Consider the following 57,316-nt stretch of genomic DNA (forward strand, 5'->3'; position numbering starts at 1 on the left):
CGCGTACCTGCAAGGAGGGCTCCGACTTCGTAAGTCGGGTAGGCCAGTTCGGGGATGACCACGAGGTCGCCGTTACCGAGACCGAGAAGGCTCGGTAACCAGACGATCATTTCCTTGGTGCCGATGGCAGGCAGAACGGCGTCGACACTGATCCCCGTTACGCCGTACCGCCGCGCAAGCGCAGCGACTGCTGCTTCACGCAACGCAAGCGTGCCGACGGTCATCGGGTAACCAGGTATATCGGATACCGATGCCAGCGCTGCACGAATGATCGGTGCAACCGGGTCGACTGGGGTGCCTACCGACAGATCCACGATCCCATCCGGGTGCGACTGCGCCTTGTCTTTCGCGGCAGTCAGTGAGTCCCAGGGGAAGTTGGGCAGGCCGGACGCGACGGAGATACGCGCCAATGTCAGCTCTCACCCATGGGAGGCAAAGCCTTGATGAACGGTGGGTCGAAATCGGTCTTGCCCAGCTTCGCGGCCCCACCGGGTGAACCCAGATCGTCGAAGAAATCGACGTTCGCGCTCACGTAACCACTCCACTGCTCCGGAACGTCGTCCTCGTAGAAGATCGCCTCGACGGGGCAGACCGGTTCGCATGCACCACAGTCGACGCACTCGTCGGGGTGGATGTACAGCATGCGGCCACCTTCGTAAATGCAGTCCACCGGGCATTCTTCGATGCATGCCTTGTCGAGTACATCCACGCACGGTTCCGCAATCGTGTACGTCACTGCTGGTCTCCCTCCCTTTCCAGTAAATCGGCACCGAAGCGTTGTTCACTGCTTGCAGTGCCCTGAGAATCCTAGTATCGCGTCGTAGATTTACGACAATCAGCGCAGGGTGTCCTCACTGTGACACTCGGATCATCCGAGAAGCCCCTTCGAGCCTACGTGGCTCGGACTTTCGGCGTTCGCATGAACCCATCCGAGCCCCTGCTTGGCAGCCCGGGACAGCGCCCCACGCTCCCCGACGTAGCTTGCCACGCCACCGACCAGCGGAATCGCGGAGAGCACACGGTAGATTCCACGGCTGTGCGGACGCTTGGCCAACTCGCTCGAGACGTCCCTGAGCACAGCAGCGACATCCCACATCGCATGCAGTAGCGCAAAGGGCCCGCATTCGCGGCGGGGCGCGGGTGACGTGTCGGGCTCGGAGCCGTCGAGGTCGACCTCACGGCCGCACAGCACGGACGCGAGCATGCTCACGTGTGCCGACCGGTCCGTCACGCCGTTCTCTCTGCCGACGGCAACGAGAACCATCGCCTGATTCGCGAAGCCGAGCAAATCCTGCAACGGCAGCCTGTTGACCAGTACACCGAAGACGCTGGGGAACGCGACGGCCACGGTGTTGAGGGCGCCGATCCGCGCAACCCACCAGTGCGAGCGGGCCTGCGCATCGAGCTCGAGCCATGCTGCGGTCCCGGGGAAGTCGGTGGCGTTCAGGGTCTTCGCCAACGTGTCGAGCACGGTGTCGATGGCGGTGTCTTCGGCGGTCGGTGTTCGAAACGTTCTCGCCTTCAGGCCTACCGGATCACGTTCGGCGAGGATGTCGAGAACAGGGTCGATGATGGCCACGGCCCGATCGAGGGCCGTGACGACTGTGCGATCGTCCATGCTCAGACGAGTCCGACCGCGGGGAACTTGTCGACGAGACCATACGTCGTCGTGCGTTCACGAGCAGGACGACCGATCCCGTTGGCAATCTCGTGGAGCTCGGCGACGGTCTTCTCCGATCCGTTCTGGCTTCCCGCCATCCGCGAGATGGTCTCCTCCATCAACGTGCCGCCGAGGTCGTTCGCGCCCCCGTTGAGCATCGCCTGAGTGCCGGTGATACCGAGCTTGACCCACGAAGTCTGAATGCTGTCGATACGTCCGTGCAGCATGATTCGCGCCAATGCATGCACTGCTCGGTTGTCACGGTTGGTCGGGCCGGGGCGCGACGCTCCGGCGAGATACAGCGGCGAGGACTGGTGCACGAACGGAAGTGGCACGAACTCGGTGAATCCACCTGTCTTGTCCTGAATTCCCTTGAGCACGTTCATATGACCGACCCAATGCGACGGATTGTCGACATGGCCGTACATCATCGTCGAGCTCGATCGCAGGCCTACTTCGTGGGCGGTGGTGACAACTTCGATCCACTCTGCGGCAGGCAACTTGCCCTTCGTCAACACCCAGCGGACCTCGTCGTCGAGGATCTCGGCCGCAGTACCGGGAATGGTATCCAGTCCCGCGGCACGAAGCTCGACGAGCCAATCGCGAATCGACTGTCCACCTCGCGAAGCCCCGTTGACGATCTCCATCGGAGAGAACGCATGGACGTGCATCGACGGCACCCGTGCTTTCACTGCGCGCACCAGGTCCGCGTAACCGGTGACCGGCAGTTCCGGGTCGATACCGCCCTGCATGCAGACCTCGGTTGCACCGAGCGCGTGTGCCTCCCAGGCGCGGTCCGCCACTTCGGCCGTGGACAGCGTGAACGCATCGGCGTCACCCTTGCGCTGCGCGAAAGCACAGAACCGGCAGCCGGTGTAGCAGATGTTGGTGAAGTTGATGTTCCGGTTGACGACGTAGGTGACGGTCTCGCCGTTGACCTGCCTGCGTAGGTCGTCGGCGAGGGCTGCGACGGCGTCCATTCCGGTCCCCTCGGCCGTCGCGAGCGCCAGGTACTGCTCGTCGGACAGACCCGCGGGATCCTTCTCGGCCGCTCGAAGCGCGGCCACCAGATCCCTGTCGACGCGTTCGAGGCCTGCCAGATCGCGCACTTGCTCCCGGATGGACTCCCAATCCCCGAATGCGTTGTCCAGGTCGCTACGTGTTTCGGTGTTGCGCCCCACGGTGTCGATCTCGGTGTTCAGATCCACTCGGCCCGAGGACACCCACTCCTCGTCCGGCTCCTGCCACGGAAGCCCCGTCGGGAGGACGCCGTCCCGCGCCATGCCGGTCTTCGGATCTGCCAGTGCATTCACGTGCGCGGAGATACGCGGATCGATCCATGGCGCGCCCGCGAGAACGTACTGCGGTTGCGCTGCCGTGCGTTCGGTCAGCGTGTATCCGGCGGCTTCGGACAGCTCGGCCAAGGTGTCGAGATTCGGCCATGGCCGTTCCGGGTTCACGTGATCCGGAGTCAGCGGAGAGACGCCACCCCAGTCGTCGACGCCAGCACCGAGCAACGCCGCGGTCTCTTCGACGGCGACGAGGTTCGGTGGTGCTTGAATACGCATCGACGGACCGAGCAGCACGCGCGTGACCGCGATGGTTGCGAGGAATTCCTCCATGCCTGCGTCGGGCGTATCTCGCATCACGGTGTCGTTCTTGGCGAGGAAGTTCTGCACGATGATCTCTTGCACATGACCGAAGGCCTTGTGCACCTTGCGAATAGCCATGATCGACTCGGCGCGATCGCGGATGGTTTCTCCGATTCCGACGAGGATGCCGGTGGTGAACGGGATGTTGAGGCGTCCTGCATCGGTCAGCGTTCGTAGCCGAACCTCGGGATCCTTGTCCGGGCTGCCGTAGTGAGCCTGACCTTTTTCCTCGAACAGTCGGCGGGAGGTCGTCTCGAGCATCATTCCCATCGACGGTGCGACGGGCTTGAGGCGAGAGAGTTCCTGCCAGCTCATGACTCCAGGATTGAGGTGAGGAAGCAATCCGGTTTCTTCGAGAACTCGGATCGACATGGCCCGGACGTAGTCCAACGTGGAGTCGTAACCACGGGAATCGAGCCACTCCTTGGCCTCGGGCCAGCGATCTTCCGGCCGGTCTCCGAGGGTGAACAGTGCTTCTTTGCATCCCAATTCCGCGCCTTTGCGCGCAACCTCGATGATCTCGTCGGGATCCATGAACAGTCCGTGGCCCTCGGCGCGCAACTTCCCCGGCACCGTCACGAACGTGCAGTAATGGCATTTGTCGCGGCACAGGCGAGTGATCGGGATGAACACCTTGCGCGAATACGAGACCGTCTTGGGGCGGCCCGCCGACTCGAGACCCGCATCCCGCACCCGCGACGCCGAAGTGCAGAGGTCCACCAGGTCGTCACCGCGTGCGTGCAGCAGCACCGTGGCTTCGTCGACGTTGAGCGATACCCCGTCGCGGGCGCGCCGTAGAACGCGACGCATTGCGGAGGGGGCGGGGACCTTTTCTGGTTCGGGAGCAGCGGCGGTTACAGGATCAGGCAGCATGGTCACCCGTCGATCATGCGCCACCGACGGGTCGGCGTGCCACCGGCGGTGGTCGGGCGGGGCAGGAGTGGAGCCTGCGGAACGACCAGATTAGATTGGGGCATGATCACAATGACCGATCCTGCGTGGCGTCCGAGTCCGCGTGCGCGGCAATTGTGGGCCATCAATGCGGTGTTGATGTGGGTTCCGCTGTTCATCGCCCAGCTCGTGTGGGCCGTGATCGACGGCAAGTGGACGACGTGGCCTCATGCGGCGGTGTTCGTCGTGTCGGTCGTGTTCGCTGCCGTTCATATCGTCGTCGTCCCGGTGTGGCGGTATCGCGTGCATCGTTGGGAGATCAGTGACACGGCGGTGTACACGCTGACCGGCTGGTTCGATCAGGAACGACGCATTGCACCGATCTCGCGGGTGCAGACGGTCGATACCGAGCGTGGGCCGATCGACCGCATGCTGGGTTTGTCCACGGTCACTGTCACCACTGCGTCCTCGGCGGGCGCGGTCAAGATCACGGCTTTGGACAAGGAGGTGGCTGATCGTACCGTCACTCAGCTCACCGAGATCGCGGGTAGAACGTTGGGCGACGCGACGTGAGCACCGACACCGAACTTCTGGTCGCCGAGGAGCAGCAACCGTGGCTGCGTCTGGACAAGCGGATGCTGTTGGTTCATCCGGTCAACGAGGCGGTCAAGGTCCTGCCGGTATTGTTCGTGTCTTTCGTGATCGGCAGTCGGAGTGGTAACCACCTGTGGGGTTTGATCATTGTGACCCTGGTGGTGCTGTTCGCGTTACTGCGCTGGTTCACCACCAGTTATCGGATCGGCCCGGTGCATGTGCAACTGCGCACCGGGGTGTTTCAGAAGAAGCTGCTGTCCGTGCCGCGCAGCCGAATTCGCTCGGTCGACGTCGAAGCGGGCGTCATGCATCGGCTTCTCGGTCTGTCGATCTTGCGGATCGGCACCGGGCAGCAGGCGGGTAAGGGTGAGAAATTCGAATTGAACGCCCTCGATTCGAGGGTGGTCCCCGCGTTGCGCGATCAGCTGTTGCACCGAGCCGAGCGGGGGCCCGATGCACTCAGGAAGGAGCCTCCCGCGGCAACCGAGATTGCGCACTGGAAGTCCGAGTGGGTCCGGTATGCACCGTTCTCGTTCACCGGTGTCGTGGCCATCGCGGCGGCGGTCGGGGTGCTCTTCCAATACGGATTCGGTGAGCGGGTCGCAAATTCTTCCCTCGTCTCCAGCAGTATCGACTCCGCGGAGCGTTTCGGTATCGCCCTGGTGATCGGCCTAGGACTGCTGATACTGCTGATCGTCGCCAGTCTCTTCGCATGCGCGCGCTACCTGATCGCGTACGGCAATCTGACCGTCACCGATGACGGCGCGCGCCTGCACGTCAACCACGGACTCCTCAAGACTCGTTCGACGACGCTCGACCGAAAACGCCTTCGTGGCACCTCACTGTCCGAACCTCTGCTGCTGCGGATCGCCAAAGGCGCGAAGCTCGACGCGATCATGACGGGTGTCAGCGCGGAGAAGAAGGAATCGTCACTGCTGTTACCGCAAGCACCCGCACGCGAAGCGCTCCGCATGATGACGGTGGTGCTCGGTGACGCCGGGCTGCACGAGAACGCGCAGAAACCGCTGACGCCGCACGGACCGGCAGCCAAACGTCGCAGATACACCCGAGCAGTGGTCCCCGTACTCGTTGTCGCTGCCGGGCTCGCGATCGCCGAAGCCCTCGGTGCTCCGATCCCGACAACCGTGTGGATTGTCATGGTGCTGGTGCTGCTCGGAGCGGTATTCGTCGCACAGGATCGATATCGAGGCCTCGGCCACGCAGTGTTGCCGGGCTGGTTGATCACCCGCCACGGTTCTCTCGACCGCACCCGGCACTCGCTCGAGGCCGCCGGGATCATCGGATGGACGGTCGAACAAACATTCTTCCAACGGCGCGCCGGTGTCGCGACAATCGTCGCGGCCACACCAGCAGGCGTCGGACACTACGAAGTTCTCGACATTCCCGCAGACCAGGCATGGACCCTCATCGAAGCCGTCACCCCCGGAGCCGGTGACAAATGGGCCCGCTGAACACTCCTGCTCCCCCCTGTCATTCCGCAGGCTCCACTCCTGCCACCATCGCCGAACTCGACCTGGCCGTCAGCGCCTGCCGAGCTTGCCCCAGGCTGGTCGCCTGGCGGGAGAAAGTAGCGACCGAGAAACGAGCCGCGTTTCGGGACGAAACCTACTGGGGCAAAGCGGTTCCAGGGTTCGGCCCCGCGGATGCGTCGGTTCTGATCGTCGGCCTCGCACCCGCCGCACACGGGGGTAATCGCACCGGGCGCATGTTCACCGGGGACCGCAGCGGTGACTTTCTCTACGCGGCACTGCATGCCGTTGGGCTTGCCAATCAGCCGACGGCCACTCACATCGGTGACGGCCTGACGCTGCGCGGGGTCAGAATCACTGCGCCGGTTCATTGCGCTCCACCGGACAACAAGCCGACCGTCACCGAGCGTGATCGTTGTCGCACGTGGCTCGACATCGAATTGAGCTTGCTGAAGCCGACACTGAAATCGGTGATCGTGCTCGGCGGATTCGGTTGGCAGGCCCTACTACCTGTGCTGGCAGCGAACGGTTGGGACATTCCCCGTCCACGCCCGAAATTCGGCCATGGCGTCGAGGTCGATCTGGGGTCGATCCGGTTGTTCGGCAGCTATCACGTCAGTCAGCAGAACACGTTCACCGGGCGGTTGACTCCGAAGATGATCGAGGATGTGCTGCAGGCGGCCGGCTCCCATGCGGGCCTGATGTGAGCGCCGTCAGCCTCCAGGTGAACAGCAGAACTCCGGACGGTGCAATACCTGCCACCAGCAACAATGCCGTCCGCCAATCGGAAAGCAACAGCACATCGCCGCCGGGGCCGCCGAACATGCAGATCAGCACTGCGACACCCCAAGCGATCAGCGGCGACGCGATGGCGAGGGGTCGTTCTGCCACTTTGCGCGCGGCGTAGAGAAGCATGACGTTGGCGATTCCCGCCAGCAGTGCGCTGACTGGAAAGGGCACCGGCCCGAGGTAGGCCGGGAGGAAGAATACGGACAGTACGCCGCAGAGAAAGCCGTCGAAAATCAGTACTGCGAGCGTTGTCCTCGATACGAGGACGACAGCATTGGATGCGGCCTTCGAGATCATGTTGCCAATACTGGCGTACTCCCCGCGGTCAGGAGACCGGCGGGTATCCCAAAGCGGTCAGCAGGTTGCTCAGCGCGGACGCGAGATCGGTGAGACCGGACTGATACAACATCTCCTGACGGGGGAAATCAGGTATCAACGAATTGACGAACGCAACGATGGCGTCCTGCACGACCCAGTTGTACATTTTGTGTATTCCCCTGCTCGGCCGACCGCACTGAAGAAGATCTAGTGATCCAGATCATATTCCACTACGCCTGCGAACAGGTCGCTTTCTCTACCCGACGCGTCGAGCTCTCCCCGATCGCCTCGAACGAGAACGAATTGTTCCTCGACCAGGATCGGTTGCGCGATGTTGTTCGACAAGGCGTACTCGGTGCCCGAAGGCGCGACGGTCACCTGGGTGGCGTGTGCCTCGAGGGCCGCGCGTTTGCTGCCGAGAACGCCGCTGACGTCGAGCGAGGTGGTGATGGTCGCCTCGGGCACACTGGGCAGTTCACCGGGCTCGGGCATTCGCCAGCCGTCGGGAATGTCCGCGATCGAATCCAATCCACGCGCCAGCTGTTTCTCGCCGGTGACAGTCCAGTAGAGCTTCTGCGGTCCCCACGGTGCACCCACTTCCGGGTAGCGGTCACTGTCTGCGATATCGACAGCCTCCGTCACCAACGAATGCACTTGTTGATGGTCGGGATGTCCGTACCCACCCTCCGGGTCGTAGGCGACGACGACATGAGGCCGAACCGTGCGGATGACCGAGAGTAGTGCCGACAGAGCCTCGTCACGATCGGCGTTGACGAACGCCCGCGGATTCAGAGCCGCCGGGGTACCCGCCATGCCGGAGTCTCGCCACCGTCCGGCGCCGCCCAGGAATGTCGGACTCTGGGCACCGAGAACTGCCAGCGCCCTGTGCAATTCGTGAATTCGGTATCCACCGAGCTGATCGGCTCGGTCTGCGACGAGGCCTGCCCACCGGTCACCGATGACTTCGCCTTCTTCGCCGAGTGAGCACGTGAGGACCGTAACCTCGAAACCTGCTCGAGCGTAGTGGGCGATAGTTCCACCGGTGGTGATGGTTTCGTCATCCGGATGCGCATGAACGAGAAGAAGTCTCACTTGGTCTTGGTCCTCATCCACTGCGCAGCGTCACCGAAGATGCCTACCTCGATCGGTCCTGCCAACGACACACCTTCGACACCGGTGCCGACGGCGACAACGGACGAATCCTGCATGATCGGAAGAACTGCGGACAACGCCCACAATTTCGGCTCCGCTTCCGCGACCAACTGGTCCGCCGGAAGTTCGCCGCGCAGAGCCAGATTCACCGAATTCTGCAACTCCGGTACACATAAACCGGAGAGGTTGCTCGGCGGACGCGCCTTGGCCTCGTCGGTGACACCCGGCTGAGTAGGGGCCGGAGCCGGTGCGCACCCGAATCTCGACGCCATCACCGTCGCGGGATCGTTTCCTACACTTGTCCATCCGACCAAGGCGTCGACCCCGCCGCCTACGAGTGCCGTGCTGTACAACTCTTCGGGTGGCAGCGGGGTCACCGACGCATCGATGCCCACGCCTGACAGTTGGTCGGCAACAGTGTTCGCGACGGCGAGCGAGGTGGAATCATCCTCTACTGCTCCGATGACGAATTCGACTGGCACTCCGTTCTTTTCGAGCGCCCCATCCAGACCTGGCACGAAGCCGGCTCCGGCGAGTAGTGCGAGCGCACTCTGGCGATCGATCGGGGCGGGAGCAGTTGGGGCATAACCGGGGTCCGATGGGCTCGACAGTTGCGCGCGCGCTGGGTGATCGGCCGAACCCGTCCCTGCGGCAACCGTCGACAGCAGTGCCGGATCGAGAAGGCCGAAGATCCCCGCTCGCACGTTTGGATCCGACAGCATCGCGGTTCGGCCGTTGAGGGTCAGATCGAGAACGCGTGGCTGAAATCTGACGTCGGTGCGAACCCCTGGTATCGCCGCCAGCTGCGCCCTAGTAGCGGTACTTGCCCGAACCTGGGCTACCTGAGCGTCTTTCGACCGAAGCGAGTCGGCCAACTGGGCAGAAGTACCACCTCGACGAAGCAGAATTCGGTCAGGCTTCGCCGGTTCGTCCCAGAATCGATCGTTGCGTTCGAGAAGGATTTCGTCGCGTCCTTCGTCGATCGACTTGACACTGAACTGACCGCCGGAGACCGGCACATTGTCGACGAGGCCGGTTTCGAAGCCACCGGGGGAATCTTTGAGTAGATGACTCGGGAGCAAATCGGAGAAGAGCCGTCGCCAGTTCTGATACGGCTCGGCGAATGTCACGGCGACGCTCTTGCCGCCACCGGAGGAGGCAACGTTGTCGATGAGGCCGTAGCCAGCCGGGTCGATGACTCCGGGTTGCGAGATCATCTGTTGCCAGAGGTACCGGAAGTCCTCGGCGGCGATCGGCGCACTGTCGGACCATTGGGCTTCGTTGCGGAGCTGATAGGTGACCGTGAATGGATTCTGCGACGTCACCTCCGCCGACAACAACAGCGAAGGGTCCTGGAGCCACACGGTCACCGCGGGGTTCGACGGATCGGTGGCCGGCCGAAACGGACTCGGTAGGACGAGCGCGCTCACCGCGGAGTTGGCAGGCGACTGGTCCGACAAAAGATGAGGATTGAATCCGATGCCGACATCATCGATCGCGACGACAACGGGATCTCCGGTCTCGACGGGAACCTCCGTCGTCGTGATGACGGGTGTCGGTTCGCTCTCGACCGGAGGCGGCGGGTTGGCGGTGCATGCTGCGAGAACCAGAGTGGGCAGAACCAATGCGATGGTTCCGATGCCCAGGGGGCGCGCTCGCCGCAAATGCATCTCCTTCGTCGTAGCCCGTGTATGCGCAGTCTCCTGTCGAGACCGACTGCGCATACACGGGCGTCCAGCGCGATGTACGAAAGCTACCGCTCTTTACAGAGCAGCCTTGTCACGCGACTTGCTGCGCGAACGCTCACGAGCGCGCTCGTTGGAATCGAGGTGCACCTTACGGACGCGAACGACCTCGGGGGTCACTTCGACGCACTCGTCGACTGCACAGAACTCCATGGCCATTTCCAGGTCCATCTTCTTCGGCTTGGCCAGAGTCTCCATGACGTCGGCCGAAGACTGACGCATGTTGGTCAGCTTCTTCTCACGCGTGACGTTGATATCGAGGTCTTCCTGACGCGGGTTGATGCCCACGACCATGCCCTCGTAGGTATCGACACCCGGCTCGACGAAGAACGTGCCTCGGTCTGCCAACTGGATCATGGCGAACGGAGTGACGCTGCCGGCGCGGTCGGAGACGAGCGAACCGGTGTGGCGTGCGCGAATCTCCCCTGCCCATGGTCCGTAACCGTGGAAAACAGCGTTGGCGATACCGGTGCCACGCGTGTCGGTGAGGAAGTCGGTGCGGAAACCGATGAGGCCACGCGAGGGAACGATGAACTCCATACGAACCCAGCCTGCGCCGTGGTTCGTCATCTGCACCATCTTGCCCTTGCGTGCGGCGAGCAGCTGAGTGACACCGCCGAGGTATTCCTCCGGGGAGTCGACGGTCAGTTCTTCGAACGGCTCGTGAACCTTGCCGTCGACCAGGCGGGTGACCACCTGGGGCTTGCCGACGGTCAGCTCGAAGCCTTCACGACGCATCTGCTCGACGAGGATGGCGAGGGCCAACTCACCACGGCCCTGGACCTCCCAGGCATCGGGACGGCCGATGTCGAGAACCTTCAGCGAGACGTTACCGACGAGTTCCTGATCGAGACGGCTCTTGACCATGCGCGAGGTCAGCTTGTGACCGCTTACGCGGCCGACGAGCGGGCTCGTGTTGGTGCCGATGGTGACCGAGATCGCCGGCTGGTCGACCGTGATCCGCGGCAAGGCGACAGGGTTCTCGAGGTCGGCGAGGGTGTCACCGATCATGATGTCCGGGAAGCCTGCAACGGCGACGATGTCACCTGCAACACCCTTCTCACCCGGTACGCGCTCCACACCGATGGTGTTGAGCAGCTCGGTGATCTTCGTCTTCTGGACGACGGGCTCGCCGTCGATCTCACGCATCCAGCTCACGGTCTGGCCCTTGCTGAGCTGGCCGTTGTGGATGCGAACCAGAGCGAGGCGACCCAAGAAAGCGGAAGCATCGAGGTTGGTGACGTGTGCCTGCAGAGGTGCGTCGACGCTTCCCTTGGGAGCAGGAACGTAGCTGAGCAGGACCTCGAACAGTTCGTCGAGGTTCTCCGCATCAGGAGCGTTGCCGTTCTCGGGCTGAACCTTCGATGCCTTGCCCTCACGGCCGGAGGCGTAGAGGACAGGAAGGTCGAGGGCGAGCTCAGCAGCCTCGGAGGCTTCGTCGTCGAGGTCGGAAGCGAGATCGAGAAGCAGGTCGTGACTCTCGGAGACGACCTCTTCGATTCGTGCGTCGGGTCGATCGGTCTTGTTCACGACCAAGATGACGGGCAGCGACGCAGCGAGCGCCTTGCGCAGCACGAAGCGGGTCTGCGGTAGCGGACCCTCGGATGCATCGACGAGAAGGACGACGCCGTCGACCATGGACAGGCCGCGTTCGACCTCGCCACCGAAGTCGGCGTGCCCGGGGGTGTCGATGACGTTGATGACGGTCATGGTGCCGTCGGGGTTACGTCGGTGAACGGCCGTGTTCTTGGCCAGAATCGTGATGCCCTTTTCCCTCTCGAGGTCACCCGAGTCCATCACGCGATCGATCGCTTCGGCGCGTTCCTCGAACGCTCCCGACTGCCGGAGCATGGCGTCGACCAGGGTGGTCTTGCCATGGTCGACGTGTGCAACGATGGCTACGTTGCGAAAAGTGGTGGTGCTGTCGATGTTATCTGCACTGCTTGGGGCGCTCACGCGAAAGGTTCTCCTGGGTTGAATGCGGGCTCTTGTTCGCTAGCGGGCTTATGACGCTAGAGAAGCGCGCTGCACCGCGAGAATCTCGCGACTGAACAAGTTTACCCGCTACCCCAGGGTGACCTGCGACACGCAGTACCCTTTTCCACAAGTTCACCTTGAAATGCGAGATTTTCGGAGACGTTCACATGGGCAAGATCAAGGCCAAGAAGGTGTCGGGTCTCAAGCCCAAGAAAAAATGTTGCCGCAAGAAGACGCGCTGCATCAAGTGCCCCGTGGTGATCATGAGGATGAAGAAACTCGAAGATCAGGGCGTCTCCGGTAAGGACCTGAAAAAGGGCCTGAAGAAGGCCCGCTCTACCTGAGCATCAGTGCAAGTTCGGTTACCCATTCGCGGTCCGCATCGACCAGATCCATCTCGCGCAGGCCGGCGGCGTCGACCCACCGCAGATCTGAATGATCAAGTGGGGCAGGCGATCCCGCGACCAGCTCGACGCGATAGGCGCGCAGAATTCGCCCGGCTCCGATGGGGACATCGCCGGCCAGCTGCGCACCGACAGCGGTGTCGACGCCGAGTTCCTCGTGTAGTTCACGCATCAACGCCTGAACGTCGCTTTCGCCGGATTCGACCTTTCCTCCCGGCAGCTCCCACAGGCCCGCGAGCTCCGGTGGACGTGCTCGCTGAGCGAGTAGGAGTAGCCCGTCGGCGACGATGGCACCAGCCACCACGACGGCAGAAGTGGTGATGTCAGGGGCGGAACCAGCTGATTTTTCGGCGTCGGTCATGTCAGGATCGTTTCCATGAGTGAACTACTGTCCAACGCCGAGATCGACGACGCAATGAGCAGTCTGCCGGAGTGGAGTCTCGATGGATCCTCGATCACCCGAACGGTCGAATTGCCGACGTTTCCGGCGGCGATCCAGTTCGTGTCACGGGTGGCGACTGCTGCCGAGGCTGCGGGGCACCATCCTGACATCGATATCCGATGGCGAAAGTTGACCTTCACGCTGTCCACGCACTCCGAGGGCGGGCTCACCTCGAAGGACGTGGATCTGGCTCGCGAGATCGAGAATCTGCTGATTCGAGATTGACCCGTCGTCGTCTCAGATAGATAGCCAGGATGTACACGAGGAGTGCTCCGAGTACGTCGACGGTTCCGAGCCAGGCGAGTATCCCTGGGCGGGATACGAGCCAGATCGATTCCTGGAAGAAGCTGAGGATCCAAGGGATGCCGATGACGCTGGTGACCAGCCAGTATCCGGCCACGATCCGGGTGAACAATGCATCGCGGTCCGGCCCGTGTACGAGCCACACGAGCAGCGGCATCACCCATACCCAGTGGTGTGACCACGAGATGGGTGAGATGAGCAGTCCCAACAGTTGAACGACGAGGAGGATGCCGAGTCGATCGTCGCGCCGTAGCGAGCGCCATGCAGCAACTGCGAGAGCGGAGACTACGAGGACGCCGCCCATCCACAACGGCCCGGATTCGATGTCGTGTCCGGCGATCCTGCTCATTGCTCCGCGCAGCGACTGGTTCCACACCGAGCCGACCGGCCCGATTCGATCGGCGTCACCGAGCAGAGTGGTGAAGTAGGTCCCTGCTTGATGGCCGAGAACCAGATAACTGAGCGCGACGGTGGCAGCGAAGGCGACGGCCGAGAAGATCGCTGCCTTCCAACGCTTCGTGGCCAGGAAGTAGAGCCCGGTTATCGCCGGCGTGAGCTTGATTCCTGCGACGAAACCGATGAGTCCACCTGCCACCCACCAACGCGTACTGCGGATCGCCACGACCGCGCCCAGGGCGAGGAAGACGTTGACCTGTCCGTAGTCGAGAGTGGTGCGCACGGGTTCGGTCCACAGGGCCAGCGCTGTCCATGCCATGGCAATGCGGGTCCAGCGTGAAGTGCCTGCCACGTCGTCACCGAGCATCAGTCCGAGGCTGAGCTTGATGAGCAGGAACATCGCTGCCATCGTCGCCAACTGCCAGGCGATTCCGACGACGGTGAACGGCAGATAGTGCAGTGGAAAGAAGACCAACGCTGCGAACGGCGGATAGGTGAACGGAAGCGGAAAGTCGGGAGTCTTCACCGAGTAGGTGAAGTTGTAGAGATCGTCTTTCAGCAATGCTGCCGAACCGTCCACGTAGACGTGCAGGTCGACGAGGTTCATCCCATTGGGCGTGGCGAAGGCCCAGGCGAGACGGGCCAGGACCGACAGCGCAAGCAGGAAGGGGGCGTATCGAACCAGTCGGTTCACCTGTTGTCTCTCGCTCCCGCTCGGTGCTGTTCGGTCGTCTCGGTTCGAGATCGACAGCCGAGCTTATAGGGAGCCCGATCGGGCTTCTTATAGGGAACCCGATCAGGCTTCGCGCACGCGGTTCACAGAATTTGTGGACGATCATCATGGATGTTCACAAATAACATTTGCATCACCAATCACACTATTCACTTCTGTAACACGCTAATGTCCGTGGACGGTCAATGCCGAGTCGCGCCCGTACAAAGTCGGACAACGCCCGAGAGTACCGGCTGTACAAGCAAGGGTCGGATACATAGAGTGACCCCTCGAGCCAACAACCGCTTCATGGCCCGTTTTACGATCAGGATGGGGAAAATCAAGTGCTTCGTACCGGGGTAACACGCAAAGTCGTCACTGTTGCGGCGGTGGCATGCGCCGCTGCGCTCGCGCTGCCGACCTTTGCTTCTGCAGAGCCAGCACCGCCTGCAGCCGAGCTGCCTCCTATGTTCCTCCCCGCTCCGGACCAGCCACTACCGGACTACGCGCAGATCGAAGCACTTGCATCTTTCGCCCCCGCCATCATGGGTGCCGCCGCAGGTCCGACCGACGTCGCAGCGGGCCCGCAAGGCGATCTCCTCGCCCAGGCACGTCAGCTGCTGGACAATCCCGCCATTCCTGAGACGGTGAAAGCCACTCTTACACGGGTCATCACGTTCCTCGACGGATCCGGTGGCGGCGGACCCGAACTGCCTCCGTCCGACGGGCCGGTCATCGCGCAGTTCCTCTACCCGACCATCGGTAAGGGCTGCATCTCGGACAAGGCAGATTCCATCGGCACCGCGCTGGCCGTACCCGGCCCCGCAACGCTTCCGCCTCCCGGACCTGCTGCAGGTCACGCCGGCTTCGTTTTCACCGCCCTCGGCACAGCACCTCTTGCAGCTCAGCAGGAGTCACCGTTCACCGTGACGTGGCTCAATCTCGACAACCGTCGCACCGGGACCCAGGAGTTGACCGGAGCGTCGGCCATCAACCCGGGCGGCCCTGCCACGATCTCCGGTATTGCTGATACCGGACCGGGACGCGTCCTCGCAGTCGCATCCGGTTCCATCACGACGAAGTCCGTCGAAGATCCCGCTGCACCGGCGCGGACCTGCGGATTCCTTCCCACGATCGGTACCTTCTACGTAGCCTGATCATCATGTGAGTAGGGTCTGCTCGTGAGCAGACCTCTCGCATTCGTTGCGATTACCTATGCATTCGCGGTAGCGATGATCGGCACCACGATGCCGACGCCGGTCTACTCGCTGTACCAGGTCGAGTTCGGATTCTCCGTTTTCGTCGTAACTATAATTTTTGCTGCCTATGCGCTGGGAGTGCTCACTGCACTCCTGGCGTTCGGTCGTTGGTCGGACTCACTGGGTCGTCGCCCGATGCTGCTTGCCGGAATCGCATTCGGAATCGTCAGTGCGCTGGTGTTCATTTTCGCCGGCTCGCTCACCGCTCTGTTGATCGGACGGGTGCTCTCTGGACTATCGGCGGGCATATTCGTCGGAACTGCCACCGTGACATTGGTGGAATTGGTGCCGGACAAGTGGCGCGCACACGCACCGGCGATCGCGACGGCGGCGAACATCGGCGGACTCGGTCTCGGGCCACTACTTGCCGGTGTACTGGTTCAGTATCTGCCGCACCCGATGCAGCTGACGTTCATCGTCGATATCGGTTTGCTGATCCTCGCGGCGGTCGCGGTGTACCTCTCCCCCGAGACGGTGAAAGTTGCCCGCGGAGCCAGACCACACCTGCAGAGACTGTCGATTCCGGCGCCTATCCGCGGCACGTTTCTCCGAGCATCGATTGCCGGCTTCGCCGGATTCGCTGTGCTGGGCCTGTTCACCGGCGTCTCGCCGGGCTTCATGTCCAGCGTCCTCGGCATCGACGACCACGCTGTGACCGGCGCTGTCGTCTTCCTGCTGTTCGCCTCGTCCGCGGCCGCTCAGATCGGGCTCCGCGCCCTGGATACGTCGTTCGCGCTGCGGGCAGGGTGCGTCGTACTGTTCGCCGGCGTCGCTGTACTCGCGATCTCACTGCTGACGGCGTCGCTGCCCCTGCTGATTCTGAGCGCTGTGGTGAGCGGAGTCGGACAGGGAGTGACGTTCAGCAAGGGAATGGCGACGGTGACCGCAGAGCTACCGGTGGATCGACGCGCCGAAGTGACGTCGACATTCTTCGTCGTTCTGTACATCGCCATCTCGGTGCCCGTGATCGGAGCAGGAGCAGCCGCGAATGCCTGGGGCCTCGTCACCGCTGGTGTAGTCTTCTCCTGCGCAGTCGCCGCGCTCGCGGCCATTGCATTCCTGCTACTGATACGCGAATCTCATGGACGAGACTCGCATCAAGAAGCGAAGGAATCCGACAGGAACTGATAGATGTATCCGGCGATCGTATAAATTACATCGATGAGATTCATATCGTCTTTCTTTTGCGAATCAGGCTAGGGACCATTGGCCGTAATCGGGCTTGAGAATTACATTGATGTCGACGGCGATGCCGTCGACCTTTCCTTTGTCGATCTGCACTTGATGTAGATGCGCGGCAGGATGTCGGAAGCCTTTCGGAGTGCCCCAATTGTGCTGCCAATACCATTGTCCGAGCCCAGCAATGGACGCCAATTCGATGGTCGGTGAATTGGCGTAGATCCCGGTGTTCTCGGCTCCGACGACAGATTGCCAACCGAGGATGTACGGCGCGATCATCGTGGCGAACTCGACTGCGGTGGGATTGTCGTCGATCGAAGCGTAGATAGGCCGGTTCTGGGGTCCACCGGCGGCTCGATGCAGTTCCAGACCCCGGTTCGCATGCTTGACCCCGGCCGCGTATCCGCCTCTCCAATCGGACGTTGCGCCCTTGCCGAACTGATAGTTGGACACCACTTCCAACCCTGCGTCGGTCAGCGCATCGGCCTCGTCGCGCTTCATCGGCTTGCCGAGCATCCATTCGGCACCGGGTCTGCGATCGGAAACATAGCGAACGGCCCCTTGGTGACCTGCCGCTTTGATCGCCTCCGGCGAGGGGACCCCGCCCGAGTAGTCGACAAGCGTGCCCAACCCGTCGGCGTGCGCGGCAGTACGGGCGCCCAACGTCGCCAATCCGACGGCAGTAGCCGACCCCACCGCCGCGTATTTGAACAGCTCGCGTCGTGAAACGTGCACTTCAAGCCCCCCACATAGATAGGTCGATTCGGCGTGTCGCACGGCTGATCAATGTGCGCGCTGCTACATTTTTCGGTTTTCGTATTGCACCACACTCACTCCAGTACCGCTAGTCACTTCAGACTCCACAGTCCCATTTGTCTCTCTCTGCACGGACGCGCGAGCACGTACCTTCACCGGCCCACGCGGGCACAACCTACTGTGGAGTCATCGGTTCAGGACCATCGAAGGAGAGATTTTCATGGGCGTAACGCTTTCCAAGGGCGGAAATGTGTCGCTGACCAAGGAGGCCCCCAACCTCACGGCAGTATCGGTCGGTCTGGGGTGGGATGTCCGCGACACCACGGGCGGCGACTTCGACCTGGACGCAAGCGCAATCGGTCTGGACTCGAACAAGAAGTCGGTCGACGATCTGTTCTTCGTGTTCTACAACAATCTCCGTTCACCGGACGGTGCCATCGAGCACACCGGCGACAACCGAACCGGCGAGGGTGAGGGCGACGACGAGAGCATCAACATCGACCTCGTGGCACTCTCGCCGAAAGTCGAATCGATCGTGTTCCCGGTCTCGATCCACGACGCCGATTCTCTGGGCCAGAATTTCGGCCAAGTCGTCAATGCATTCATCAGGGTTGTCGATCGCGCCGACAATCGTGAGCTGGCTCGCTTCGATCTCAGCGAGGACGCGTCGACCGAAACCGCCATGGTGTTCGGGGAGTTGTACCGAAGAGGTCAGGAATGGAAATTCCGGGCAATCGGACAGGGTTATGCATCCGGTTTGACCGGCATTGTTCGCGACTACGGAATCAATGTCGGTTAGCTGATTCGCGGAAATCTTCGGTCTGCGGCGGGTATCGATTGAATAACCGAGGACCTCTGGGCTTGAGAATTTATGTGCGAGTGTGGTCGGATCACCACATTCGTAACATTGGTTTCATCAGTCACAGGAGCAACACATGTCGTCTCGGTTCGGTCGAATAGCTGGAACAGTCGCACTCTCCTGCGCAGCTTTGCTTGCGCTGCCCGCCACCGCGACGGCAGACCAGGCACCAATGGATCCATTGTCGCAGGCAGTGACGGCGCTCCAGCAGCAGGGCGCCTCGGCTGCCGATCCTGCGCTGGCCGCAGCGACCGCGATCTCGGGAGCCCGCACTGCGGTGGCCGACGACGTCGACGCCAACCCCCTTGCGGCTCTCGACGCTGCCAACAAGATCCTTACCGAACTCGGTATCACGCCGTTCTTCTACCCGACAGCGGCCATCAATTGCGCTTCGGTTCCGGGCGTACCCTTCGGCATCTCTCCCGCAGTAGCGGGAGCAGCGGGAGGGCCTTGGCCGAATGCGAAGGCACCACTACTTCCCCCACTCAACGCTGTGGAGAAGGGCGAGACGATGTTCGCCTTCCTCCCGGCAGGCATCGTCGATGACTCGGCGAACAAGGCGGGCATGCAGGTGGCGTGGTTCAACGTCAACACCTTGAAGGGCGGATTCGCCGACATGGGCGGAGCCACTACGACATTCGTCGATTCGATACTCGACAATGCCAAGCTCGACCCCATCACTACCGAGTTGGTACGTGGAGCGTTGACCACTGCTATCGCCAAGTTGCCGGCCGCCGGGGCGCGCCTCGCACCGGTGGAAACCGGCTCGGGCACCGTTCTCGCAGCCGTGTTCGGCAATGTAGAACACAAGACTGCCGATGGCGTCAACAACTGCTTCTACTTCCCGACCGTGGGCTTGGTGAACGTCGGCTGACGCTCTTTCCCCCGATCGGATCGTGAACCGAAAAAATGCGGCGCCGCTCTTGCGGCGCCGCATTTTTTCTCCACGAGTCCTGTTACGAATACCCCTGGGGTGGAGTCGAAGTCAGGCGAGGCTCAGTCACAACCGGCCGACGCTGCGCAGGCCTGCGACCGTGGCATCGAGCGTATCGAGAGACCCGCGGTAGTGCACTCCCAGATCTTTCTCGCTCGGTGAATCGTCGGAGGGCGGCATCTGCGTGTAGTACTGCATCGCGGCCTCGGAAATCGGTGAACGAGATACGGGGGTCTCGATCGGTGACACCGAATCGACGATGTCGGATGCTCGTCCCAGCAATCGCAACGCAACGTCGGGAACGGGGACCGGGAGGACTGTAGTACCCGTGATCTTCCGCAGCATCTCGGCAATCGACCCGATCGGTATCCGCTTCCCACCCACCATGTAGCGGCGCGGCCCACGCCCGGGTTCGAGCAAAGCCGCATGCACCGCCGCGAGATCACGGACGTCGACGACAGTCCAGGCTGCACTGCGTCCCGGCAGCATTCGCATTTTCAGGGCTGATTCGACGCCGTCTGCGGCTTCACCGAACTGGTCACCTGCGGGAGGTCCGAGCACCATGCCGGGGTAAGTGATGACGACCGGCGCACCGCCGTCTTGCATTCCGCGTGCATAGAGGTCGACCTGGGACTTGGTGCGTCCGTATGCATCGGTTCCACCGACGACCGGAAGATCGGCGCGAAGCATTTCCAACCCCGGACGAAACAGGGCCGTGAAGCTCGAGACGTGCACGATCGGGTCCAAGCCGAGAGCGGCGGCAGTTCCGAGCACGTTCTCGGCACCCAGCATGTTCGTCGCGATCATCTCTTCGGCGCGAGATGGATCGGTGGCGACGACGGCTGCGGCATGAACGACACTGTCGCAGCCATCCATAGCCCGCGAGATCGAGTCGGCGTCGGTGATGTCCCCGAGGCGGAAGTCACTGACGTCCAGACCTATCTGGGCTGCGCTCGTCTGCAATCTGTCGGGATTTCTGACCAGGAAACGAACTTCGTGTCCGGCGTCGACGGCTGCCTTCGCGGTCCATGCCCCGACGAAACCGGTACCGCCGGTGACGAGCACCCGCATCAGCTCTCCTTTGTTCGTGTTTGTGCTGCATCGAGAAGCTCTGCGAGCGACTCGCCCATCGCGTCGGCGAGCCGATCCAAATCCGGTGTTTGTTCGCGGTCCGCGATCAGACCGATGTCGAGGCGCCCGTCACCGGACATGACGGTGATATTGAGACCAGCACCGTGCAATATCGGTCCTAGAGGAAACATTCCGGTCACCTTGGCCCCGAGGAAATACAACGGCATCGGTGGACCGGGGACATTCGACATCACCAAGTTGTGCACAACGGGGTGATGCTGGGCGAGATCGAGAGCCGCGTAGGCGCGCATGGCGGCGGCAAATGTTGCTGGAGAGGCAAATTGGGCCCAGTCCTGCAACAGAGTCGCACCGATTTCCCTGTTGTGCTCCTTGCCGACCTCATGGCTCGCAGAGATAGCGAGCAATCGTTCGACCGGGTCGTCGATGTCGGTGGCCAGCGATGCGAACATTGCCGATACCTGGTTGGTCCCCGGTCTGCTGCTCTTCTCGTGTACCGACACCGGGACGACGGCGATGAGCGACTCTTCCGGCAGACCATCGGATTTTTCGAGGTAGATACGAATCGCACCCGCACACATTGCCAGCACGACGTCGTTCACCTTGGCGTCGAATGCGTTCTTGATTTCCTTGACGTCGGAGAGCTTCAGTTGCTCGAAGGCAACGCTGCGGTGCCGACTCAGTGTGCCGTTGAACTGCGTTCGCGGCGCCACGAACGGCGGCGGCATGGCACGCCCGCTTCTAGCTCGCCCGATCCACCCGGTGAGGGTTCGTACCGTGGCGGGAAGAATACTGAGTGCTTGCAAGGGCCTGCTCGCGAAGGAAACTGCACTTCCCACTGCCAGATCGAAATTGTTGACCGATCCGACTCCCGGTGATGGTGGAAGTGGTTCCGCGTCCCGATCGATGCTGCACAGTAGCGAAATAATGTTCGCTGCGGAGATGCCGTCGACGGTCGAGTGATGCATCTTCAGGAAAATGGGAGTCTTACCGTTCTTCGCTCCTTCGAGCACCCACATCTCCCACAGCGGCCGCGAACGGTCCAGGGGTTGCACGGAGAAATGCGCACATGCCGCTGCGACTTCGTCTTTGCCGGCGGGCGCGGGGAGGGTCATGCGATAGAAATGCTTGTCGATGTCGAAGTTCTCGTCTTCGACCCAAACAGGGTGGTCGAGATTGAAGACGCTGTCGTGGAGCTTCTTGCGGAGTGTCGGTATGCCCTCCAGTCGCCGCAACAGCTCGACCTTGAGGGCATCGGCGTCGTAGTCGACGTCATCACCCACCGCTTCGAGTTCGATGAGACCGCACACATTCAGTGGCTGCTCAGGAGTTTCAAGATACAGAAAGCTCGCGTCCAGTCCGCTCAACCGTTCCATTCGAGTTACATTAGAACGCGTTCCAGTTGCTCGCTGAGATTTCGACTATTCTGTCGAGATGTCCGGACGTTTGCACCCGACCGACGCTCAGGCCTATTGGATGTCTTCGAAAATTCCGAACGACCAATTTCTGCTCTACTGCTTCGAAACGATCACCCCTGCCGTCGACGTAGTGGATCAACTCGTGTCCAATGCCCGCAGCGTCCCTGAACTCGGCATCCGCTTCGCCGACGCCTTCGGCTATCCACGGACCGTGCCGATGACCGTCGGACCGCACCAGGTCATCTCGCATACTCTGCCCGAGGGAACATGGACAGGATGCCTGAGATCCGTCGCCGACCTGTTCGCCAGCCCAGTCGATCCGCTCGAAACTCCTTGGCTTCTACATCTTTTCGGCTCCGTCTCAGGTGCTCCACGATGTACCGGGCCCGCACTCGTTGCAGTGCTGCAGGTTTCACACGCCCTCGCCGACGGCCGTGTCGCCTCCGCGCTCGCACGACAGCTCTTCGGCGAGCGTGATTCGTCCACCCCGCTGCACAACCCTCGCGGACGCTTCCGTCCCATCGAATTCGTCAAACAATCGCGCCGCGCCCAAGCACTCGAAAGGACACTCGCAGCCGACACTGCTGCGGGGTTGATACCCCCACAGTCACCCGGCAGGGAGAAGATCCGCGTCAACGTTGCGCCAGCGGGCGAGAGAAGCATCCGAACCGTCGTCCGGGACCGTGCCGAGCTGAGCGGTCCCGGGGTTACCGTCACAGTCGGCGCCATCACGGCGGTGTCCATAGCGCTGACGAATTATCTGAGACGCTGCGGCGACCCTGTTCCGGAGCTGCTCGGCGCAGAGGTCACCTTGGGAAAGAGCGGGCCGCGGCGGGCCCGCAACCACTTTCGTAATGCAGGTATCGATCTTTATCCGGGCATCGTCGACCCGCTCGAGCGAGCGAAGCACATTTCGGCAGCGCTCCGCGAGCGTCGCGCGCGTGCCGATCATCCGGCCATGGCCGCACAGGCTCTCGCGTCCGAGATGGTGCCCGCAGTACTACTCCGATGGGGAATCCGTCAGTTCGACCCCGCCGTGATACCCGATACGGTCACCGGCAATACCGTCGTGTCGAGTGTGAATCGAGGGGCCGCCGATCTGACCTTGGGCGGCGGACGCGTCCGATTCACCGCAGGCTTTCCGGCACTGTCACCGGTCATGAGCCTCGCCCACGGTATTCACGGCATCGGCGACGTGGTGACCATCAGCGCCACATCGAGTGCCTCGGCGGTGGACGACCCGGATGTCTATGCAGGGCTCGTGCACGACGCGGTCGACGAGATGGCCGCTCGCCTCGGCAGACCTGTTTGACAGACTCTTCTCAGCATTGTGCGGGTGCTGGCCTCAGACTCCTCGCGCATGCTGGTGAACATGACTCAGATGACGGTGCTCGCGGTCGGTGGCACCGGGGAATCTCACCCGGACGACGACCGCACCGAGGTCTCCGGGCTGCTGAGCAGCGTCACCGGCGAATTGGATGAAAGATTCGACGGAAGGTGGGTCGGCTACCCCGCGTCGTACGGTCCGGTGGCAGTCGGTGGCCTCAGCTTCTCGCACAGCACCGAGCTCGGTGTCCGAAGTCTGATCTCGGCGATCGAGGTAACCACGGGACCGATTGCACTCATCGGCTATTCCCAGGGCTGTTCGGTCATTCGTGAGGTGTTGGGGCTTCTCGCACGCGGGGAGGTGCACCTTCCCACCGTCGCCGCCGCCGGGTTGATCTCCGATCCCCAACAACCTGCGGGCGCCGTGCCCGCCTGCTCGGGACGTGGGGTTGCCGGGGACGGACCGAAGCTTCCGGACTCGGTCGCGGTGATCTGGATCGGGCAACCCGCGGACATGATCTGCAATGCAAGCGACGACAGCTACATTCGTGACATCGCGGACCTCACCCGGTGGATGTCGTTTCGCACTCCGAAAGTGTGGCTACAGCAGCTGTGGATACTGCTGCGCAGCAATGGTTTTCAAAATGCAGCCAAGACCCGCCTGTCGCCCAAGCAGTGGCGAAGAGATGTACGACGCCTGCGTGTAGCCGCCACCGAACTGAGCGGATATCTGCCCAGGACATTGGTATGGCGAAGGTGGCGCATATCCAATCCGTCCGGTGATCGCCACATCGCCTATGCGAGTGAGCCTCTCGATGCGAGCGGCTTGACCGGTTGCCAAATCTTGGCGCAGTGGCTGCAGGTACAGGCAACAATGGCCGCGGTGTCGAGAGCAGCGTGACTTTCAGGTCAGCGCAGGCACAGACAGAAGAGATGACCGACGGGATCGCGGAACACGGTGAAACTCGGCTGATCGAGTGGCCCGGTCACTTTCGTGGCGCCGAGCCCCACTACGTACTCCTCGGAGGCCGCCATGTCGTCGACGACCAGATCCAAGTGACTCTTGATCCCCTCCGACGGCCATTCCAGCGGAACGAAGTCCTCGGCCTGCTGAAACGCCAATCGAAGATTGCCCGGGCCTTGGAGAATTGTCCAATCCTTCTCGGATCGGACGATGTTCCACCCGAGCATCTTGCCGTAGAACCCGGCCAGTGCTGCGGTGTCGGGGCAGTCGAGGACGATGTAGTCCAAGTCGATCGCAGGTCGTTTCATGGGTGACAGCGTAATGAAAAGAATGTCTCCACTGGCCGAAGGGCGGCGGTTCCGGTGATACGCGCGGTCAAATGATCCACCATGCGGCGTAGGGCGGCATCCATACCGAACCGAACTCATCGGCCATCAGATCGTGTTGTGCGAGGACTTCCCGAGGGTGTTCGACGCCGAGATCGAGCACATGCGAATACGGAAACGGTCGATACTCGGAGGTCATGTTGAAGAGTGCGAGGACGGTGCCACTGGGGTGGCGTCGACGGACCACCAAGAGGCCGTCGTCGAAGTCGGTCGGCAGGTCCACCGGCGCCTCGGCATGCAACATCGGGAGGCCTGCGCGCACCCGGGCGATCCGTGCGATCCCGTCGAACACCCGTTGTTCGTCGGTGCCTGCTATCAGGCGTCGTGCGCGATCTTCGTCGGTGATGCGGGGACGGTGGATCCAGCGATTGTCGTCGCCGTGCCCGGGTTCGGAGGCCCACTCCGCGTCACCGGCGGATCCCAGTTCGTCTCCGCTCCACACGACGGGGATGCCACCCCACACCGAGATGACGGCGTACGAGAGAAAGATGCGGGCGAAGGCTCCGTCCGGATCCAGCCTCGACGGGCCGAGTCCGGTCAATGCTGCTGAGGTTCCGCTGATTCGGCGGTCGTCGGTCTTTTCGTTGTGTTGAAATACGAGCCCTTCGGCCCAGGAACCATCGAATTCACCGCTGTACCACTCGGCGAGAAAGTGCCGGTGCCCTGCGCCCGTCAACCCCAGCGCGGTGGCATCACCGTCGTCGATGGCCCAGCCGATGTCGTCGTGGGATCGGACGTACGTCACCCAGGTGCCGCTCGGCGGAGTCGGAGGCAGCGACGCGAGGGCGTGCCGAGCGAGCGCGGTACTGCCGGTCGCCAGCATCGACCACACCTGCACCATCAGACTGTTGTGGTACGCGATGTCGGAGACCCGACCGGTGTGCGGGCCCAGACCCAGGTAGGGCATCAGATCTCGGGGTCCGACGATCGCTTCTGCCTTGAACAGCACAGCCGGCGCAGCGAGCCGTGCGGTTGCCCGCAGGGCCTGGGTGATGGCGTGGACCTCGGGCTGGTTCTGACAATTGGTTCCGAGCCGCTTCCACAGGAACGCGATCGCGTCCAACCGAAGAACCTCCACGCCGAGGTTCGCAAGGTGCATGACGATGTCTGCAAACTCGAGCAGCACATTCGGATTGGCCCAGTTCAGGTCCCATTGCCACTCGTTGAAAGTGGTCCACACCCACTCCCCCATGCGGTCGTCGAAGGTGAAGCTGCCCGGCGCGAAGTCGGGAAACACCTCGGGCAGCGTCCGTTCGAACGAATCCGGTGTACTCCGATCCGGGTAGATCAAGAAGTAGTCGCGGAACTTCTGGTCGCCGGAACGCGCCTTCTCAGCCCATTCATGCTCGCGGGCAACATGATTGACGACGAGATCGACCACGAGGCTGATGTCGCGCTCACGTAGCGTTCTCGCGAGTGCGCTCAGGTCCTCGTTGGTTCCCAGGTCGGGGCGGACCGATCGGTAGTCGGTGACCGCATAGCCACCGTCGTTGTCGCCCGGCCGCGTAGCCAGTAGCGGCATCAGGTGCAGATACGTCACTCCCAGGTCGGTGAGATGATCGAGTCGCTGCCCGAGACCCGCCAACGTCTCTCCGTACCGCTCGACATAACAGGCGTAGCCGAACATGTCCGGCCGCTGGAACCAGTCGGGCCGGAGAAGCCTGCGTTCGTCCAGCCGATGCAACTCCGCAGGGCGCTGCGCGAAGCCTCTCGCTGCAGCTTCCACCAGGCGCGACACTACGGCGTCCGGCTCCGGATAGATCGCGGTGACAGCGTCGTGCAGATCGGGCCACCACATTTCGTACCGCAGCTGAAAAGTTTCTCGTCGATGAGCCGGGAGACCCGCCAGGATCTGGCGCGTAGCTGCGGAGTGGGCCGGCGGGACAACCATGCATGCATCATGACACGACGGAGTTGCCGATGCCCTCGAGATCGGAGAGGCACACTGTCCGAGTGAAGATCACCGACGCCCAGCGCCGAGCCCACCTCCTCGCGCGCCACTTCGCGGACTCCCCGACCGCCGAGGACGTCGTCTCCTCACTGCTGGCCTTGCACGCCACCGACCCGGCCACCGTCTACTTGTCGGTGCTCGCACGCGCCCGATCGCTGTCCATCGAAGATGTCCGCACCGCCATGTACGACCGACGAAACCTGGTGCGGCTCATGGCGATGCGTCGCACCCTGTTCGTAGTCGCGCACGACGACGTCCCGATCATCCATGCGGCAGCAAGCGTCGGGGTGGCCCGAACGATGCGCGCGAGACTGATCAAAGAGGTGTCGACGCTTCCGACCGAGCCCGTCATCGAGGATGTGCCGGGTTGGCTCGATGCCGTCGAGAAGCAGGCTGAGGGTGCGTTGAGGGCCGCAGGCTCGGCGACGGGTGCGGAGTTGTCGGCTGCGGCGCCGCTACTGAGAACCGCTCTACTTCCCACCACCGACAAGGCGTACGACGTCAGGCGTTATGTGACTTCGCAGGTGTTGTCGATGATGGCCGCCGAAGGACGCATGGTGCGCGTCGAACCCCGCGGTGCGTGGACATCACGCAAGCACGGGTGGGCACCGATCGATCACTGGTGGCCCGGCGGGATTCCCCACCTCGACGAGGCCGAGAGCCGCCGCGAGCTTGCGCGACGCTGGCTCGACGTGTTCGGCCCAGCAACGCTCGACGATGTTCAATGGTGGACCGGCTGGAACAAAACTCAGACACGAGCCGCAGTTGCCGGCCTCGACACCGTCGAAGTCGAACTCGATGCCGGCGACGGGATCATGCTGGCCGACACGGTCATGCAGAAGGGCGGGACCGGGGTGATGCTGCTCCCCGCGCTCGATCCCACACCGATGGGGTGGAAGCACCGCAACTGGTACCTCGGCGAACACAAAGCTCCACTGTTCGACTCGTACGGCAACATCGGTCCGACGATCTGGTCGGATGGCCGCATTGTCGGCGGGTGGACCGTCACACCCGCCGGTGAGGTGGTGACCGAACTGTTCGAGGAAGTAGGTCCGGGAGTCGAAGCAATTGCCGCCGAGGCGGGAAGGATCACCGATCTGCTCGCCGGGACCGCGGTTGTCCCCAGCTTCCCGACCCCGCTGGAGAAGCGGCTTCGGGGTAAGAAGTAGCGGTCACTTCCGAAGCTGCGACGGGACCGACACGATCACCCGGCCCGAGCTGCCGCCGGTCAGAAGTGACACGAACGCCTCGGGAATGCGATCGATCCCATCGAATACCGTGTGCAGGCTGCGAATCTTGCCCTCCCGCAACCATCCACCGACCTCGTGTTCGAACTGGTCGCGGAGATCCTCGTGCGCCGTGACCGTGAAGCCCTTCATGGTGAGTTCCTGGTAAATGAGCCTGCGGTAGTTTGCCGGATCGCCGGCGTCCCCGACTGCGCCGCAGATCACCGCTCGACCACCGAAATTCAGTACCTCGAGTGCTGCTTCGAGTTGCTCCCCACCAACATTGTCGTAGTAGAGGTCGATGCCGTCGGGTGCGGCATCGCGCAAGAGATCGACGGCAGGACCATCATGTCTATTGATTGCCCGGTCAGCACCGAGCACATCAGTAAGGAGCGCAACCTTGTCCCCCGAGCCGACGACGCCGATGACCGTTGCTCCACGAGCTTTGGCGAACTGTACGACGCAGCTGCCCACTCCGCCCGCCGCGCCGGAAACGTAGACGACCTCCTCGGGCTGCACATCACCGACGTGAATCAACCCGGTGTATGCGGTGAAACCGACGTGCCCGAGAACCGTGAGATGAGAATCGAGACCCTCATTCGACTCCGACTCGGCAATTCTGCGTAGCTCATCGGCTTCCACGACAGCAGTCGTACACCAAGGAACCTTGCCCACGGCGAGATCTCCGGGCTGAAAACCGTCGACGCCCGACTCGAGCACCTCGACGACGGCATCACTTGACGGAACATCACCGACGCCGATCCCCGGCCCGTAGGCCGTGCCTTCACCTCCGAGGCGGTGGGCAAGCCCCGCGTTGAGACCGAGCCGTCGGATACCTACGAGCACCTGCGTCTTCGTCGGTGATCCGACGTCCTTTTCGACTACGCCGAAGTTGTCCGCGCGGACACTTCCGTCCGGCAGCGCCGTCAACTGCACTTCTCGACCGAGCATATTTCGACTGTACTGAGTCAGTTGGGATCCGGGGAGTAGTCGATTCAGGCTGCAGCGTGGACATTTCCTACACATCCAAGCAGAAACAGTTGTCGCGCTTCTACTTTCAATTGTCACCGCTGCGAGGAAGCAGTGCCGAAGAATCGCCGACGGAGCCCGCCACAACGTGTCATTGGGCTACGAGAGCAATCGAGTCTCCATTCGACGCCAGCGAGCCTCTTGGCCGCTGCAGACTAGACAAGGGCGGGATAATTGGCGAATACACATCGACGTCAGCAGATTGAGGTTGTCTCTGTGGGTTCTGCGCACGAGAGGACAGGACGATGAGTGAAGAGCAGCTGGGGCCAGAGACGAAGGGGGTCGTGGTCGAGTTGTTGTCGACGGTTGACCTCGGCTCCGAGATCCAGGGCATGGACGGGTGGCAGTTGCGCACGCGCATGGTGACCATGGAGCCTGGAGGTATTTTCGGCCCGGTACATGACCACAAAGGCAGGCCAGGAACGGTCTACGTGCTGCAGGGAACGATCACGGACCATCGCGACGGGATCACCACCGAGTACGGTCCGGGTATGGGTTGGCCCGAAGACCGGAACACGCTCCACTGGCTGGAGAACAGAGGACAGGTTTCGGCGGTGGAGATATCGGTCGATGTAGTCAGGCGCGAGTAGGCCTCCTCTCGCCAATTGGACACCATCACATTCCGAATGCCGATTGGCCGATCGGCGGCGAGCAATCGCACGCTGTTGTGCGTGACACCCACGAAAACCGGCGTCTTCGTGGGTGAACCGATGTGCTTGGTGGACACCCCGTAGTCACAGGTCCGCGGGACAGTCCACTCGAACCGCTATGTGAACCTCGGTCAGACGTTGAAGCGGAACTCCACGACATCCCCGTCGACCATGACGTATTCCTTGCCTTCGATCCTGACTTTGCCTGCTGCCTTGGCTGCTGCCATGGATCCGGCCTCGATGAGGTCGTCGAAGCTGACGACCTCGGCCTTGATGAATCCACGTTCGAAGTCGGTGTGGATGACTCCGGCGGCCTGCGGTGCCGTGGCGCCCTTGTTGATCGTCCACGCGCGGGCTTCTTTCGGGCCTGCGGTGAGGTAGGTCTGCAATCCGAGGGTGTGGAAGCCGGCGCGGGCCAGGGCGTCGAGACCCGGTTCTGTCTGGCCGACGGATTCGAGCAGTTCCGCGGCAGATTCGGCGTCGAGTTCGAGCAGTTCGGACTCGATCTTCGCGTCCAGGAACACGGCGTCTGCGGGTGCGACGAGGCGGGCGAGCTCGCCGACCTTGGCGTCGTCGGTGAGTACACTCTCGTCGGCGTTGAAGACGTAGAGGAACGGCTTGGTGGTGAGGAGTTGGAATTCCTTGAGCAGCTCGAAGTCCAGCTTGTCCTTCTGAGAGAACAGTGTCTTGCCCTCATTGAGCACTGCCTGGGCGGCAATGGCGGCGTCGAGCGCAGGCTTGCGGTCCTTCTTGATCCGCGCCTCCTTCTCCACGCGCGGGATTGCCTTCTCCAAGGTCTGCAGGTCGGCGATGGCCAGTTCGGTTTCGATGACCTCGATGTCGGCGGACGGATCGACACGGCCGTCGACGTGCACCACGTCGTCGTCAGCGAAGACGCGGACGACCTGGCAGATGGCGTCGGCTTCGCGGATGTTCGCGAGGAATTTGTTGCCGAGCCCAGCACCTTCGGAGGCACCCTTGACGATCCCTGCGATGTCGACGAACGACACCAGCGCGGGCACCAGCTTCTCCGAACCGAAGACCTCGGCGAGCTTGCCCAGCCGCGGGTCGGGCAGCGCAACGACGCCGACATTGGGCTCGATGGTCGCGAACGGGTAGTTCGCGGCCAGCACATCGTTGTTGGTCAGCGCATTGAACAGGGTGGACTTGCCGACGTTGGGCAGTCCGACGATTCCGAGGGTGAGGCTCACGGTCTATGGAGTCTACTTTGGCCCAATTACCAGCCCCGACAGTGCCCGGCCCGCAGTGACGGCCGAGCCGCCCAAAGGGGCCAAGACGACATGATCGGCACCCGCCCGCAGGTGTGCATCGACGCGTTCAGCGATGTCCTCGACGCTCCCCCACGCGACTACGGCATCGACCAGCTTATCGCTGAGCTGATCGACATCGTCGCTGGTGAACCCCATGCGAAGAAAGTTCTGGCGGTAGCCGTCCACGGTCGCCAGAAATGACAGCGGCTCGCGGGCGATCGCGCGGGCACGCCCGGGATCGTTCTCCAGCACGACGAATTGGTCGATCACCAACGTTCGATCCGGCCCGAGGAGTGCCCGCGCTGCCTCTGTGTACTCCGGGGTGACCAACAACGCCACCGCACCGGCTGCTCGACGTCGAGCCATCTCCAGCTTCTTGGGACCGAGCGCTGCGAGAATTACGCGATCGGCAGGAACGTCGAGTTCGTCGAGGTATGCATTCAATCCGACAAGTGGACGGGCTGCCTGTGGACCACCCAGCCCGAGAACGAACCGGCCCGAGGATTCCAGTTCGCTGTACAGCTGGGCCGTCGCCGACGAGCTGTAGCGGTCGACGGGGACGATGCCGGGCACCACTTTCACCGTTTCGGTCGCGTGCACGAGATCGGCGAGCCGCTCGAGCCGGTCGATTTGGCCACCGGGCAACCACAGGGCGCTGTAACCGAGCGACTCCAATTCACGAGCATCTTCGAGATACGAGTGAGAGACGCCGATGGAGAAACCGATTTTGCCGAGTCCGAGTGTGTCCATGCAAGCGATACTAAAACGCTTCGCGCCCAACAGCAGCCGTCAGACCCCTTGCAACAGCTAGCTATTGGCGACGATCAGCGCGATGAACAGGATGTACAGCAGGAAGAATCCGAAAAAGAGCCCGAGCGACAGCTTGCCGAAGAACCCGGCGCGCTTCGAGGAGTACTCCGCGCCCTGAATGTCGCCGATCAACCACAGTGGGTGAACCTTCAGTGCATGGTTGAACGCCGAGATCGCCAGCGGCCAGAAGAAGATGACAGCGACCACTGCCCAACCGGCATTGGACGGCGGCATCGGCGGTGCCTGCACATAGGGCTGTGCATAGGGCTGCGCGGACGGATAGGCCTGCTGCTGGTACTGCGACTGCTCGAACGGACCTGACATTGCGAAATCCCCCGATGATCGATGAAAGACGAATAATACGACGAAGTTGCCGGCAGTACCGTTCGGCGCGCACTAGCGACCTTCGGGCCCATGTCCATGCCAGAAATCCCCGACGCGAGCCGTCTACATGCTTAGGGTGATCACAGTCACATCCGCGATGCATGGAGTCCATGAGATGACACTGAAGCCGCACGGTAATCCCCACGTCGAGTTGTTGAAAACGGATCCAGATCTCCCCCCGGTGGGCGTTGTGGACACCAGTCCGATGACGACGGCGAAGCGACTGATGTTCGTCGTGATCGGCTTGCTCGGCGGCGTCGCGTGGGTCGTCGTCGCCATCATCCGCGGCGAGAACATCAACGCCGTGTGGTTCGTGATTGCCGCCGTGTGCACCTACATCATCGCTTTTCGCTTCTACGCACGCTTGATCGAGAACAAGATCGTCCATCCACGAGACGATCGGGCAACCCCTGCGGAAATTCTCGAAAACGGCAAGGACTACATGCCGACGGACCGTCGGGTTTTGTTCGGTCACCACTTCGCCGCGATTGCAGGCGCGGGTCCCCTCGTCGGCCCAGTTCTCGCTGCCCAGATGGGTTATCTCCCCGGCACGATGTGGATCATCATCGGAGTTGTGTTCGCGGGAGGCGTCCAGGACTTCCTCGTCCTGTGGATCTCGACGCGCCGTCGCGGGCGCAGCCTCGGCCAGATGGCTCGCGACGAACTCGGTGTGGTCGGTGGAATCGCCGCTCTGATCGGCGTTTTCGTCATCATGATCATCATCATCGCGGTCCTTGCGCTCGTTGTCGTCAACGCGTTGGCAGAGAGCCCATGGGGAGTGTTCTCCATCGCACTGACCATCCCTATCGCACTCTTCATGGGCGTCTACCTGCGATACCTTCGACCAGGAAAGGTGTCCGAGGTCTCGCTCATCGGTGTAACACTCCTACTGTTCGCGATCATCTCAGGCGGCTGGGTCGCCGAAACCGGCTGGGGCACCGACTGGTTCACCCTCTCCAAAGTCACTGTCGCCTGGCTTCTCATCGGCTACGGTCTCGCCGCATCGATCCTGCCGGTGTGGCTGCTCCTCGCCCCGCGTGACTACCTGTCGACCTTCATGAAGGTGGGCACCATCGCCTTGTTGGCTATCGGTATCCTCATCGCCCGCCCGGAGATTCAGATGCCGGCCATGACGTCGTTCGCGACCGAAGGCAACGGCCCGGCGTTCTCGGGCTCACTCTTCCCGTTCCTGTTCATCACCATTGCCTGCGGCGCTCTCTCCGGCTTCCACGCGCTGATCTGTTCCGGCACGACTCCGAAGCTGCTCGAGAAAGAAAAGCAGATGCGGATGATCGGCTACGGCGGCATGCTCACCGAATCGTTCGTCGCGATCATGGCCCTCGTCACCGCATGCATCCTCGACCAGCATTTGTACTTCGCCCTCAATGCGCCAGAAGCACTCACCGGCGGAACAGCCGAAAGTGCGGCCACCTATGTGAACGGTCTCGGGCTCGGCGGTACCGACATCACGCCTGATCAATTCACCCAGGCCGCAGCAGCCGTCGGTGAAGAATCGATCATCTCGCGCACCGGCGGCGCTCCCACCCTCGCGTTCGGAATGTCCGAGGTCCTGCACCAAGTCTTCGGGGGCGCAAGCCTCAAGTCGTTCTGGTACCACTTCGCCATCATGTTCGAAGCACTATTCATCCTCACCACAGTCGACGCCGGAACCCGCGTGGCACGATTCATGCTCTCCGACAGCATCGGCAACCTTCCCGGCGCGTCGGCGAAGAAGTTCAAAGACCCGTCGTGGCGTCCCGGCGCGTGGCTGTGCTCGTTCGTAGTTGTTGCGGCGTGGGGTGCAATCCTGCTCATGGGCGTCACCGATCCACTCGGTGGCATCAATACCTTGTTCCCATTGTTCGGTATCGCCAACCAACTCCTTGCCGCGATCGCTCTCACCGTCGTGATGACCATCGTGGTCAAGCGCGGATACTACAAATGGGCGTGGATCCCCGGCGTTCCGTTGATCTGGGATCTCATCGTCACGATGACCGCGTCGTACCAGAAGATCTTCTCCGACATCCCTGCCATCGGTTACTGGAAGCAGCACAGCATCTTCGTCGACGCGAAGGCTCAGGGGCTTACCGAGTTCCAGAGCGCGAAGACGTCCGAGGCGATCGATGCCGTCATCCGCAACACCTTCATCCAGGGCACACTGTCGATCATCTTCGCGGTGTTGGTTCTCATCGTTGCCGTAGCCGGCCTCGTGGTGTGCATCAAAGCCATTCGGGCAGGCGGGCTTCCGAACAACGAGGATCCCGAAGTTCCCTCGAAGATCTTCGCCCCCGCGGGCTTCATCCCGACGGCCGCGGAGAAAGAGATCCAGCAGGATTGGGACACACTGATCGCCGACGGCACCGTCCGAGCACCCGGCGCCGCACACGCCGGGCAGCACTGACATGCACGGCCTGTGGTGGTGGATCACCTCGGTGATGGGTGACAAAGACTACGAGCACTACCTCGCCCATATGCGACGGGTGCATCCGGACGAGCCGGTTCCGTCGGAGCGCCAGTTCTGGCGGGACCGCTACGCCGAGGCCGATGCACACCCCGGGGCACGCTGCTGTTGATGCTCCACACACCGATGGCTGATTCCCGCTAGCGCGGCGCGTCCACCGGTGACACAGTGGATCGCATGGAGTTGGACTTCGAGCGGTGCTACCGGGCCGTATCTGCACGAGACACCCGCTTCGACGGGCAGTTCTTCACGGCAGTCCGCACGACGGGCATCTACTGCCGCCCGTCGTGCCCGGCAGTCACACCCAAGGCGAAGAACGTCCAGTTCGTTCCGACGGCAGCGGCAGCGCAACAGGCCGGGTTTCGAGCCTGCCGACGCTGCCAACCCGACGCCACCCCCGGCTCTCCGCAATGGAATACCAACTCGGACTTGACCTCCCGCGCTATGCGGCTCATTTCCGACGGCGCGGTAGAGCGTGGCGGCGTGGACTCACTGGCCGATTCGCTCGGGTACTCCACCCGCCAACTGACGCGGGTTCTCAACGCCGAGATCGGAGCCGGACCGTTGGCATTGGCGCGTGCGCATCGGGCGCACACGGCTCGGACGTTGATCCAGACCACGACGATGACGATGACCGACATCGCCTTCGCTTCCGGGTTCTCCAGCGTCCGCCAGTTCAACGACACGGTCCGTGAAGTGTTCGCGGTAAACCCCACCACGCTGCGCGCCGAAGCCACCCGAACGAAGACCCTGTCCAGCAACGGGACCGTCACACTTCGACTCCCCTACCGCAGGCCGTTGGACCGAACCTGGCTCGAATGGTTCCTTCGCGGTCACGCGGTGCCCGGCGTCGAGTCCTTCGACGATCGAACGTACCGCCGATCCCTTCGACTCCCGCACGGACATGGGATCGTCGGACTTCGGATCGAGGACGGTTACGTCGACACGACGTTGAGCCTGCACGATATGCGCGATTTGGCTCCCGCCGTGGCCCGCGTCCGACGCCTGCTCGATCTGGATGCGGACCCGGAGGCCGTGGATACCGCCCTGTCCGCGGATCCGGCTCTGGCACCGAATATTGCGGCACACCCGGGCATACGCGTCCTCGGAAATGTCGACGGCACAGAGTTGCTGTTACGGACCATGATCGGCCAACAGATCTCGCTGGGTGCAGCTGCCACACATACCGCACGCCTGGTCGAGGCGCTGGGCGAGCGGATCGAGGATCCGGGCGGCGGCACCATCACCCGACTGTTTCCCGACGCGTCCGCCGTCGCCGAACACGGACACGAAGTACTCACCGGCCCCAAGGCACGGGTCGGCGCGATCATCGGAGTGGCCGACGCGATCGCGTCGGGCAAGATCGAGTTGCACGTCGCGCGATCGGCAGGAGACCTCGAACGAGACCTACTCGCACTCAAAGGCATCGGCCCGTGGACTGCCAGATACGTGGTGATGCGATTGCTGGCCGACCCGGACGTGCTGCTCGACACCGACCTCGTCGTCCGTCAGGGCGCCGAAGCGCTCGGCATCCCCCTCACCGATACGAGCCGATGGGCGCCGTGGCGCTCGTACGTCTCGATGCACCTGTGGAACATCGCGCTCGAAAGAAGAGGACTATGACTGCAACTGCCGCCACAACCGACACACCGATCGGACCGTTCACCGCCATAGTCGACGCCGAAGGCTGCGTGCTGGCGTCCGGATGGACTGCAACTACCGAAGACCTGCAACCGCTGATTCACAAGTCGTTGCGGCCCAACGACATCCGGATGGTATCGAACCTCGGCAGTATCACCGCGGCAATCGAGGACTACCACCACGGTGAGCTCACGGTCATCGACGACATACCCGTCGCACAACAATCCGGCGAGTTTCTGATGCATGCGTGGAAAGTGCTTCGGACCGTTCCCGCCGGATCTCCGGTGACGTACTCGGAGTTCGCGGATATGGCCGGCCGTCCGGCCGCCATCCGCGGCGCGGCATCGGCCTGCGCGCGCAACGCAGCGGCACTGTTCGTTCCGTGTCACCGGGTCTTTCGCATCGGTGGGGCACTCGGCGGTTTCAGATGGGGATTGCCTGCGAAGACCTGGCTACTGGCGCACGAGGCGGCCTGAGGATTGAGCGCGTCGACAGTTGGGTAGTACAGGCAATCGAGACGTTAGAGTCACTCGGGTACCCGAGTCCGAAGCCACCGAAAAGGACAACCGACGTGACGGAACAGACAGTGCCCAACGGTAAGCCTGGGCGCGATCGCGGCGACCTCATCGGTGTCGGTGGGGTGTGGCTGGCAAAGTGGTCGCTGATCCTCGTATCGGTAGCCGCTGGGGCCTGGGTACTCGGCTGGATCATCTCGGCGCTGTGGGTAGTCATACTCCCGTCGCTGCTCGCGATCATCGTGGCAACGGTTCTATGGCCGCCGACCAAGTGGCTCATGCGCGTAGGTATCCCGGCCGCGCTCGCGGCCACGACTTCGCTCGTCGTCTTCTTCCTCGTCATCGGCGGCGTGATCACACTGATCGTCCCGTCCGTCGTGGACTCGGCGCCCGAGCTCGTAGACAAAGCGACACAGGGCGTGTCCCAGGTACAGGACTGGCTCAAGGGCCCGCCGATCAACCTGCAGGACGAGCAGATCGACAATGCTGTCTCGGCCATCACCTCCCGGTTGCAGGAAAGCGGAACCGCCATTGCCTCCGGTGTTTTCAGTGGTGTTACGGCCGCGAGCTCGATTCTCATCACCCTGGCACTTGTCCTCGTACTGACGTTCTTTTTCGTCAAGGACGGGCCCAAATTCACTCCGTGGCTGCACGGCTTCGCCGGTGGTCGTGCAGGAAGACATCTCGCCGAGATCCTGGCACGAATGTGGGCGACGCTCGGTGGGTTCATCCGAACCCAGGCAGTGGTGAGCCTCATCGACGCATTCTTCATCGGCCTCGGATTGATCGTTCTCAATGTGCCGCTGGCGCTCGTCCTCGCCACCATCACCTTTCTCGGCGGATTCATCCCCATCGTCGGTGCATTCGTTGCAGGCGCCTTGGCCGTCTTGGTCGCACTTGTCGCCAACGGACCGACCACCGCGCTGATCGTGTTGGCCATCATTTTCGCCGTTCAGCAGCTCGAAGGAAACGTTCTGCAACCGGTTCTGCAGAGTCGCAGTATGAATCTGCATCCCGCGATCGTGCTGTTGGCCGTCACCGGTGGCGGTTCGGTGTTCGGCATAGTCGGTGCCTTCCTCGCTGTACCTGCCGCCGCCGTAGCCGCGGTCCTGATTCGCTACGTCTCCGAGCAAGCCGACGAACGCTCGAACGAGGCCAGCCAGGCAGAACTAGAGGAGTCGGCGCCGGATCCGGACGAACTACTGACCGACGAGAAAGACGAGGACGAGGACGAAAAGTCAGCTCAGGACGCCGAAAAGAGCTGAAGCCTCGACCCGTCCCGTTCACGGATGACGTGGAGCCTGCTCGGTATTCGTTGACGCATCTCATCGACGTGGGAGACGATTCCCACCACACGCCCGCCGGCCCTGAGTTCGTCCAGAACCCCCATGACCGATTCCAAGGTGTCGGCGTCCAGCGTGCCGAAGCCTTCGTCGATGAACATCGTGTCGAGGACGACTCCGCCTGATTCTGCGGCCACGACGTCCGCCAGCCCGAGAGCAAGCGCCAACGACGCCAGGAACGACTCTCCTCCCGACAGTGTCTTCGCCGAACGGACGACTCCGGTGTAGTCGTCGCGGATGTCGAGGCCCAATCCGCCACGCCTCCCGCGAGATTCGGCCTCGTCGGAATGGACGAACTCGTATCGCCCCGCTGACATACGCTGGAGTCTCGCCGACGCCGACTCGGCGACGTCCTCGAGGCGAGAGGCCAACACATACGACCGGAGTGACATCTTTCGAGCATTCTGTCCCCGGCCTGCGACGACGTCGGTCAGTGCAGCCAACTGGTCGTGCTTGGCCTGCATCGGTGCCGCGTGGTCGACTGCAGCCCACAACTGGGCGGTCAGTTCTTCCACTTGCTCGAATCGCCGCTTGCATTCGGCCTGGCGTGCAACGGCACCATCGAGCTCGACGGCAGCAGCGTCGGCAGCCTCCTGCCAGGGTGGCGTCTCCACCGGTTCGGTGTCGGCGTCTTCGATGGCGGCGATCGCGGGTTCGGCGAGAACCTGCTCGGCATGAGCGCGAATGTCATGTGCTGCAGCGAGTTGCTTCTCGATGCTCCGGACTCGCTCGGCGGGGATCACCAGGGCCGCTGCGTCCTCGGCGGACTCGAAGCCGGATTCCGACACCTGCACTGTCAGTCGCTCGGCGATCGCCCCGCTGATGTCGGCCGCGCGAGCGGCAGCGACCCTCTTGTGTTGAAGATCGGTGGAGAGTGCGATCAGCTTCTCGAGGCGCGCCACACGCTGATCGAGCGTCTCGTCGCCATCGACAGCGGCGGTGACACGTGCGCGCATCGCCTCGACGGAACTCCGAACCTGCGCGGCCCGTGCTGCGAGACCCGCTGCCGTGGATCGATGCTCGGCAATGACTGACGCGAGCCGGTGATCCTCCGACCTGAGATGAGCCAACGCCGCTCGAAGGTCGTCGAGTGAAGCCGCGGCTGTCTTTGCCGCCGTCAACCGAGTAGTCACCTCATCGAGGGCCACCACCAGTTCATCGCTACCGCGGCCACCTGAACGAGCAATGAGTGCATCGAGCACTCGGACCAGATGGGCCGCCTCCTCAGTCCGAAGATCCTTGGCAGCGGCCGCTCTACGCTCGGCACTGCTCGCCGCTGCTTCGTCCGCCTTCGTGACCGTCGAATCGGCGGCCGACGCAGGCTCCGGGTGAGACCGGGATCCGCAGACTCCGCACGGGCTGCCGTCGACAAGCTCGGTGGCCAACTCCGTGGCCATCCCGGTGAGACGTCGGTCTCGCAGATCGAGTAAATGTTCCCAAGCGTCGTTGTGCGCCGTGCGAGCCGCTTCGCGAGCAGACTCGGCCGCGGCGAGCGCGGTTCGTGTCTTCGTAAGTTCGATTGCCGCCGTGACCGCATCGGAGACAGCGGCAGATTCGGACTCGAGCGCAGGCACGTTCGCGGCAGTGTTCACTGCGGTGGTCGCTGCGAGTTCTGCTTCGACGATCGCCGCAGGCAACTGTGCCCTGAGGACGAGTGCCGCCTCGACAGCCTTCTCGACGGCACGACACTCGGACGTCAGCTTGCGAGCAACGGCTTCCTCCGCATCGGCGCGAATAGCCAACTGCCGCATCTCTTGGAGGCCGACCACCGAAGTCGTCCACTCGCGAACCGCATTGGCGACGACCGTCCGAGCTTCGTCTGCATCCGAGGACGACGCGGCAAGGACCATCCCAGATCCATCGACCATCGCCAACGAGCCACGCGCCGACTCTGCCTCACGCGCAGCGAGGTCGTAGGTCCGCGTTGTCTTCGCATACTCGGCGGCGAGTGTCGCGATGGGGCCGGCAGCGGCGGACCGTTCGACTTCTCGGCGAATCACGTCACGTTCGGGGGCCGCCCGATGGAACTCTGCCAGCTGTTTCCGCGCGAGGTCTCGGCGTTGCCGCAGCACGAGGAGAGTTTTGTGGCGATCGAGTGCCGCGGCGGCGGTGTCGGCCTTGCCGCGTGCAGTTGCGAGCGCCGTCGACGCGTCGGCGTGCGCACCGCGAGCACGCCCCAGAACATCGGTGGCCCACTCCATCGGTTCCCGGTCGAGTTCTTCGTCCTCACCCGAGGCCGTGGCGATCCGACCGAGCAACTTGTCGATGGCAATGCGCGAAGACTCCATCAACGCTGCACTGGAACGCCTTTCGTTGGCAAACCACTGCTCCACATCGCCGAACCTGCTGGTGTCGAACAACCTCTCGAGGAGATTGCCGCGCTCTTCGCTGTCTGCACGCAGGAACCGAGCGAACTCACCCTGAGGCAGGAGGACGACCTGAAAAAACTGGTCTGCGCTCATCCCGAGCGCGGCACCCACTGCCTCACCGATCTCGTCGAGGCGGGTCAGGTTCTGCCCGTCGCCGTCGAGCCACGTCAGACTGGCCTTCGCATTTTCCTTGGTGGTGCCCGTCCTCCCGCCCTTCTTGGGCCGCATGTACTCGGGAGAGCGAACGATCCGGACGCGTCTGCCACCGAGAGTCGCCTCGAGCACCACTTTGGGTACTGAACCGGGCGCCGCATGGTCGGACAGAAGACGCTTACCTTCCCTGCGCGCACCCGGAACCGTCCCGTACAGGGCAAAGGCGACGGCGTCGAGAACAGTGGTCTTGCCCGCACCGGTCTGACCGTGGAGCAGAAACAGCCCGTCGGCACCGAGGGCGTCGAAGTCGACGGATTCGGTTCGCGCGAAGGGACCGAATGCAGTGATCTCGAGTCGATGCAGTCTCATGCCGGTCGGCTCATGCGCTGCGTCCGGACAACTCGTACTGCTCGACCCGCTCGTCGTCACGGGACACGTCCTCGCGCTGCACCGCGGCCAACGCTCGTTCGAGCAACGAAACCTCCCGCGCTTCGGGAATACTTCGCATGTCGGTGAGGAACGAGGTGGCAATATCGATATCGGTGCGACCGCGCACACGATCGCGGTACCGCAGCTCGGAAGTGCCTGCAGGACGCGACCATTCGAGGTGAACAGCGTGCGGGAAGCGGGTACGCAGCGCGCGCATGGCATCGACCGGACGAACCGGATCGGTCAGGACGGCCGACACGTAGTGCTCTTCGGCATCAGCGAATTCGCTTGCAGTGGTGAGCTCTTCGACGGTGCCTTCGATCCTGCTCAAACCTCGGACGACCGGCAGATCTACTTTCTCGACCGTGCCCAGACCGTCCGCATCGAGCTGGAGTATCCACACAGCTTTCCGGTGAGACCGTTCACCGAACGAATACGGCAACGGTGAGCCCGAATAGCGAACACGATCGGTCAGCGTCTGCGGAGAGTGCAAGTGGCCCAGCGCAACATAGTCGACACCGTCGAATGCAGATGCTGAAACGGTCTCGACCCCACCTACCGAGATGGAACGCTCGGAACCCGTCGCTTCACCGCCGACGACGAACGCATGAGCCAGCACCACCGATCGCACGTGATCCGGACTGCTCCGTCGGCCGTCGAGATCTGCGGTGATGCGCTCCATTGCCGCATCCAAGACATCCGCGTGCGACCGCGCACCGGGAACGTCGAGTTCGAGCCGCGTGGTTTCCGGCTCCAGATAAGGAATTCCGTAGAAGGCGACCGGGCCGAACTCGTCGTCGATCACCACCGGAGTGCCTACCTCACACACACGGGTCATCAGATGCAAGCCGCCTGCCGAGGCGAAGGCTGCGCCCGCACCGAGTCGCGCCGGCGAATCATGATTGCCCGACGTCGCCACGATGACAGCGCCCGCCGCGCGGATTGCCTCCAGTCCTCTGTTGCACACGAGGACCGCATCTGCGCTCGGCACGGCGCGATCGTATATGTCACCCGGCACGACCACCACGTCGATTCTTTGTGCTGCAACCAGATCCGCAATGGCCACCAGCGCAGCAGCCTGGTCGGCGAGCAGGTCGACGCCGTGGAACGTGCGGCCGATGTGCCAGTCCGAGGTGTGCAGGATCTTCATGAATACGACGCTAACGGAGGCCACCGACAAACTCGCTCAACCGCTACGGCCAGTCGGCCCCTGCGCCCTGCGAGACGGACAGGCACTCGGGCTGATCCGAGAAGTCTGTCGGTACCGTCGGGCATCATCTGCGTCATGAACGCACTTACCGCTGTCGGAATGGCATTCGCCTTCGCTCTCGGGGCAGCCATCGGATGGTTGTTGCACTCGAGCAGGTTCGGAGATCGTGCAGTGCGCGCCGAGGCACAGTTGGCGGCACTCCGTGACAACGAGGCCCTGCTGCGACGGTCGCTCGATGCCGTCAACGAGGATTCGGCCCGCAGGCATTCAGGAGCAATCGGCCAGCAAGTGTCACATCTGGTGGAACCGCTGCACGACGCCGTGGACGCTCTCACCGAGCAGGTAAGACAGGTAGAGCACAGTCGAATCCGCGCATACGCCGGTCTGACCGAGCAGGTGACCGGGATGCAACGTGCATCGGTTCATCTGTCCACGCAGACGTCCCAACTGGTCACCGCATTGCGCGCCCCGCAGATTCGTGGACGTTGGGGTGAGATCCAACTCGAACGGGTCGTCGAGCTCGCCGGCATGGTCAAGCACTGCGATTTCGACACCCAGGTCACCCGGGACGGGGTTCGCCCGGACATGATCGTCCGGTTGGCGGGTGGTCGGCAGATCGTGGTGGATGCCAAAGTTCCGTTCGCGGCCTATCTCGACGCCGCGCAGGAGGAAGACGCCGATGCTCGAAGCAAGCAGTTGACTCGGCATGCCCGGCACCTGCGAACACATGTCGATCAATTGTCGGCCAAGGAGTATTGGCGCTCGTTCGAGCCGACGCCCGAGTTCGTGATTCTCTTCGTTCCCGGCGATCCGTTTCTCGACGCAGCGCTCACGTCCGATTCGTCGCTGCTGGAATATGCGTTCACGAGAAATGTGATACTTGCCACTCCCACTACTCTGGTCGCTCTCCTACGCACGGTTGCGTACACCTGGAAGCAGGAGTCGCTCGCCGAGGACGCCGCTCGAATTCAGATGCTCGGACGAGAGCTGTATTCCAGACTCGGAGTCGTTGCCGCGCACCTGGACAAGCTCGGCGGGCATCTCGGCAAGGCAGTCGACTCGTTCAACTCCACCGTGTCTTCGGTTGATTCCAGGGTCACGGTGACAGCACGCAAGCTCTCCGAGCTCGAACTGTTCGATACCGAAGTCGTCGAGGTCCGCCGGGTCGACAGCCGACCGAAAGTGTCCGATTCGTCGCATCCGTTGCACCAGTTCGGTCACGTCAGCGACGCAGTCGGGTGATCAGCCGCTAATCTCGGTGGGTGTCTACATCCCAACGAGCCCGTTCCGGGGTTCCGCTGGATCAACGTTCAGCCCTCGCATCAGTGCCCGGCGTCCCAGCGTGGGGGGCGGTGGCTATCGCCGGCGGTGCCAGTTTTCTCGGATTCGTCATCGACGCAGCCCGCGGAACCGAGCTGACCGCTGCCTTCGCCTGTTTTTACATCATCGGCGTAGTTGCCGCAGTTGTCCTGGTCCGCTATCGCGGCCTCTTCACGGCGCTGGTCCAGGCTCCCTTGATCCTGTTCGTCGCGGTCCCCATGGCGTATCAGTACTTCACCGAGAATCCAGGAACCGGCGTGAAGGACATTATGCTGAATGCCGCCATTCCACTGGTCAATCGGTTTCCGTTGATGTTGCTGGGCACTGTTCTGGCGATCGGGATCGGCGGTGCACGCATCTTCCTCAAGAAGCAGTCCACCCACGCCCCCACTCGCTCGGTTCGTGACCGGGCCAAGCAAACACGTGACCGTGCGAGAGCGTCCAGGGCGAAGACGACGAGCGCACCGGATTCGGTGCGCGGTCCAGAGAATCGGGTTTCCGGACGGGGAACCGCATCCGACGGCCACTCGACCGACGGCGGGCGCCGAAGTGCCGACGCGCGCCGGCAGAGCGCCGAGGGCCGCGGGAGCCGTTCGAGTACCGAAGGCCGCCCGAGCACTGAAGGCCGCCCGAGCACTGGAGACCGCCCGAGCACTGGAGACCGCCAGAGCCGTCCGAGCACCGAGGGCCGTCGAGCGCGGCGCGAACGAGTCGAGCCGTCCTACGACCGCCCGGCCGCTGATTCGTATGGCGCCGACTCGTATCGCGCAGACCCGTACCGCCCCGAACAGGACGACCCGGATCGGGCGCCGCTCCCGACGAGGCGCTCTGCACCCCGACCGCCGCAACCACGGGCGCCCCGCCAAACTGACGTCGATCCGTATTCAGCGCCGCGTTCGGCACCGACAAGCGCACATGTCCCGCCTCATCCGGTCCCGCAGGTTCGCTACCGGGACCGTACCGAACCCTGACTAGGCTCGCCCGAAAGCGGAAGCCGATCAGGCCTTGGTCGGCCGAAGCTCGCGCGGGAGTGAGAAGACGAGGGTTTCGTTGGCCGTGGTCACGGGCTGCACATCGGCATAGCCGTGCTCGGACAGCAGATCGATGACTCCCTGTACAAGAATTTCCGGCACCGACGCACCCGACGTGATGCCGACGGTCTGCACTCCGTCCAGCCAGGCCAGGTCGATCTCCTTCGCGTAATCGACGAGGTAGCTGGCGCGCGCACCAGCGGAGAGTGCTACTTCTACGAGCCGGACCGAGTTCGAGGAGTTCGTCGATCCGACGACGATCACCAGATCGCACTCGGGTGCCATCACCTTGACCGCGACCTGACGGTTCTGTGTCGCGTAGCAAATGTCGTCGCTCGGCGGATCCTGCAAGGTCGGGAAGCGCTCACGTAGACGTGCCACCGTGAGCATCGTCTCGTCGACGCTGAGTGTGGTCTGCGACAGCCAGATGACCTTGTTCGGATCACGCACGGTGACGGCGTCGACAGAGTCGGGACCATCCACGAGCTGCACATGTTCAGGTGCCTCACCCGCAGTGCCTTCCACCTCCTCGTGCCCTTCGTGGCCGATCAGCAGAATGTCGTAGTCGTCGCGGGCGAACCGTTTGGCTTCCTGGTGAACCTTGGTGACGAGGGGGCAGGTGGCGTCGATGGTGCGGAGCTGACGCTCCGCGGCCGAAGCGTGTACCGCGGGCGATACGCCGTGCGCGGAGAACACCAACAGTGCGCCTTCAGGCACCTCGTCGGTCTCCTCGACGAAGACGGCGCCGCGATCGGCAAGCGTTTCGACGACATGCCGATTGTGCACGATCTCCTTACGGACGTACACCGGAGCACCATGCTGCTCCAGCGCCTTCTCCACGGTCTCGACGGCGCGATCGACGCCGGCGCAGTAGCCGCGAGGCTCTGCAAGGAGTACTCGTTTTCCTCCGGTGTAAGGGGCGGAATCAGCGCCCGATGGACGTGCGATACCCAGGTTCAGTGGAACAGCCGAAGACATGACTACAGGATACGTGAGCAGGGCGCCCCGATTCCGACTAGTGGGCGACCCGCCTGTCGGCTACCCAAATGCCTGGACATCAGGCAGGCTGTGAATATGACTCGTGTCCCTTTTGCTGCACGTGTGGCCGCGGGCGTGGTGGTGACCGTCGTCGAAGAGGCGCGCAAGCTCCCCGGTACCGCGGTCACCTTTCCGATGACGGTCGTCAGCGAAATACTGGCCAGCTCGATGCGCCTCCAACAGCAGGTCACCGCTCTCGCGATCAAGGGTGACGAGGTCATCTCGTCGTTGCCTCTCGTCGGAACCCCTGCTCAGGAGCAGCCGTCTTGGGCTGTGTTCGACGACGACCATGCCCCACCATCGCTGAACGAGAACGAAGAGCTCGACGTCCCGGACCACGAGCCTGTCGCTGCGACCGGCCGTTTTGCGCTGTACTCCACTCCCCCGGCCGAGGTCGAGGTCGAGGTCGAGGAAGACGTGCAGGCCGTGACGGCCACCGAGCGACCGGAGATTGTCGACCTCCTCGATTACGACGCCCTAGCGCTCGCACAATTACGTGCTCGTCTGCGTACCCTGTCGCTCGACGACTTGGAGACGCTCCTCGACTACGAGGCCGATTCGCGCGCACGCGCTCCGTTCCTGACGATGCTCGAGAACCGAATCACCACAGCGAAAGCCAAGTGAGCGCAACCAATCAGACGTCAGGCCCAGGTCCGAGCAGCGCCGAAGAGCCGTGGCCGGTCCGCACGGTAGCGATGAAAGTCGCCGGGTGGATCGACCGACTCGGGAGCGTCTGGGTCGAGGGCCAACTGACCCAGATCAATGCCAGGCCAGGCACCCGGACCGCGTTTCTAGTCCTGCGTGACCCGTCGGCCGACATGTCACTGTCAGTCACCTGCTCGCCGCAACTGCTGGAGCGGTCACCGGTCCCACTGACCGAAGGCGCGCAGGTCATCCTGTACGGCAAGCTGTCTTTCTACACCGGCCGAGGCACAGTCTCGTTGCGTGCCACCGACATTCGCGCCGTCGGCGTCGGCGAACTGCTTGCTCGAGTCGAACGTCTACGCAGCCTCCTGACTGCTGAAGGCCTGTTCGATCCGCGCCTCAAACGGCCACTTCCGTTTCTACCCGGCACGATCGGACTGATCACCGCACGCGCGAGTGCCGCCGAGAAGGACGTGCTGACCGTCGCGCAAAGGCGTTGGCCGGCAGTGCGATTCGAAGTCAGACACACTCCGGTACAGGGCCCGCAGGCAGTACCCGCGATCCTCGGCGCGTTGAAGGACCTCAACGACAACAGTGACGTCGACGTCATCATCCTCGCCCGCGGGGGCGGTAGCGTCGAAGATCTGCTGCCGTTCTCCGACGAGGCACTGTGCCGCGCGATCTCGGCCGCGACCACACCGATCGTCAGCGCCATCGGACACGAACCGGACAGCCCGCTCAGCGATCACGTCGCCGACCTACGTGCCGCGACTCCGACCGACGCCGCCAAGCTGGTGGTGCCCGACGCCGTAGTCGAGCAGAATCTCGTCGCCGATCTGAGGTCCAGAACTGCTGCTGCGCTCCGGAACTGGGTCGCCAGAGAAGCGCGTGGGCTCGAGATGATCCGACATCGACCGGTCCTTGCCGACCCGATCGCAGGTATCGAGCGTCGCCGCGAGGAGATCACGCGACTGCGCGAGGCAACCCGACGCGACGTTCTGCGCGAACTCGCGAAACAGGAAACCCTCGTCGAACACTTACGAAATCGATCGCAAGCCCTCGGGCCCGCAGCGACGCTGGCGCGTGGCTACGCCGTCGTGCAACGCATGGTCGCCGGCGGCGATCCCGAGGTGTTGCGTTCGGTCGACGACGCACCGCCAGGAACACAGATCCGAGTACGAGTGGCCGACGGCGCTGTGACTGCCGCGGTCATGGGCAAAGTTCGATAGGAGAAAACTCTTGACTGAAACACCGATCGAAGAAATGGGCTACGAGGCTGCCCGAGACGAACTGGTCGACGTGGTGAAGGTTCTCGAACAGGGCGGCCTCGATCTCGACGCTTCGCTCGCGCTGTGGGAACGAGGCGAATTGCTCGCGACCCGCTGCGAGGAGCACCTCGCCGGTGCACGTAAGCGCGTCGAGAATGCCCTCGCACACGTGAAGGATCAGGACTGACGCTCGACAAGGCGTCGACTCAGGGCGTCAGAGGTGTCGCTTCGGTAGTCGCGGCGGCGAGCGTGGTGAACTCCTCGGACGATCCGCTACCGGTGATGAGCAGCCGCACGTCACCCAGATCGGTCACCCACACCGGCTCTTCACTCTGCTGCGTGTAGACGACCCACTCCTTGCCGTCGATCGACTGAGTTCCCGAGGCGAATCGCGGCTCACCGACCGCGAACGGCACGAGCACGTCTTCACTTGCGTTCGATTGCGTCAGCCGGTTGTAGCGACCGGCATCGGAGATGTATCCGACGGTGCTGGTGTCCCCACCCTGATCGCCGGCGATGGATCCGCGGCTGCCCGAGTTCGGCGTCCAGTCGTCGGGGACCTTGGGGTTACGGATCGGGAAGCCGAGCTCGGACGCGTCGTACTGCATTGCCGCGTTCACGTCGAAGTTCGGGATCGGTCCCTGCGTCGGTCCGCCCGGGCTCAACGTGCACTGACTGGCGATTCCGGCAATCAGCAGACAGGCGATCACGAGCGGAATGAGTGACCAGACCATGTCACGGTTGTTGTTCAGGATCCGGGGTTTACTGTTCGCCACTACTCCAGTATCCCCGCTGGACGTCGCTGCCGGGTCGGCGCATGCCCTCCTCGGCGGACAACGGCACTGAATGAGATAATCGCGCTGGGTAAGACCCCCACCTACCAGGAGGCTACAAACCGATGACGACCAGCACCGAGTCCACCCGCGCCATGGCGCCAGATCGCAATCTCGCCCTAGAACTCGTACGAGTCACCGAGGCCGGCGCACTCGCCTCGGGCCGCTGGGTGGGACGTGGCGACAAGGAAGGCGGCGACGGAGCAGCGGTGGACGCTATGCGTCAGCTGGTCAGCTCGGTCTCCATGCGCGGCGTCGTCGTGATCGGCGAAGGCGAGAAGGACGAAGCGCCGATGCTCTACAACGGCGAGCAGGTCGGCAACGGCAACGGACCCGAGGTCGACTTCGCCGTCGACCCCGTCGACGGAACCACGCTGATGGCCAAGGGCATGCCGAACGCGATCGCCGTCCTGGCCGTCGCTGAGCGCGGCGCCATGTTCGACCCCTCTGCCGTGTTCTACATGGAGAAGATTGCCGTCGGACCCGACTACGCCGATGTCATCGACATCACAGCACCGGTAGCCGAGAACATCGCTCGGATCGCCAAGATCAAGAAGGGATCCGCATCCGATGTCACCGTGTGCATCCTGGACCGCCCCCGTCACGCAGAACTTATTCAGGCCGTTCGCGACGCGGGATCACGCATCCGGCTCATCTCCGACGGTGACGTTGCAGGCGCGATCGCAGCCGCACGTCCCGATTCCGGCACTGATCTGCTGATCGGTATCGGCGGCACCCCCGAGGGCATCATCGCTGCCGCTGCGATGCGTTGCATGGACGGCGCCCTGCAGGGCCGCCTCGCCCCCATGGACGACGAAGAGAAGCAGAAAGCGATCGACGCCGGTCACGACCTCGACCGCGTTCTCAACACCGTCGACTTGGTGTCGGGTGAAAACGTATTCTTCACCGCTACCGGCGTCACCGACGGCGACCTGCTGCGCGGCGTGCGCTACGCGGGCGGCGGTGCGCACACTCAGTCCATAGTGATGCGCTCCAAGTCCGGCACCGTTCGAATGATCGACGCGTACCACCGCCTCGAGAAGCTGCGCGAGTACTCCTCGGTCGATTTCGACGGCGACACGAGCGGTCAGGCTCCTTCTTTCTGACGGTTCGGCCGGTGCGCTGACCCGGCACGACAATTACCCGTACCTAACTGGCAAAGTAAGGCTCATGACGCAGACAGACGAACAGCAATTCCGGATCGAGCATGACACCATGGGAGAGGTTCGCGTACCGATCGATGCACTCTGGCGCGCCCAGACGCAGCGAGCGGTCGAGAACTTCCCCATCTCCGGCCGTCCGCTCGAGCGCACTCAGATCCGCGCGATGGGCCTGCTCAAGGCAGCCTGCGCGCAGGTCAACAGGGACCTCGGACTGCTCGACGGCACGCTTGCCGACGCGATCATCGCGGCTGCGAACGAAATCGCCGAAGGTCTGCACGACGACCAGTTCCCCATCGACGTCTTCCAGACCGGTTCGGGAACCAGCTCCAACATGAACGCCAACGAGGTCATCGCGTCGATCGCCAAGGCGAAGGGCGTGGAGGTACACCCCAACGACCACGTCAACATGTCGCAGTCCTCGAACGACACTTTCCCGACGGCTACCCACGTCGCCGCGACCGAGGCAGCGGTCACTTCGCTCGTGCCTGCACTGAAGCACCTGCATTCCGCGCTGGCCGCGAAGGCCGTCGAGTGGAAGACAGTGGTCAAGTCCGGACGCACACACCTCATGGATGCTGTTCCGGTCACTCTCGGCCAGGAGTTCGGCGGGTACGCCCGCCAGATCGAAGCCGGTATCGAGCGCGTCGAGGCGACCCTGCCCCGTTTGGGTGAACTCCCGATCGGCGGCACCGCGGTGGGCACGGGCCTCAACGCTCCCGACGGTTTCGGACCGAAAGTTGTTGCAGCACTGGTTGAATCGACCGGAATCGAAGCCCTGACCGCAGCCAAGAACGCCTTCGAGGCGCAGGCAGCTCGGGACGGACTCGTCGAGGCATCCGGCGCACTGCGCACCATCGCAGTGTCGCTGACCAAGATTGCCAACGACATTCGCTGGATGGGGTCGGGACCACTCACCGGACTCGGCGAGCTGTCACTTCCCGACCTGCAGCCGGGTAGCTCGATCATGCCCGGCAAGGTCAATCCTGTTCTGCCCGAAGCGGTTACACAGGTCGCCGTGCAGGTTGTCGGCAACGATGCAGCCGTCGCGTTCGGTGGCGCCTCGGGCGCCTTCGAGCTCAACGTCTACATCCCGGTGATGGCACGCAACGTGCTCGAGTCCTTCACCCTGCTCGCCAATGTCTCGGTACTGTTCGCCGACAAGTGCATCAGCGGGCTGACCGCCAACGTCGAGCACCTCAAGACCCTTGCCGAGTCCTCGCCGTCCATCGTGACGCCGCTGAACTCCGCCATCGGATACGAGGAGGCTGCGGCCGTCGCCAAGCAGGCACTCAAGGAGAAGAAGACGATCCGTCAGACGGTTATCGACCGAGGGCTGATCGGCGACAAGCTCAGCGAGGAAGAGCTCGACAAGCGGCTCGACGTGCTGGCCATGGCGAAGGTCGAGGACTGACTTCACCGCTGGTAGACAAGCGGCGCCAGTAGGCCGCCCTGCTTCAGCTCGAGTGGTTCATTCATACGATTGCTTCGTATGAATGAACCACTCACGCGTTCAGGAGTCGTGAGCCCAGCTCAGGCGAACGCGCTCAGCTCGTCGCGCGCCTTGTTGCCCTCGTCGCCGAGGTCGTCGCGGCCGAAGATGTTCCATTCCACCATCAATGGCTTGAACACCTTCTCGCTCTGCTGCTCCACCGTGTAGATACCGGCGTCGGCGAGCAATTCGGTGCTGTTTCCCTTACCCGGCAGATCCACCACGGGGATCGAGTACCCGTTGATGCGGTCGGCGATAGCGCGCACGGTCTGATCAGGGGCGACACCGAGTGCTTCGGTGACCATGTTCGCGTAGAACTTCGACTGCAGGGCATCGTCCTGGGCGATCTTCGACAAAATCTTGGCCAGGACAGGGTCGCCACCGAGTGCGATCGTATTGTTGTTTCGCAGCACGGCCGCTGACTCGTCCACGGCGAAATGCGCGAGGATATCGAGAACGTGCAGGCTGGGCGCGTCGTAGCCCTTCGTCATCTCTTCCATCCGAGCACGTTCGAGAGCGACGGGATCGACAGCACGCGTCAAGACCAGAAAATCGCGTAGCGCGATCGCCTGACGATTCTCTTCCGACGTCCATCGGCCGGTCCACTTCCACCATGCGCCCTGACCGGTCAGTGCACGGGCCAGTTCACGGTGGTAGGCGGGCAGATTGTCGGCAACGAGGACGCTGACCGTGGCGGAGAGGATCTCGACCTCGCTGAGGTGGGATTGTTCGGCCGACCAGTCCTCGCCACCGAGAAACGCGAAGTTCTTGCCGTCGTCCCACGGCGCGAAATCGTGGGGGTGCCAATCCTCTGCTTCTTCGATGTGTCGGCGCAGATTCTCTTCCACGGCGGGCTCCAATCGGAGCAACAGGTCACCGTCAGTGAAGTTCGTAGGCATCCGAATACCGTAGCGCCTCCCACCGAACGTCGAGTCTCGTGCCCCTGACCTCTGTGAATTCTCCCAAATCCCACGCGAGCAGGGTTTACGCTCTTCCTAATCCATTCGCTCCTGGAGAGGACTCCTGTGATGCGCTCGAAGAAGATGTATCTGGCCCTCGCTCTCGCCACGTCGATGACGGCCCTCGTCGGGTGCTCCTCCGATTCCTCCGGTGACACCGAAACGGCGACCACGACGGCCACCGCCACGGCAGAAGCGTCGTCGGAGGAGGACTCCGGACTCTCACCCGGCCAGGTGCCCGGCGTCGACGTTCCCGACGGCCAGATCGACGACGCGGTAGGAAAACTCGACGGCATCGCCGCCGAACTGATGGAGTCCTCGAAAATCCCGGGGATGGCTGTCGCCGTCGTACACAAGGGAGAAGTCGTGTACTCCAAGGGATTCGGGGTGCGCGAGGTCGGTAAGGACGATGCGGTCGACGGCGATACGGTATTCCAACTGGCATCGTTGTCCAAACCCGTCGGCTCGACGGTAGTCGCTTCGCAGGTCGGTAGCGGAGTGGTCGATTGGACAACTCCTGTGGTCTCGGAGCTCCCGTGGTTCGCGCTCGCGGATCCGTATGTGACCCAGAACGTCACGGTCGGCGATTTCTACGCCCATCGCAGCGGGCTGCCCGATCACGCGGGCGACAACCTCGAGGAAATCGGCTACGACCGCCGCCAAGTACTCGCGCGACTGAAGGACATTCCCCTGGATCCGTTCCGCTCGACGTACAACTACACCAACTTCGGCGTCACCGCTGGGGCCGAGGCGGTAGCGCAGGCGTCGGGCAAGGATTGGGAGACCCTCAGCCAGGACGCGATCTACGGCCCCCTCGGCATGGCGTCGACCAGTTCGCGATTCGCGGACTACATGGCCCGCACCGACCGCGCGGTCCCACACGTGCTCGTCGACGGCGCGTACGAGGCAGCATTTCAGCGAGAACCGGACGCACAATCGCCTGCGGGTGGGGTGAGTTCCTCGGCGAACGACATGGCGAAGTGGATGACGATGCTCGCCGCCGAAGGCACTTTCGACGGCAAGCAGGTCATCGAACCCGATGCCCTGCTGCCCGCGGTGACGGCCGAGATCGTCTCGTCCCCATCCGGTACCCCGGATACTCGGGCCGGCTACTACGGATACGGATTCAACGTCTCGAACTCGGGGGCCGGACGCACACAGGTGAGTCATTCGGGAGCGTTCGAGCTCGGCGCGGGCACAAATTTCGTGACGATCCCCTCGCTCGATGTCTCCATCGTCGTGCTGACCAACGCTGCACCTATCGGCATCGCCGAGACGGTATCGGCCGAGTTCGCCGATCTCGTGCAATTCGGCGAGGTTCGACAGGATTGGCGAACGATCTACAAGAATGCGTTCGAGGGAATGGACGAACCGATGGGCGAACTCGTCGGCAAGACACCACCCGCCGATCCTGCTCCCGCGCAGCCACTCACGGCCTACGCCGGGGTGTATCAGAACTCGTTCTGGGGTCCTGCGACGGTCACCGACGACAACGGCACCCTGACTTTGGCCATCGGCCCCAAGGACACTTCGTACGAGCTGACACACTGGGACGGTGATACGTTCACCTTCGATGTGCGAAGCGAGAACGCACCCGACGGCACCGTGTCCCAGGCAAAGTTCAACGGCAACACCGTCACCCTCGAGTACTTCGACGGGACCGGATTGGGGAGATTCACCAAGTGACAGATCTACTTCGGTCGACCAAGACCGTCGAGGACATGCTGCGGGCGCTGGCGGAGCGCGACGTCGATCGTGCGGCGGCACTCCTCGACGACGGAATCATCTGGCACAACGTGGGATTTCCGAAAGTGCGTGGCATAGCCCGAGTCCGCAAAGCGCTGGCGGTCATGGCGAAGCCGAACTACGGATTCGACGTCACCATCCACAACATCGCCGCAGCTCCCGACGGCGACGTGGTGCTCACCGAACGAACCGACGTACTGATCTGGCGCCGATTGCGTGTCGAGTTCTGGGTGTGCGGCACTTTCGAGCTGCGCGACGGCAAGATCCTCGTGTGGCGTGACTATTTCGACAATCTCGACTTTGCGAAGGCGTTGGTGCGTGGGCTGTGGCGACTGCGCTCATGAGTGGAAATGCGTCCCTCGGAACGCATTTCCACTCCATGCGTCTACGCCCCTGAAGGCCCGAACTCCTCGAGCATCTCTGTCACCAGGGCGGCGATCGGCGAACGCTCGCTTCGGGTGAGGGTGATGTGCGCGAAAAGCGGGTGGCCCTTGAGCTTTTCGATCACCGCTGCGACGCCGTCGTGCCGTCCTACGCGGAGATTGTCACGCTGCGCCACGTCGTGGGTGAGAACGACCCGGGAGCCGCTACCGAGCCTGGACAGAACCGTGAGCAGAACATTACGTTCGAGTGATTGAGCCTCGTCGACGATGACGAAGGAATCGTGCAGCGACCGTCCACGAATATGCGTGAGCGGCAACACTTCCAGCATTCCGCGTGCAATGACTTCTTCCATCACCTCCGGGCTTGCGAGCCCTTCCAAGGTGTCGAACACCGCCTGACCCCACGGGCCCATTTTCTCGCTTTCACTGCCGGGTAGATAGCCGAGCTCCTGACCACCGACCGCGTACAGAGGGCGGAAGACGACGACCTTCCGATGCGTACGACGCTCGAGCACGGCCTCCAGACCTGCGGTCAGTGCCAGCGCAGATTTACCCGTTCCGGCCTTACCACCGAGCGAGACGATGCCGATGCTCTCGTCGAGCAGCAAGTCGAGCGCAACCCGCTGTTCAGCGGAGCGCCCATGCAAGCCGAATGCTTCACGTTCGCCGCGCACGAGCTGCACCTGCTTGTCCGCTGTGACGCGCCCCAATGCACTCGAACGGCCCCCGAGCAAGCGAATTCCTGTGTGACACGGCATGTCTCGTGCACCGTCCAGGTCGATGACACCGTCCGCGAACAACCGATCGATATCGGCCGGCTGCACTTCCAGTTCGGCCATGCCGGTCCAACCCGAAGGCACGACGTCGTGGGCGTGATACTCGTCGGCGGGCAATCCCACCGCCCCGGCTTTCACTCGCAGCGGGATGTCCTTGCTGACGAGCACTACTTCTTTGCCCTCGGCCGCCAGGTTGAGTGCGCACGCCAAGATCCGCGAATCGTTGGAGTCGGTACGGAAACCGACAGGCAGAACGGCTGCGTCGGTGTGATTGAGCTCGACCTGCAGTGTGCCGCCCTGCGTTCCGATCGGAACAGGTTGATCGAGCCGACCGTGTTCTACGCGAAGATCGTCGAGCATGCGCAATGACTCCCGCGCGAACCATCCCAGCTCGTGGTGATGGCGTTTACCCTCCAACTCGCTGATGACGACGAGAGGGAGCACCACATTGTGCTCGGCGAAGCGAATAACAGCCCAGGGATCCGACAGTAGAACCGAGGTGTCCAGCACGAATGTCCGAAGAGGGGCGGAAACGGAGCGTGAAGTGGTCACGTGGGGCTCCTATTGTTCGCGCGACGCCACACGAACGCTTGTCGCTCGGCCGGTCGGTCCTGACGTGTCAGCTGACACGAGGGCCGGGTGCCGGCCCTCTCGCACTCACTAGCTCAGTCACGTATCAGAACCTCCCGCACAGTCAGCTTCCCCGCTGGCTGTTACTGCCGACGGTACCGCCGATTCCGAGGATTCGTGCGGGTAGCAGGGTGCGTGTCGGTGAACAACGCGTTAACCCATCGCACCGTGGCGGGGAGGCCACCATCCGTCCGCTTCAATGGTCCATTCATACGATCGATTCGTATGAATGGACCATTCAAGCAGGTCGGGTGAGATCAACAGGCCGGGCGAGTTGAACAGGCCGACCTGCCGACGCAGCGAAGCGGCCGGCAATCAGCCGATCAGGCCCCAGTCTTCGAGGCCGTCGTAGAGCGGCTTGCTCTGTGCGACCTTGACGACGCGCTCTTTCAACGAGTCACTGGCTTCGCCGGTGGCGAGGGCGGTGCCGATGATATCGGCGACCTCGGTGAACTCTGCTTCACCGAAGCCACGCGTCGCGAGGGCCGAGGTGCCGATACGCAGGCCGGAGGTGACCATCGGCGGGCGCGGATCGAACGGCACGGCGTTACGGTTGACGGTGATGCCGACCTCGTGGAGAAGGTCCTCGGCCTGTTGGCCGTCGAGCTGGCTGTTACGCAGGTCCACCAGTGCGAGGTGCACGTCGGTGCCGCCGGTGAGAACCGAGATTCCCTTGTCCGCGATGTCTTTGCCGTTCAGGCGATCCGCGAGGAGTGAAGCTCCGAGGAGGGTGCGCTCCTGGCGCTCCTTGAACTCCGGCGTCGCAGCGATCTTGAAAGCGACGGCCTTGGCGGCGATCGCATGCATGAGTGGGCCACCTTGCTGGCCGGGGAACACCGCGGAGTTGAGCTTCTTCGCCCATTCCTTCTTCGCGAGGATCAAGCCGGACCGGGGTCCGCCGAGAGTTTTGTGCACGGTCGAGGACACGACGTCGGCGTAGGGAACGGGCGAGGGATGCAGACCTGCTGCGACGAGTCCGGCGAAGTGCGCCATATCGACCCAGAGCAATGCGCCGACCTCGTCTGCGATCGAACGGAAGGCTTCGAAGTCCTGGAAGCGCGGGTAAGCGGACCAGCCGGCGATCAGGACCTGTGGCTTGGCCTCGATGGCCTGCTTGCGCACCTGATCCATATCGATCCGGTGGTCTTCTTTGCTGACGCCGTAGGACTCGACCTCGTACAACTTGCCGGAGAAGTTTAGCTTCATACCGTGCGTGAGGTGGCCGCCGTGTGCCAGATCGAGGCCCATGATCTTGTCGCCCGGGTTGATCAGAGCCATCAACACTGCCGCGTTGGCCTGCGCACCGGCGTGCGGCTGGACGTTGGCGAACTCGGCGCCGAAGAGTTCCTTGGCACGATTGCGGGCCAGGTCCTCGATGACGTCGACGTGCTCGCAGCCACCGTAGTAGCGACGGCCGGGGTAGCCCTCGGCGTACTTGTTCGTCAGCACGCTGCCCTGTGCCTGCAGAACGGCGCGGGGAACGAAGTTTTCCGATGCGATCATCTCGAGCGTGTCACGCTGACGCCCCAGTTCGCCTGCCATGGCCTCGGCGACCTCAGGATCGAGTTCGGCAAGGGACAGGTTGTTGACGTCAGTCATAACAGGGGTCTCCAAATGAGCGCAGCAATGTGGGCGCCCTCAGTTTACGAGATGCGCAATTGCCCCGGTGTCAGCGGCTCGTCGAGGAGGCGTCCGAACAACGCCGATCGCTCGCTGACGGTCTTGCCCTGAGCCAACCAACCACCGAGAAGTTTGTAGCCCTCGACGTATGTGCTGCTGTAGGCACGCCACAACGGCGAGGACAAGAACTTCAGACTCTGCCGAGCACGCTTGGGCGATGCGAGGCCCCATTTTTCCAGGTACGCCGCGACGTCATCCTGACTCTTGTGTCGATCGTG

55 protein-coding genes (2 of these 55 only partly in view) are annotated in these 57,316 nt (G+C 62.9%); 27 read left to right on the forward strand and 28 right to left on the reverse strand.

Annotated elements, in window-relative coordinates:
* The 4 genes from dapC to BJD99_RS06725 all read right to left on the reverse strand — a co-directional run.
* Positions 1-410: the beginning of a succinyldiaminopimelate transaminase gene (gene dapC / locus BJD99_RS06710; protein WP_084346038.1), read on the reverse strand. It extends 694 nt beyond the left edge of the window; the window shows 410 of its 1,104 coding nt (coding positions 1-410); it begins with the start codon at positions 408-410; the stop codon falls past the left edge of the window.
* Positions 411-412: 2 nt separating this feature from the next.
* Positions 413-736, reverse strand: a complete 324-nt coding sequence (gene fdxA, locus BJD99_RS06715; protein ID WP_084346039.1) for a ferredoxin — start codon at positions 734-736, stop codon at positions 413-415.
* A gap of 132 nt (positions 737-868) precedes the next feature.
* A complete protein-coding gene (locus tag BJD99_RS06720; RefSeq protein WP_084346040.1) occupies positions 869-1,618 on the reverse strand; it encodes a hypothetical protein in 750 nt (249 codons plus the stop codon).
* 2 nt (positions 1,619-1,620) lie between these two features.
* The gene (locus BJD99_RS06725) at positions 1,621-4,185 is read right to left on the reverse strand and encodes a bifunctional FO biosynthesis protein CofGH (RefSeq protein ID WP_084346356.1); all 2,565 of its coding nucleotides are present in this window, start codon (positions 4,183-4,185) and stop codon (positions 1,621-1,623) included.
* Positions 4,186-4,287: 102 nt separating this feature from the next.
* Here BJD99_RS06725 and BJD99_RS06730 point away from each other — a divergent pair, with 102 nt between their 5' ends.
* From BJD99_RS06730 to BJD99_RS06740, 3 genes are all read left to right on the forward strand, one after another.
* On the forward strand, positions 4,288-4,776 hold the full coding sequence (locus BJD99_RS06730) for a PH domain-containing protein (protein ID WP_084346041.1): 489 nt from the start codon (positions 4,288-4,290) through the stop codon (positions 4,774-4,776).
* A gap of 62 nt (positions 4,777-4,838) precedes the next feature.
* The gene (locus tag BJD99_RS06735; RefSeq protein WP_084346357.1) at positions 4,839-6,269 is read left to right on the forward strand and encodes a PH domain-containing protein; all 1,431 of its coding nucleotides are present in this window, start codon (positions 4,839-4,841) and stop codon (positions 6,267-6,269) included.
* Entirely contained in the window at positions 6,257-6,994 is a 738-nt protein-coding gene (locus BJD99_RS06740; RefSeq protein WP_084346042.1) for a uracil-DNA glycosylase, read from the forward strand. Before BJD99_RS06735 ends, BJD99_RS06740 begins: the two co-directional genes overlap by 13 nt.
* Here BJD99_RS06740 and BJD99_RS06745 read toward each other — a convergent pair.
* From BJD99_RS06745 to typA, 5 genes are all read right to left on the reverse strand, one after another.
* Positions 6,921-7,373, reverse strand: a complete 453-nt coding sequence (locus BJD99_RS06745) for a hypothetical protein (RefSeq protein WP_084346043.1) — start codon at positions 7,371-7,373, stop codon at positions 6,921-6,923. The two genes, BJD99_RS06740 and BJD99_RS06745, sit on opposite strands and share 74 nt — an antisense overlap.
* 28 nt (positions 7,374-7,401) lie before the next feature.
* Entirely contained in the window at positions 7,402-7,560 is a 159-nt protein-coding gene (locus BJD99_RS20940) for a hypothetical protein (RefSeq protein ID WP_176224757.1), read from the reverse strand.
* 41 nt (positions 7,561-7,601) lie between these two features.
* Positions 7,602-8,507 (reverse strand): N-acetyl-1-D-myo-inositol-2-amino-2-deoxy-alpha-D-glucopyranoside deacetylase, encoded by a 906-nt coding sequence (mshB, locus tag BJD99_RS06750; protein WP_084346044.1) that lies wholly within the window; start codon positions 8,505-8,507, stop codon positions 7,602-7,604.
* Positions 8,483-10,216, reverse strand: coding sequence for an ABC transporter family substrate-binding protein (locus tag BJD99_RS06755; protein ID WP_143542087.1), 1,734 nt, complete (start codon positions 10,214-10,216; stop codon positions 8,483-8,485). Before BJD99_RS06755 ends, mshB begins: the two co-directional genes overlap by 25 nt.
* A 93-nt stretch (positions 10,217-10,309) precedes the next feature.
* Positions 10,310-12,247 carry a translational GTPase TypA gene (gene typA, locus BJD99_RS06760; protein ID WP_084346045.1) on the reverse strand — a complete coding sequence of 646 codons (1,938 nt, stop codon included), beginning with the start codon at positions 12,245-12,247 and terminating at the stop codon, positions 10,310-10,312.
* A gap of 188 nt (positions 12,248-12,435) precedes the next feature.
* Here typA and BJD99_RS20945 point away from each other — a divergent pair, with 188 nt between their 5' ends.
* Complete coding sequence (locus BJD99_RS20945; protein WP_179142220.1) at positions 12,436-12,612, forward strand: hypothetical protein; 177 nt, start codon at positions 12,436-12,438, stop codon at positions 12,610-12,612.
* On the opposite strand, the gene BJD99_RS06765 is transcribed toward BJD99_RS20945, so the two are convergent.
* Positions 12,605-13,033, reverse strand: a complete 429-nt coding sequence (locus tag BJD99_RS06765) for a (deoxy)nucleoside triphosphate pyrophosphohydrolase (protein WP_084346046.1) — start codon at positions 13,031-13,033, stop codon at positions 12,605-12,607. The two genes, BJD99_RS20945 and BJD99_RS06765, sit on opposite strands and share 8 nt — an antisense overlap.
* A gap of 15 nt (positions 13,034-13,048) precedes the next feature.
* Between BJD99_RS06765 and BJD99_RS06770 the strand changes: the two genes are divergently transcribed.
* Positions 13,049-13,339: a 4a-hydroxytetrahydrobiopterin dehydratase gene (locus tag BJD99_RS06770; protein ID WP_084346047.1), complete on the forward strand. Its 291-nt coding sequence runs from the start codon at positions 13,049-13,051 to the stop codon at positions 13,337-13,339.
* Here the strand turns inward: BJD99_RS06770 and BJD99_RS06775 are convergent.
* Positions 13,281-14,507 (reverse strand): mannosyltransferase, encoded by a 1,227-nt coding sequence (locus BJD99_RS06775; protein ID WP_256895531.1) that lies wholly within the window; start codon positions 14,505-14,507, stop codon positions 13,281-13,283. The two genes, BJD99_RS06770 and BJD99_RS06775, sit on opposite strands and share 59 nt — an antisense overlap.
* A 362-nt stretch (positions 14,508-14,869) precedes the next feature.
* Here BJD99_RS06775 and BJD99_RS06780 point away from each other — a divergent pair, with 362 nt between their 5' ends.
* Positions 14,870-15,682 (forward strand): hypothetical protein, encoded by an 813-nt coding sequence (locus BJD99_RS06780; protein WP_084346049.1) that lies wholly within the window; start codon positions 14,870-14,872, stop codon positions 15,680-15,682.
* 24 nt (positions 15,683-15,706) lie between these two features.
* The gene (locus BJD99_RS06785) at positions 15,707-16,912 is read left to right on the forward strand and encodes an MFS transporter (protein ID WP_084346050.1); all 1,206 of its coding nucleotides are present in this window, start codon (positions 15,707-15,709) and stop codon (positions 16,910-16,912) included.
* Positions 16,913-16,975: 63 nt separating this feature from the next.
* Here the strand turns inward: BJD99_RS06785 and BJD99_RS06790 are convergent, their stop codons facing one another.
* Entirely contained in the window at positions 16,976-17,698 is a 723-nt protein-coding gene (locus tag BJD99_RS06790; protein WP_084346051.1) for a DUF1906 domain-containing protein, read from the reverse strand.
* Positions 17,699-17,939: 241 nt separating this feature from the next.
* On the opposite strand from BJD99_RS06790, the gene BJD99_RS06795 reads away from it, so the two are divergent.
* Positions 17,940-18,518: a TerD family protein gene (locus BJD99_RS06795; RefSeq protein ID WP_084346052.1), complete on the forward strand. Its 579-nt coding sequence runs from the start codon at positions 17,940-17,942 to the stop codon at positions 18,516-18,518.
* A 136-nt stretch (positions 18,519-18,654) separates the two neighbouring features.
* Positions 18,655-19,452 (forward strand): hypothetical protein, encoded by a 798-nt coding sequence (locus tag BJD99_RS06800; RefSeq protein WP_084346053.1) that lies wholly within the window; start codon positions 18,655-18,657, stop codon positions 19,450-19,452.
* Positions 19,453-19,578: 126 nt separating this feature from the next.
* Here the strand turns inward: BJD99_RS06800 and BJD99_RS06805 are convergent, their stop codons facing one another.
* Positions 19,579-20,583, reverse strand: a complete 1,005-nt coding sequence (locus BJD99_RS06805) for an NAD-dependent epimerase/dehydratase family protein (protein WP_084346054.1) — start codon at positions 20,581-20,583, stop codon at positions 19,579-19,581.
* Complete coding sequence (locus tag BJD99_RS06810) at positions 20,583-21,977, reverse strand: wax ester/triacylglycerol synthase family O-acyltransferase (RefSeq protein WP_084346055.1); 1,395 nt, start codon at positions 21,975-21,977, stop codon at positions 20,583-20,585. The genes BJD99_RS06805 and BJD99_RS06810 overlap by 1 nt, the downstream gene beginning before the upstream one ends.
* 58 nt (positions 21,978-22,035) lie before the next feature.
* Here BJD99_RS06810 and BJD99_RS06815 point away from each other — a divergent pair, with 58 nt between their 5' ends.
* Together BJD99_RS06815 and BJD99_RS06820 are read left to right on the forward strand one after the other, a co-directional pair.
* The gene (locus BJD99_RS06815; RefSeq protein WP_084346056.1) at positions 22,036-23,331 is read left to right on the forward strand and encodes a WS/DGAT domain-containing protein; all 1,296 of its coding nucleotides are present in this window, start codon (positions 22,036-22,038) and stop codon (positions 23,329-23,331) included.
* 48 nt (positions 23,332-23,379) lie between these two features.
* Positions 23,380-24,246 carry a PE-PPE domain-containing protein gene (locus BJD99_RS06820; RefSeq protein ID WP_179142252.1) on the forward strand — a complete coding sequence of 289 codons (867 nt, stop codon included), beginning with the start codon at positions 23,380-23,382 and terminating at the stop codon, positions 24,244-24,246.
* Positions 24,247-24,254: 8 nt separating this feature from the next.
* On the opposite strand, the gene BJD99_RS06825 is transcribed toward BJD99_RS06820, so the two are convergent.
* The gene (locus tag BJD99_RS06825) at positions 24,255-24,617 is read right to left on the reverse strand and encodes a VOC family protein (protein WP_084346057.1); all 363 of its coding nucleotides are present in this window, start codon (positions 24,615-24,617) and stop codon (positions 24,255-24,257) included.
* Between the two features lie 67 nt (positions 24,618-24,684).
* The gene (locus BJD99_RS06830; protein WP_084346058.1) at positions 24,685-26,586 is read right to left on the reverse strand and encodes an alpha-amylase family protein; all 1,902 of its coding nucleotides are present in this window, start codon (positions 26,584-26,586) and stop codon (positions 24,685-24,687) included.
* Positions 26,587-26,648: 62 nt separating this feature from the next.
* Here BJD99_RS06830 and BJD99_RS06835 point away from each other — a divergent pair, with 62 nt between their 5' ends.
* The gene (locus BJD99_RS06835) at positions 26,649-27,815 is read left to right on the forward strand and encodes a winged helix DNA-binding domain-containing protein (protein ID WP_084346059.1); all 1,167 of its coding nucleotides are present in this window, start codon (positions 26,649-26,651) and stop codon (positions 27,813-27,815) included.
* Positions 27,816-27,818: 3 nt separating this feature from the next.
* Here the strand turns inward: BJD99_RS06835 and BJD99_RS06840 are convergent, their stop codons facing one another.
* Positions 27,819-28,823, reverse strand: coding sequence for an NADP-dependent oxidoreductase (locus BJD99_RS06840; protein ID WP_084346060.1), 1,005 nt, complete (start codon positions 28,821-28,823; stop codon positions 27,819-27,821).
* A gap of 323 nt (positions 28,824-29,146) precedes the next feature.
* Here BJD99_RS06840 and BJD99_RS06845 point away from each other — a divergent pair, with 323 nt between their 5' ends.
* The gene (locus tag BJD99_RS06845; protein WP_084346061.1) at positions 29,147-29,491 is read left to right on the forward strand and encodes a cupin domain-containing protein; all 345 of its coding nucleotides are present in this window, start codon (positions 29,147-29,149) and stop codon (positions 29,489-29,491) included.
* A gap of 191 nt (positions 29,492-29,682) precedes the next feature.
* Here BJD99_RS06845 and ychF read toward each other — a convergent pair whose 3' ends face one another.
* The 3 genes from ychF to BJD99_RS06860 are packed head-to-tail and all read right to left on the reverse strand — an operon-like array spanning position 29,683 to position 31,956.
* Positions 29,683-30,762 (reverse strand): redox-regulated ATPase YchF, encoded by a 1,080-nt coding sequence (ychF, locus tag BJD99_RS06850; protein WP_084346062.1) that lies wholly within the window; start codon positions 30,760-30,762, stop codon positions 29,683-29,685.
* 12 nt (positions 30,763-30,774) lie between these two features.
* Entirely contained in the window at positions 30,775-31,572 is a 798-nt protein-coding gene (locus BJD99_RS06855; RefSeq protein WP_084346063.1) for a TIGR03620 family F420-dependent LLM class oxidoreductase, read from the reverse strand.
* A gap of 57 nt (positions 31,573-31,629) precedes the next feature.
* The gene (locus tag BJD99_RS06860) at positions 31,630-31,956 is read right to left on the reverse strand and encodes a CD225/dispanin family protein (protein WP_084346064.1); all 327 of its coding nucleotides are present in this window, start codon (positions 31,954-31,956) and stop codon (positions 31,630-31,632) included.
* Positions 31,957-32,131: 175 nt separating this feature from the next.
* On the opposite strand from BJD99_RS06860, the gene BJD99_RS06865 reads away from it, so the two are divergent.
* The 5 genes from BJD99_RS06865 (at position 32,132) to BJD99_RS06885 (ending at position 37,898) form a co-directional block, all read left to right on the forward strand.
* Entirely contained in the window at positions 32,132-34,417 is a 2,286-nt protein-coding gene (locus tag BJD99_RS06865; protein ID WP_084346360.1) for a carbon starvation CstA family protein, read from the forward strand.
* Position 34,418: 1 nt separating this feature from the next.
* Positions 34,419-34,589: a YbdD/YjiX family protein gene (locus tag BJD99_RS06870; protein ID WP_084346065.1), complete on the forward strand. Its 171-nt coding sequence runs from the start codon at positions 34,419-34,421 to the stop codon at positions 34,587-34,589.
* A gap of 65 nt (positions 34,590-34,654) precedes the next feature.
* The gene (locus tag BJD99_RS06875; RefSeq protein ID WP_084346066.1) at positions 34,655-36,100 is read left to right on the forward strand and encodes an AlkA N-terminal domain-containing protein; all 1,446 of its coding nucleotides are present in this window, start codon (positions 34,655-34,657) and stop codon (positions 36,098-36,100) included.
* Positions 36,097-36,594 (forward strand): methylated-DNA--[protein]-cysteine S-methyltransferase, encoded by a 498-nt coding sequence (locus tag BJD99_RS06880; RefSeq protein WP_084346067.1) that lies wholly within the window; start codon positions 36,097-36,099, stop codon positions 36,592-36,594. The genes BJD99_RS06875 and BJD99_RS06880 overlap by 4 nt, the downstream gene beginning before the upstream one ends.
* Positions 36,595-36,689: 95 nt before the next feature.
* Entirely contained in the window at positions 36,690-37,898 is a 1,209-nt protein-coding gene (locus tag BJD99_RS06885) for an AI-2E family transporter (RefSeq protein ID WP_084346068.1), read from the forward strand.
* On the opposite strand, the gene BJD99_RS06890 is transcribed toward BJD99_RS06885, so the two are convergent.
* On the reverse strand, positions 37,877-40,867 hold the full coding sequence (locus BJD99_RS06890; protein WP_084346069.1) for an AAA family ATPase: 2,991 nt from the start codon (positions 40,865-40,867) through the stop codon (positions 37,877-37,879). The two genes, BJD99_RS06885 and BJD99_RS06890, sit on opposite strands and share 22 nt — an antisense overlap.
* A 10-nt stretch (positions 40,868-40,877) precedes the next feature.
* Positions 40,878-42,077 (reverse strand): exonuclease SbcCD subunit D, encoded by a 1,200-nt coding sequence (locus BJD99_RS06895; RefSeq protein WP_084346070.1) that lies wholly within the window; start codon positions 42,075-42,077, stop codon positions 40,878-40,880.
* Between the two features lie 135 nt (positions 42,078-42,212).
* On the opposite strand from BJD99_RS06895, the gene BJD99_RS06900 reads away from it, so the two are divergent.
* Together BJD99_RS06900 and BJD99_RS06905 are read left to right on the forward strand one after the other, a co-directional pair.
* Complete coding sequence (locus BJD99_RS06900; protein ID WP_084346071.1) at positions 42,213-43,379, forward strand: DNA recombination protein RmuC; 1,167 nt, start codon at positions 42,213-42,215, stop codon at positions 43,377-43,379.
* A gap of 20 nt (positions 43,380-43,399) precedes the next feature.
* Positions 43,400-44,428, forward strand: coding sequence for a DUF6542 domain-containing protein (locus tag BJD99_RS06905; RefSeq protein WP_179142222.1), 1,029 nt, complete (start codon positions 43,400-43,402; stop codon positions 44,426-44,428).
* 27 nt (positions 44,429-44,455) lie between these two features.
* Here the strand turns inward: BJD99_RS06905 and BJD99_RS06910 are convergent, their stop codons facing one another.
* Positions 44,456-45,466, reverse strand: coding sequence for a 4-hydroxy-3-methylbut-2-enyl diphosphate reductase (locus tag BJD99_RS06910; RefSeq protein WP_084346073.1), 1,011 nt, complete (start codon positions 45,464-45,466; stop codon positions 44,456-44,458).
* Between the two features lie 96 nt (positions 45,467-45,562).
* Between BJD99_RS06910 and BJD99_RS06915 the strand changes: the two genes are divergently transcribed.
* From BJD99_RS06915 to BJD99_RS06925, 3 genes are read left to right on the forward strand one after another with little or no spacing between them, the layout of a single operon-like run.
* A complete protein-coding gene (locus BJD99_RS06915) occupies positions 45,563-46,150 on the forward strand; it encodes a lipid droplet-associated protein (protein ID WP_084346361.1) in 588 nt (195 codons plus the stop codon).
* On the forward strand, positions 46,147-47,400 hold the full coding sequence (xseA, locus tag BJD99_RS06920; protein WP_084346074.1) for an exodeoxyribonuclease VII large subunit: 1,254 nt from the start codon (positions 46,147-46,149) through the stop codon (positions 47,398-47,400). The genes BJD99_RS06915 and xseA overlap by 4 nt, the downstream gene beginning before the upstream one ends.
* A 10-nt stretch (positions 47,401-47,410) precedes the next feature.
* Complete coding sequence (locus BJD99_RS06925; protein WP_084346075.1) at positions 47,411-47,626, forward strand: exodeoxyribonuclease VII small subunit; 216 nt, start codon at positions 47,411-47,413, stop codon at positions 47,624-47,626.
* 19 nt (positions 47,627-47,645) lie between these two features.
* Here the strand turns inward: BJD99_RS06925 and BJD99_RS06930 are convergent, their stop codons facing one another.
* Positions 47,646-48,215 (reverse strand): DUF4245 domain-containing protein, encoded by a 570-nt coding sequence (locus BJD99_RS06930; RefSeq protein WP_084346076.1) that lies wholly within the window; start codon positions 48,213-48,215, stop codon positions 47,646-47,648.
* A 122-nt stretch (positions 48,216-48,337) separates the two neighbouring features.
* On the opposite strand from BJD99_RS06930, the gene glpX reads away from it, so the two are divergent.
* Both glpX and BJD99_RS06940 read left to right on the forward strand, forming a co-directional pair.
* Positions 48,338-49,378 carry a class II fructose-bisphosphatase gene (gene glpX, locus BJD99_RS06935; protein WP_084346077.1) on the forward strand — a complete coding sequence of 347 codons (1,041 nt, stop codon included), beginning with the start codon at positions 48,338-48,340 and terminating at the stop codon, positions 49,376-49,378.
* Positions 49,379-49,442: 64 nt separating this feature from the next.
* Entirely contained in the window at positions 49,443-50,846 is a 1,404-nt protein-coding gene (locus BJD99_RS06940) for a class II fumarate hydratase (protein WP_084346078.1), read from the forward strand.
* Positions 50,847-50,965: 119 nt separating this feature from the next.
* Here the strand turns inward: BJD99_RS06940 and BJD99_RS06945 are convergent, their stop codons facing one another.
* On the reverse strand, positions 50,966-51,823 hold the full coding sequence (locus BJD99_RS06945) for an acyl-ACP desaturase (RefSeq protein ID WP_084346079.1): 858 nt from the start codon (positions 51,821-51,823) through the stop codon (positions 50,966-50,968).
* Between the two features lie 129 nt (positions 51,824-51,952).
* Between BJD99_RS06945 and BJD99_RS06950 the strand changes: the two genes are divergently transcribed.
* Together BJD99_RS06950 and BJD99_RS06955 are read left to right on the forward strand one after the other, a co-directional pair.
* A complete protein-coding gene (locus BJD99_RS06950; RefSeq protein ID WP_084346080.1) occupies positions 51,953-53,569 on the forward strand; it encodes a serine hydrolase in 1,617 nt (538 codons plus the stop codon).
* Positions 53,557-53,973, forward strand: a complete 417-nt coding sequence (locus BJD99_RS06955) for a limonene-1,2-epoxide hydrolase family protein (RefSeq protein WP_373270523.1) — start codon at positions 53,557-53,559, stop codon at positions 53,971-53,973. The genes BJD99_RS06950 and BJD99_RS06955 overlap by 13 nt, the downstream gene beginning before the upstream one ends.
* Positions 53,974-54,014: 41 nt before the next feature.
* Here BJD99_RS06955 and BJD99_RS06960 read toward each other — a convergent pair whose 3' ends face one another.
* From BJD99_RS06960 to BJD99_RS06970, 3 genes are all read right to left on the reverse strand, one after another.
* The gene (locus BJD99_RS06960) at positions 54,015-55,340 is read right to left on the reverse strand and encodes a PhoH family protein (RefSeq protein ID WP_179142223.1); all 1,326 of its coding nucleotides are present in this window, start codon (positions 55,338-55,340) and stop codon (positions 54,015-54,017) included.
* Between the two features lie 393 nt (positions 55,341-55,733).
* Positions 55,734-57,017, reverse strand: a complete 1,284-nt coding sequence (gene glyA, locus BJD99_RS06965; RefSeq protein ID WP_084346083.1) for a serine hydroxymethyltransferase — start codon at positions 57,015-57,017, stop codon at positions 55,734-55,736.
* A 44-nt stretch (positions 57,018-57,061) separates the two neighbouring features.
* Positions 57,062-57,316: the 3' end of a DUF885 domain-containing protein gene (locus BJD99_RS06970; protein WP_179142224.1), read on the reverse strand. The gene runs 942 nt beyond the window's last position; only the last 255 of its 1,197 coding nucleotides appear in the window; its start codon lies beyond the right edge, outside the window; its stop codon occupies positions 57,062-57,064.

Origin of the sequence: Rhodococcus sp. 1163, assembly GCF_002091985.1 — a bacterium.
GTDB lineage: Bacteria > Actinomycetota > Actinomycetes > Mycobacteriales > Mycobacteriaceae > Rhodococcoides.

Excerpts from the sequence above, each read along its gene's own strand:
- BJD99_RS06865 (WP_084346360.1), top strand. The coding sequence starts at position 32,132 with ATGACACTGAAGCCGCACGGTAATCCCCACGTCGAGTTGTTGAAAACG.
- BJD99_RS06800 (WP_084346053.1), top strand. The coding sequence starts at position 18,655 with ATGTCGTCTCGGTTCGGTCGAATAGCTGGAACAGTCGCACTCTCCTGC.
- BJD99_RS06845 (WP_084346061.1), top strand. The coding sequence starts at position 29,147 with ATGAGTGAAGAGCAGCTGGGGCCAGAGACGAAGGGGGTCGTGGTCGAG.
- BJD99_RS20940 (WP_176224757.1), bottom strand. The coding sequence starts at position 7,560 with ATGTACAACTGGGTCGTGCAGGACGCCATCGTTGCGTTCGTCAATTCG.
- BJD99_RS06895 (WP_084346070.1), bottom strand. The coding sequence starts at position 42,077 with ATGAAGATCCTGCACACCTCGGACTGGCACATCGGCCGCACGTTCCAC.
- BJD99_RS06795 (WP_084346052.1), top strand. The coding sequence starts at position 17,940 with ATGGGCGTAACGCTTTCCAAGGGCGGAAATGTGTCGCTGACCAAGGAG.
- BJD99_RS06820 (WP_179142252.1), top strand. The coding sequence starts at position 23,380 with ATGCTGGTGAACATGACTCAGATGACGGTGCTCGCGGTCGGTGGCACC.
- BJD99_RS06825 (WP_084346057.1), bottom strand. The coding sequence starts at position 24,617 with ATGAAACGACCTGCGATCGACTTGGACTACATCGTCCTCGACTGCCCC.
- BJD99_RS06870 (WP_084346065.1), top strand. The coding sequence starts at position 34,419 with ATGCACGGCCTGTGGTGGTGGATCACCTCGGTGATGGGTGACAAAGAC.
- BJD99_RS06910 (WP_084346073.1), bottom strand. The coding sequence starts at position 45,466 with ATGTCTTCGGCTGTTCCACTGAACCTGGGTATCGCACGTCCATCGGGC.
- BJD99_RS06805 (WP_084346054.1), bottom strand. The coding sequence starts at position 20,583 with ATGCGGGTGCTCGTCACCGGCGGTACCGGTTTCGTCGGGGCATGGACC.
- BJD99_RS06915 (WP_084346361.1), top strand. The coding sequence starts at position 45,563 with ATGACTCGTGTCCCTTTTGCTGCACGTGTGGCCGCGGGCGTGGTGGTG.
- BJD99_RS06890 (WP_084346069.1), bottom strand. The coding sequence starts at position 40,867 with ATGAGACTGCATCGACTCGAGATCACTGCATTCGGTCCCTTCGCGCGA.
- BJD99_RS06830 (WP_084346058.1), bottom strand. The coding sequence starts at position 26,586 with ATGGTTGTCCCGCCGGCCCACTCCGCAGCTACGCGCCAGATCCTGGCG.
- BJD99_RS06880 (WP_084346067.1), top strand. The coding sequence starts at position 36,097 with ATGACTGCAACTGCCGCCACAACCGACACACCGATCGGACCGTTCACC.
- BJD99_RS06735 (WP_084346357.1), top strand. The coding sequence starts at position 4,839 with ATGCTGTTGGTTCATCCGGTCAACGAGGCGGTCAAGGTCCTGCCGGTA.
- BJD99_RS06740 (WP_084346042.1), top strand. The coding sequence starts at position 6,257 with ATGGGCCCGCTGAACACTCCTGCTCCCCCCTGTCATTCCGCAGGCTCC.
- BJD99_RS06745 (WP_084346043.1), bottom strand. The coding sequence starts at position 7,373 with ATGATCTCGAAGGCCGCATCCAATGCTGTCGTCCTCGTATCGAGGACA.
- BJD99_RS06810 (WP_084346055.1), bottom strand. The coding sequence starts at position 21,977 with ATGGAACGGTTGAGCGGACTGGACGCGAGCTTTCTGTATCTTGAAACT.
- BJD99_RS06875 (WP_084346066.1), top strand. The coding sequence starts at position 34,655 with ATGGAGTTGGACTTCGAGCGGTGCTACCGGGCCGTATCTGCACGAGAC.
- BJD99_RS06840 (WP_084346060.1), bottom strand. The coding sequence starts at position 28,823 with ATGCTCGGTCGAGAAGTGCAGTTGACGGCGCTGCCGGACGGAAGTGTC.
- BJD99_RS06730 (WP_084346041.1), top strand. The coding sequence starts at position 4,288 with ATGATCACAATGACCGATCCTGCGTGGCGTCCGAGTCCGCGTGCGCGG.
- BJD99_RS06765 (WP_084346046.1), bottom strand. The coding sequence starts at position 13,033 with ATGACCGACGCCGAAAAATCAGCTGGTTCCGCCCCTGACATCACCACT.
- BJD99_RS06855 (WP_084346063.1), bottom strand. The coding sequence starts at position 31,572 with ATGGACACACTCGGACTCGGCAAAATCGGTTTCTCCATCGGCGTCTCT.
- BJD99_RS06720 (WP_084346040.1), bottom strand. The coding sequence starts at position 1,618 with ATGGACGATCGCACAGTCGTCACGGCCCTCGATCGGGCCGTGGCCATC.
- glpX (WP_084346077.1), top strand. The coding sequence starts at position 48,338 with ATGACGACCAGCACCGAGTCCACCCGCGCCATGGCGCCAGATCGCAAT.
- BJD99_RS06770 (WP_084346047.1), top strand. The coding sequence starts at position 13,049 with ATGAGTGAACTACTGTCCAACGCCGAGATCGACGACGCAATGAGCAGT.
- BJD99_RS06725 (WP_084346356.1), bottom strand. The coding sequence starts at position 4,185 with ATGCTGCCTGATCCTGTAACCGCCGCTGCTCCCGAACCAGAAAAGGTC.
- glyA (WP_084346083.1), bottom strand. The coding sequence starts at position 57,017 with ATGACTGACGTCAACAACCTGTCCCTTGCCGAACTCGATCCTGAGGTC.
- BJD99_RS06815 (WP_084346056.1), top strand. The coding sequence starts at position 22,036 with ATGTCCGGACGTTTGCACCCGACCGACGCTCAGGCCTATTGGATGTCT.
- BJD99_RS06940 (WP_084346078.1), top strand. The coding sequence starts at position 49,443 with ATGACGCAGACAGACGAACAGCAATTCCGGATCGAGCATGACACCATG.
- BJD99_RS06945 (WP_084346079.1), bottom strand. The coding sequence starts at position 51,823 with ATGCCTACGAACTTCACTGACGGTGACCTGTTGCTCCGATTGGAGCCC.
- BJD99_RS06860 (WP_084346064.1), bottom strand. The coding sequence starts at position 31,956 with ATGTCAGGTCCGTTCGAGCAGTCGCAGTACCAGCAGCAGGCCTATCCG.
- BJD99_RS06950 (WP_084346080.1), top strand. The coding sequence starts at position 51,953 with ATGCGCTCGAAGAAGATGTATCTGGCCCTCGCTCTCGCCACGTCGATG.
- BJD99_RS06900 (WP_084346071.1), top strand. The coding sequence starts at position 42,213 with ATGAACGCACTTACCGCTGTCGGAATGGCATTCGCCTTCGCTCTCGGG.
- BJD99_RS20945 (WP_179142220.1), top strand. The coding sequence starts at position 12,436 with ATGGGCAAGATCAAGGCCAAGAAGGTGTCGGGTCTCAAGCCCAAGAAA.
- BJD99_RS06755 (WP_143542087.1), bottom strand. The coding sequence starts at position 10,216 with ATGCATTTGCGGCGAGCGCGCCCCCTGGGCATCGGAACCATCGCATTG.